This is a genomic window from Streptomyces sp. NPDC050509, assembly GCF_044457965.1.
Classification (GTDB): domain Bacteria; phylum Actinomycetota; class Actinomycetes; order Streptomycetales; family Streptomycetaceae; genus Streptomyces.
In genome coordinates, this window is sequence record NZ_JBITHL010000012.1 from 109,757 (window position 1) to 165,979 (window position 56,223).

The window sequence follows — 56,223 nt, forward strand, 5'->3', positions numbered from 1 at the left end:
ACGGCGGACCTGGCGGACAAGGCGGCGCTGCGCGAGGCGGTCTCGGGTGTCGACGCGATCATCCACCTCGCGGGCATCTCGCTGGAAGCCTCCTTCGACAAGATCCTGCGCGCCAACATCGAGGGGACGTACAACCTGTACGAGGCGGCGCGCGCGGCAGGGGTACGGCGCACGGTGTTCGCCTCCAGCAACCACGCGGTCGGCTTCACCCCGCGCCCCGAGTCCGGCGAGCCGCTGATCCCGATCGACACCCCGCGCCGTCCCGACACCTTCTACGGGCTCTCCAAGTGCTTCGGGGAGGACCTGGCACAGCTCTACTGGGACCAGCACGGCCAGGAGACCGTCTCCGTACGGATCGGCTCCTGCTTCCTGGAGCCCACCTCCGTACGGATGCTCTCCATCTGGCTGAGCCCCGGCGACTGCGCCCGGCTCTTCGACGCGGCGCTCACCGCCGAGAACGTCGGCCACACCACCGTCTACGGCTCGTCCGCCAACACCCGGCTGTGGTGGGACCTGACGACGGCGCGGGCGCTCGGGTACGAGCCGCAGGACGACTCGGAGCAGTACGCCGAGAAGCTGATCGCGGAGCAGGGCGAGGCGGATCCGGCGAACCCGGCGCACACCCGGCTGGGCGGCGCCTTCACCACCGACCCGCCGCGCTGGCCGTACTGAACGGCCTTCCCCGCACGGCTCCCTGTACGGCTCCCTGTACGGCTCCCTGTACGGCTCCGGAAGGCGGCCGAAGGTAAGGGAACGGCAAAGCGGGGTCGTTCGTTACGTCTGGCATGACAGCTATGACCCCCGGCTCGAACATCCCTCTCCCCACCGCTCACATCGCGGTGGACGTCGCCGCTCCCGTGCGGCTCGACGTATCGGGCCTGCTGCTCACCGCCGACGGCAAGGTGCGCTCAGACGACGACTTCATCTTCTACAACCAGCCGGCGGGCTCCGGTGTGAGCTACCGCTCCGGCGGGGGTTCGGCGCCCGACGCGATCGTCGTCGACACCGCCGCCGTGCCCGCCGGCATCGAGAAGATCGTCGTCACGGCGAGCCCGGACGCGGCGGGGCAGAGCTTCCAGGGCATCGAGCCCACGGCCACGATCCGCGACGCCGCCACCGGCGCCGCGCTGGCCACGTTCACCCCGCCCCGGCTGGGCGCGGAGACGGCCCTCGTGATCGTGGAGGTCTACCTGCGCAACGGCGCCTGGAAGGCCCGCGCGGTCGGCCAGGGGTACGCGAACGGGCTGGCCGGCATCGCCACCGACTTCGGCGTCTCCGTCGAGGAGCCAGCCCCGGCCGCTGCCCCGGCGCCCACCCCGGCCCCCGCGCCCGCGATCGCCGACCCCCGGGTCGCCGCTCCCCCGGTCCCGGCCACACCGCCCCCGGCGCCCGCAGCGCCCGCGCCCGGCAGCGGGAAGATCAACCTGGACAAGGGCCGGGTCAGCCTCCAGAAGAACCAGACGGTGTCCCTGGTCAAGGGCGGCGCCCCGCTGCTCAGCCGGGTGAAGATGGGCCTCGGCTGGGAGCCCGCGTACCGGGGCAAGGACATCGACCTCGACGCGTCCGTGATCGCCTACGGTCCGAACCGGAACCATCTGGACAGTTGCTACTTCGGCAAGCTGTCCATCCTGAACGGGGCGATCAAGCACTCCGGCGACAACCTCACGGGGGAGGGCGGGGGCGACGACGAGGTGATCGTCGTCGACCTCGGCGCGATCCCCGCCGAGGTGAGCGGCCTGGTCTTCACGGTCAACTCGTTCTCCGGGCAGAAGTTCACCGAGGTCGCCAAGGCGTACTGCCGGCTGATCGACGCGGCGAGCGGCGAGGAGCTGGTGCGCTTCGACCTGACCACCGCCGAGCCGCAGACGGGCGTCATGATGGCGAAGCTGATCCGCCAGTTCTCCGGCGAGTGGGAGATGACCGGCCTCGGGGAGTTCGTGAAGTCCCGGACGGTCCGCGGGATGGTGAAGCCCGCCGCGAAGATCCTCTGACGCGCGCGGGCAGAGCGGAGCCCCCGGGCCGCCGCGGGTCCTGAAGGTCCGCCGCGGGCCCGGGGGCCGGGGCGGGCCTCAGAGCTTGGTGAGCTTGGCGAAGGGGCTCAGGATCCGCCCCTGTCGACCCGAGAAATCAATGAGCACTGCGTGTTCGCCCTCGACTCCGATGACTCTTCCCAACCCGAACTGATCGTGGGAGACCCGGTCCCCCACGTCGAACTGCTCGGGCGGGGGTGAGGCCGGGGCCTGGCGGTTGAAGGGACTGGACGGCAGGTGGCGCCGGGATCCGGCTGACTTTGTCATTACTTGGAGTATGCGCCCAAGGGGCCCCACCGCGCCATGCCCGGCCACGGACGAGCGGCCGGATCACCCGTCCCGAAACCAAACGCGCCCCTTTTTCGCGCCCATTTCACTCCCTTCGCACTCCCCCCTCGCCCCGCCTTCACCGACGAGTGGGCGCACCCGACCGGCACACTGGACCGGCGCGCTCCGAAGGGAACCTCCCGGGCCGCTCAGGGCGTCGCAGTGACCGACCCGGGAGCGCACGAGCGCCGCGCGGTCTGGGGGGGGGGAAGCGGACGCATGGAGCAGCTCGCGGGGTACCGGCTCGTCACCGTGCTCGGGGAGGGCGGGATGGGGCGGGTGCATCTCGCCCGGTCCGCGTCCGGGCGGCTGGTCGCAGTCAAGACCGTGCACGAACACCTCGCCGCCGAGCCGGAGTTCCGCGAACGCTTCCGGCGCGAGACGGTGGCCGCCCGCAAGGTGGCGGGCCCGTTCACCGCGGCGGTGCTGGACGCCGACCCCGACGGCCGCCGGCCCTGGCTCGCGACCGAGTTCTGCGCGGGCCCCACCCTCACGGCGGCGCTCGCCGCGCTCGGACCGCTCGACGCCGACGGCCTCGGCGGACTGGGGGCCGCGCTCGCCGAGGCGCTGGCCGCCGTCCACCGCGCGGGCCTCGTCCACCGTGATCTCAAGCCGTCGAACGTCGTCCTCACCCATGAGGGGCCGATGCTGATCGACTTCGGTATCGCGAAGGCGGCCACCGGGACGGGTGAGGAGAGCCTGACCGGCAGCGGTGAGATCATCGGCTCGCCCGGCTTCATCGCGCCCGAGCTGCTGGCCGGCGCGGGCGAGCCGGGGCCGCCCGCCGATGTGTTCGCCCTGGGGGCGCTGCTGGCGTACGCGGGGACGGGACGGGCCCCGTACGGCACCGGCGCCGTCCACCGGATCCTCTACCGGACGCTGCACGACTCCCCCGATCTCACCGGGCTGCCCGGCGGCGCCGCGTGGCGGGACTTCCTCGGCCGGGTGCTGAGCAAGGCGCCCGGGGACCGGCCCGACCTCCCCGCGATCGTCGCCTGGTGCGGGGCGCGGAGCGGGACGGAGCCCTGGTGGGAGCGGGAGCCGGTGTCCGGGCTGATCCGGCGCCGCGAGGACGAGATCGCGGAGCTGGTGACGGCCGCGGGCGCGCCGCCCCCGGCCGGTGTACAGGCCGCGGACGCGCCGCCCCCGGCCCCTGTGCCTCCCCCGGCCCGTACACCGCCACCCGGGTCCACCACGGCGTCGGCGACGGTGGCGCTGCGGCCGTCGGCGACGGACCCGGGCCCGTCGCCGACGGCCACCACCCCCGTCCCCACGCCCTCCCGGTCCGCCCGCCCCTCCCGGCGCCGCCTCCTGCTCTGGGGCTCCGGGCTGCTCGCCGCCGGGGGCTCGACGGCCGGCACGCTCGCCGCCCTCGCCGCCGCGCGGGACAACGCCCGGCGCAACGCCCGGGAGAAGAAGAAAGCCCCTGTCACCCCCACCACCGCCCACCAGCGGGGCACCGCCCTGTGGACCAAGGACATCGGTGGAGCAGGGTTGCTGCGTCAGGGCGACGCGCTCTACCTGGTGGCCACCGCTTCGCTGTCGCGACTGGACGCCCGTACCGGATCGACCGGCTGGACCTGCCCGGTACCGGACGGCGTCACCGACGCCGTGGTGGGCGACGGCCTGATCCATGTGGTGCGTCCGGGCGGCCTGCTCACGGCGGGGATCACGGCCGTCGACCCGCGAACCGGCCACGCGGCGTGGGACACCGGCCTCCTGACGGCCAACCCCCGGCGGCGCCGCGCCACGGCCCTGGCCCCGGACGGGGCGGGAGCCGACGGCACGTCGTCCCTCCTCGCCGCCTCCGGGGACGTCCTGTGCCTGATCACCTTCGCGCCGCACGGGACGGCGTGGGCCCGGCGGGTCGCCCAGGGCGTCCGCTGGCGCGCGTACGGCTACGACGCCCGCGACGGGGCACCGCTCTGGTTCCACGAGGGCACGGAGGCCGGGGTGGCCGGCGTCCACCAGGCGGGCGGCCGGGTCGCCGTCGCGGCGTCCACGGGGACCCCCGGCGCCTACGATCCGAAGGCGGCCACCGCGACGGAGACGCTGTACGTGCTGCGCGCCCGGGACGGCACCGTCGAACGGGAGATCCCCGGCGGCTCCCGCCACCCGGAGGCGCATCCCGGCTCCACCGGTGTGCGCTACTACGCCTCGGGTGGCGAGGTGCGCCGCGTCGAGCTGGCCCCGCGCCGTACGGACTGGCACCGCGCGGCCGACGGGGAGCCGGAGCTGGGCGACGCCCCGGCCGTCACCCCCACCGCGACCGCGGGCGCCGTGTACCTCGCGGACCAGGCGGGGATCAGCGCGCTGGACGCGGAGACGGGCCGCACCCGCTGGTCCCGCCCTGACCTGACCGGGCTCGGGGACGGCGCCCCGCCGCTGGTGGCCGGTGGTCTCGTGTACGTCCGCGGACCCGAACCCGGATCCCGTACGTCCGGGACGGCGCCCGGCGCCTGGGGCGTGCACGGTCTCGACGCGGCCACCGGCGCCCTGGTCTGGGCGGCGCCGCTCGACGACGCCGACCGGGGCGTGCGCGCGGCGGCTGGCCCCGGTGCGCTCCATCTCGCTGCGAACGGCACGCTGTCCGCCTTCCCGCTGCCCGAGGCCGCTGAGACCGCCGAGGCCAGTGAGACCTCTGAGACGGCTGAGACCGCTGACGGCGACGCGCGTACGGAGGCGTCATGAGAACCGATCCCCTGCTCCCGGACGACCCCGAGCGGTTCGGCGCCGTACGGCTGCTCGGCCGGCTCGGCGCGGGCGGGATGGGCCGGGTCTATCTGGGCCGTACGGACGGGGGCCGGCTGGTCGCCGTCAAGACCGTGCACGCCCATCTCGCGGCGGACCCGCGCTTCCGGGAGCGGTTCCGGCGCGAGACGGCCGCCGCGCGCGCCGTGACGGGGGCGCACACGGCGGCGGTGCTGGACGCCGACCCCGAGTCCGCCGTGCCCTGGCTGGCCACCGCCTATCTGCCGGGGATCACGCTGCGCCGGGCCGTCGCCGCGTCCGGGCCGCTCGCCGTCCCCGTCGTACGGGCCCTGGGCGCGGCGCTCGCCGAGGCGCTGACGAGCGTCCACGGCGCGGGGCTGGTGCACCGTGACCTCAAACCGTCCAATGTCATGGTCACCACGGACGGGCCCCGCGTCATCGACTTCGGGATCGCGCGGGCCGTCAGCGGCGACGCGCTGACGGCGGCGGGCGATGTCGTCGGTACGCCGGGGTTCATCGCCCCGGAGCAGATCACCGGCGAAGGTCCTGTCACCGCGGCGGCGGACGTCTTCGCGCTGGGCGCGGTGCTCACGTTCGCGGCCACGGGCCGGGAGCCGTTCGGGGACGGTACGGCGGCGATCCTGCTCTACCGCGCGGTCCACGAGGAGCCGGAGCTGACCCGGGTGCCGGAGGCGCTGCGCGGGCTCGTCGCCGCGTGCCTGCGCAAGGACCCCGCGCGCCGCCCGTCCGTCTCTGCGGTCCTGGAGCGCACGGCGGACCCCGAGGCACCGCTGTGGTGGCGCGAGGAGCCGCTACGGAGCCTGCTCGCCGAGGCGGGTACGGCGGGTACGGAGCCCGCCGCACCGCCGAGGGCGCGTACGGCGGTGCTGACGCCCCCGGGGACGGCGAAGGCGACCACTCCCCTGCCCACGCTCCCGACTCCTTCGCCCCCTACCCCGCTCCCGCCCGCGTACGCGTACGCCGAGCGCCTGCGGCACGTGGGGCGCCTGGCGCGCCGGAGCGTGCTGCTGGTGGCGGGCGGCGGCTTCGCGGCCGTGTGCGTCGCCGCCTTCCTGCGCGACACGGCCCCTGGCACCGGCCCGGCGGCCCCACCGGACAAGAGTGCGCAGCTCACCCTCAGCAAAGGTGCCGCGAGCGCGCCCGGCGGGCCGCGCTGGACCCTGACGGTCGACGCGCTGCTGGGCGACGGGGCGGACATCGACGGCCTGCTGGTCGCCGGGTCCACGGTGGTGCTGCATCTGGCGCGCGGGCCCGGCGCCACGTTCGGCAGCGTCCACGCCCGCGCCACGGCCGACGCGAGCCCCCGCTGGGAGCGGGACACGGGCGGCGCCGCGCCCGCCCTGTGGGGCGTCACCGGGCGGACGCTGCTGGCGGGCGAGGTGGGGATGCCCGCCGTCGATCTCCTCTCGGGCACGGCGCACGGCGCGGTGGACGACACCCTGTCCGCACGCTGGTTCGCCGTGGCGGGGCCGGCGCTGGTCCTCGCCTACGAGCCGCGTACGGGCGAGAAGGCGCTGCGCGCCGTCGACGCGCGCACCGGCGCTGCGCTCTGGTCCCGCGACGAGAGCCCGCGGCCCCCGGCCGTCCTCGGCGACGCCCTGCTGCTCGCCCCCGCCCTCGGCTCGGCCGCGCGGTGCCTGGAGGGCTCCTCGGGCCGGGTGCGCTGGACGTACGCCGGGCTCGGGGACGACGATCCGGCGGCGCTCGCCGCGCTGCCCGAGGCCGGCCGCTTCGCCCTGCTCGCCACCGACGGCGCGGGCCGGGGCCGACTGCACCTCGTCGACGTACGCACCGGGGAGCGCGCCGCCCTCGGGCCGCGCGCGTACACCGTGACGCCCGGTACGACGGCGCTCGGCCACGCCGGGACCACCGGTCTGCTCTTCACCTCGGGCCGGCTGCACGCCTTCAGCGCCACGACCGGAAAACCCCTGTGGGACCGCGCCTCTCTCGGCCTGGAGGCCGGCTGGCCGGCCGGGGCGGGCGGCGTACGGGCGCCGGTGACGGCGGGCGGGCTCGTCCTGCACTGGGCGGGCCCCGGCACGCTCCAGGCCCTGGACCCCGCCACCGGCGAGGAGCGCTGGCGGCGGGCGGTGAGCGGCGTGGCCAGGCTGCCGCCCGCCGTGGCGGGCGGCACGGTGTACGCGGCGACCGGCGAGCGCTGCACGGCGCTGCGGCTCACCACGGGCGAGCCGCTGCGTACTTGGGAGGTGCGGGACATCCGCGGGCTGGCGGCGGACGGCACCGGCTGGTACGCCCGTACCGGCAAGGCGACGGTACGGGCCTACAACAGCCCCTGATCCGGCGGCGTCAGCGGCGCGGCGAGCGCCGCCACGGGCCGGTGACGGCCAGCATGATGCCCGGCTCCTGGATATTGGCGAAAAGCGTGCGGCCGTCGGGCGAGAACACGACCCCCGTGAACTCGCTGTCGTTGAGGTCGTTGCGCGCGATGGGGTACGTGCGTCCGCGCTCCGTCGCGCCGAAGAGGTGCTGGAGCCCCTCGCCGTCCTCCGCGATGACCAGCCCGCCGTACGGCGAGACGGTGATGTTGTCGGGCCCGTCGAAGGAACCGTCCTTCGTGGGATCGGGGTTGACGCCGAGCAGCACCTTGAGGGTGAGCGTGCGCCGCCGGGGGTGGTAGAACCACACCTGGCCGTCGTGCGGGGTGCCGGGGCTCTCGTCGCGGGCGTACGAGGAGACGATGTACGCGCCGCCGTCCCCCCACCACATGCCCTCCAGCTTCCTGGCCCGGGTGACGTCCCCGGCGCCGAACTGCTCCCGTACCTCGACGGTCCGCGCGTCCCGTTCGGGGACGTCCACCCAGTCGACGCCGTAGACGGTGCCGATCCGTGTGGCGCGCGAGAGGTCGTCGACGAACGAGCCGCCAGCATCGAAGCAGCGCGGCGCCTGGAGCGCGCCCGCGTCGTCGGCGAGCCGGGCGAACTGGCCGCGTCCGTGCTTGAAGCCGTGCGGCGGGATCCAGCGGTAGAAGAGGCCGTTGGGGCCCGAGGCGTCCTCGGTCAGATACGCGTAACCGGTGCGGGGGTCGATGACGACGGCCTCGTGGTCGTACCGGCCGAGCGCCTTGACGGGCCGCGGATCACGGTTGGCGCGCCGATCGTACGGGTCGACCTCGAAGACGTAGCCGTGGTCCTTGGTCATCCCGTTCTCGCCCGCGCGGTCGGTGTTCTCCTCGCAGGTCAGCCAGGTGCCCCAAGGGGTGCGTCCGCCCGCACAGTTGGTCGACGTACCGGCGATGCCGACCCATTCGGCGGTCCGGCCGTCGGGGCGGGTCTCCACGACCGTGCAGCCGCCGGCCGCGGCGGGGTCGTAGACCAGGCCCTCGGTGAGCGGCACGGGGTGGGGCCAGTTGGACCTGGGGCCCTTCAGCTCGTGGTTGTTGACGAGCAGGGTGACCCCGCGGCTGCCCTCGAACGTCGCGGTGCCGTCGTGGTTCGAGGGCGTGTACTCGCCGGTCTCCAGACGGGTCACCCCGCTGTGGGTGATGACCCGGTACGTGAACCCGGCCGGCAGCGCGAGCACGCCGCGCGGATCGGCCACGAGGGGGCCGTACCCGGGCTCGGGGGCGGGTCCTGACGCGATGTCGGGGCCGTCGTCGGCGGCGAGCGCGCCGGGCGCGGTCGCGAGCGCCCCCGTGGCGCCGGTGAGGACGAGTCCGGCGCCGGTGAGCGCCGATCTTCCGGTGAATTCCCTGCGGGTCAGCGGCATGGAGGCTCCTGGGGGCGGAAGGAGGGAGCGGGGCGGGTACGGCGGGAGCGGAGGTACCGGGCGGAGACGGGGAGGTGCGGGGAGTGCGGAGGTACGCTCCCCAGGCTGCCGCGCGTGCCTGAACAGCGGCTGAACACCGTCCGACGTCGAGAGGCGCCCCACCATGAATCTCCCCGCCGGAAAGCCTGGGGGAAAGCCCGAAGAGCCCACCGGACGGCTTCCGGCCACCGGAGAGCTCCCGGCCCCCGACCGGCTTCCGGCCACCGGACAGCTTCCGGCCACCGGCCGCGGTGTGCTCGTCAGCGGCGCGTCGCGCGGCCTCGGCCGCGCCGTCTGCCATGCCTTCGCCGCCCAGGGCGACCGGGTCGCCGTCCACTACGGCAGCCGCTCCGACGACGCCCGCCGCACCCTGGAGTCACTGCCCGGCACGGGCCATGTGCTGATCGGCGGCGATCTCTCCGACCCGGCGGAGGTGGCCCGCGTCGCGGACGAGGCGGCGGAGGGGCTCGGCGGGATCGACGTCCTCGTCAACAACGCGGCGGTGAACGCGGCGCATCCCCTGCCCACGACGGGCTACGAGGAGTGGACGGCTGCCTGGCAGCACCACCTCTCCGTCAACCTCATGGCGACGGCGCTGCTCAGCCACCGCGCCGCGCACGGCATGATCACCCGCGCCGTGTTCGGCCGGATCGTCAACATCGGCTCCCGGGGCGCCTTCCGCGGCGAACCGGACCACCCCGCGTACGGGGCCACGAAGGCCGCGGTGCACGCCCTGGGGCAGTCCCTCGCGGTCTCCCTGGCCCCGTACGGCATCGGCGTCGCGTCGGTGGCGCCGGGCTTCTTCGAGACGGAGCGGGTGGCGTCCCGGCTCTCGGGCGAGGAGGGCGAGAAGATCCGCACCCAGAGCCCGTTCGGCCGGGTGGCCTCCGCGGACGAGGTCGCGGAGGCGGTGCGCTGGCTGGCGTCGCCGGGGGCGGAGTGGTCGTCCGGGGCCGTCCTGGACCTGAACGGAGCGTCGTACCTCCGGTAAGGGTGTGGTGGTCGGGGGTGCGGTGTGTGTGGTGCCCGGTGTGAGGGTGCGGGTTGTCGCCCGGGACCCCTCAGTTGCCGCCGCGCGAACGCGCCTTGAAGGCCGCCTTGCGCGCGTCCTTCGACACGGCCCGGTCCCGGTGCAGCCGGCCCATCGCCTCCAGGACGTCCGCCGTCGCCGGGTGGTCCACCCGCCACGCCGCCTCGAAGAATCCGCTGTGCTGCCCCACCAGCCCCTCCACCAGCTCCTGGAGTTCGTCCGGCTCGCCCTCCGCGTCGAGTTGCGCGGCGATCGTGTCGACGGCCAGCCAGAAGATCATCGACTCGGGCGGCGGCGGTACGTCCTTGGCGCCCAGCTCCGCGAGCCAGACCCGCGCCAGGCCGCCCAGTTCCGCGTCGTCCAGGACCTCGCGTACGGCCGCCTCGGCCTCCGCCCCGACGAGGGAGAGCGCCTGCTGGCACTGGAGGCGGCGCAGCGGTGCGTTGGTGTCCCGGCCCCGTGCGGCGGCGAGGAGTTCGCGTACGGCGTCGAGGGGCGCGCGACCGGCGAGCCACTGCTCCGTCTCGGCGCGGGCCGCCGGCTCGGGGAAGTGGGCGATGCCGTCGAGGAGCGCGTGGGCGTCCTTGTCGGCGAGTTCGCCGACGACGGGCGCGGCAACGCCCGCCTCCAGCATCCGGGACCTGATCCCGTAGAGCCCGAGCGGCGTCAGCCGGACCATGCCGTACCGCGAGACGTCGTCCTCATCCACCGGCGGCTCCGGGTCGGCGTCCTCCGCCATCAGGGCCTCGTCCACCGGTACGTACGAGACGAGCCCGATCGGCTCCAGCACCCGGAACTGCTCGTCCAGCCGCATCATCGCCTCGGACACCTGCTCCAGGATGTCGTCGGTGGGCTCGCCCATGTCGTCGGGGACGATCATCGACGCGGCGAGGACGGGCAGCGGTACGGAGGTGTCCGTGCCGCCGCCTTCCCCGACGGTGAGCAGATAGAGGTTGCCGAGGACGCCTTCGAGGAATTCCGCCTCCTCCTCCGGGTCCCAGTCCAGCGACTCGAAGTCGATCTCGCCGTCGTCATCGATGGCCGCCGCGAGATCGTCGAGCACGGGCACGGTGGCGTCCGCGAAGGCGACGTCCAGGGCGTCCAGCCAGAGGGAGAGGATGTCCTGGGGGGAGCCGGACGCGACCAGGGCGAGCTGATCGCCCGCCGTGACGCTTCCGGTGTGCTCCGCCGCGCCGTCGGCGGCCTCGTCGGGTTCCTCGACGTCCACCAGCCCCGTGTCGACCGCGACGCGCCACGCCTCGCTCGCGTACGCCTCGCCGTCGCCCTCCGACGTCTCGTCGCCGAGGCCGAGCTGTTCCGCCGCGGCGGGCAGTTGCTCGTCGACCAGCTCGCCCCCGGCGCTCACCTGTGTCTCCGGGCCCGCCCAGCGGGCGAGGCGCACGGCCCGGGCGAGCAGCGGTGCGGCGAGCGCGTCCCGGGCCAGCTCGGCGTCCGAGAGCAGCCGTACCGGCGGCAGGGTGGGGTGGTCTGCGGGCATCGGGTGGGTCTCCTTGTGGGGTAGGGACGGCCGGAGGGTTCCCCAGCGTAGACGCTTTTGGACCCTTCCCACCCGGTTCATGTACCCGACAACCACCCTCCTCCGCGCCTGCCCCGCGCCTGCCCCGCGCCTCTCTCGACCGGACCTCGTCCGGATCTCGTCAGCCCGTGGCATCGCCCGCGGGGAACAGGCTGATCGCGGGTGTGTAGCGGGTCACGGTGCTGCCCTTCACCCCCGGGTGCGCGCGGACCGCCCGCCACTGCTCCGTGTCCGACCCGATGCCCTGACCGCGTGCCGCGAGGGCGTCGACATGGGCCTGTTCGCTCTCCCACCCGGCGAGGTTGAGGACCCGGGTCCCGTCCGTGGCGGCGTGGAAGTACGCGGAGATCCCGCCCGGAGCCAGGTGCGGGTCGGTCTCGATCGCTTCGAGGACGGTGTCCACCCAACTGCGCAGCCGCGCGGGGTCGGGGCCTTCGAACTCCACGTCCACGGCCACGAAGCAGCCCGGCACCGGCTCGTCACCCGGCGCCGTCGGCCCTTCGCCGCGGTAGAGGGTGTACGGGCGCGGCCCCACGCGCTCGATCCCGGGCACGGCGGCGTCGATCTCCGCGACGCGCTCGTCCCGGCCCGTGGCGGCGAACGCCTGGTGCGCGGCCCGGTCGCGCCACTGCGCGTAGTGGAGCAACGTCTCCCCGTCGTTCCCGGTGAGGACGGAGTACGAGAGCAGCCCGCCGGCCGGCCACTGTCTGCTCCGCCAGACGCGGGCGATGGCCTCGACCGTCGCCTGTTGCCGTGCGGGCGTACCGACGCGCCAGGTGCTGACCATGACGACGCCCACGCCGGGGCGCGCGACATCAGGAAAGGTGCTCAGCCGTACGGGCATGATGATTCCTCCTCGCGGCACACCCCCGCGGCGCGCCCACGATCACCATGCTCAAAGATGAAGCGCGGTTGAGGTCAACCACCGCCCGGGGCGTCGCCTCGCGCTCCCTGTCCCCGTTTCCCCGTGTCCCCGTTCACCCCGTATCCCCGTGCCTGCCTCTGTCCGGTCCGGAGCACGACTGCCCGGCTCGGACCACGACTGCCCGGTGTCAGACCACGACGTCGAACCACGGCCGCCGTGTGGTGGCCCAGTGCGCCACCCAGCCGGCGAAGCCCGGCCCGGCCGCGGGGTGACCGAAGGCCGCCCCGAACGGCGCCGCCCCGACGTCGCTGATGTTCCATATCCGGCCACGCTCCGCGCCGGTGACGACGAGATGCCAGTACATGCCGCAGCCGTCCGTGCCCAGCACCACACTGCCGTGGTTGCTGACCTCGTCGATGAGCGGCTCTATCTCCTCGTACGGCCGGGGGTCGTCCTCCCACACCCATGCCTCGGTGAGGGGGAACGGCTTCGCGAGCACTCTCTGCGTCTGGTCGCAGCCCCAGTCCTCGGGCAGCGCGGCCACCGGTATCAGCCCGTCGATGTCGGCGGGCCCCTCCGTGCAGCCGTCGCATATCTCCGCGACCAGCGTGCGGTACGGCTCGGGCAGGACGATGCCCCGCTCCTGTTCGAAGGCCCGCACCGCGTCCCAGCCCAGCGGCGGCAGCCGTCGCTCCGGCGGGAAGGCCGCGCGCAGCGCGTCGAGTTCGCCCCGGTCCGCCCCGCCCCGGTCGGCGTATTCGGTGTTCATGCTCTCCATGCCCTCCATGTCCCTGATTGGATCAGCACCCACTGACACTCCGCCCCCTGCTACCCCGAAGCACCCTCCAACACGCTGTCCCCGAGGGCGCCTTCGCCATTGAGCCGTACGATATGGCCCCCTTCCGCCCACGCGTACTCATGCGTATGACTGGGGGTGCGAGACCAGGCCACGGCGTCCTGTTCGCACCGCGGGCGCCCTGTGGCGCCGTCGGCGGAGGCGTCCTGGCAGGTGGGCGCGGCGAAGGAGGCACGGGCGGCGTCCCGGGCGGTGACGGCCGGCCCTGTGGAGGAACCGACGCCGCGGCGTCCGCGGGCCCCGGGGCCGCCCTCGGCGTGGGTGGTGCACGATCCTTGGCCAGAACCTCGGCGTCCGGCTGACCATTGACGCGATAGGGCCGTTGGCCGCGGTGCGTCGGTGTGATCGTCACGGCCCCCATGGCCGCGTCGACGCCCCACTCCCGCTGTGCGACGTGCGCGCACCACGCGATCCCCCTTCCCCCGTTCGGCCCCTTGCCCAAACTGTCTGTACGGACCAGGGACCTTCGCCGATCATGCCAGACCTGCCGCCACCATCGGATTCCTCAGCATCGCTTCATGCTCACCCGAAGCAGATCTAAGTAGACCTTCACAGTCCGGCGGCGGAGACTCCCGGCATGACGACTTCACGCCGCCCCTTCGGGCGGGCCCTGTGCGCCATGGTCACCCCCTTCACCGCCTCCGGGGAGCTGGACGAGGCCGGCGCGCGCACGCTCGCCCGGCACCTCGTGGACGGGGGATGCGACGGGCTCGTCCTGAACGGAACCTCCGGCGAGCCCCCCACCACGACGGACGCCGAGAAGACCGCTCTGGTCGAGGCGGTGTGCGCGGAGGTCGGCGACCGGGCGCACATCGTCGCGGGCGTCGGCAGCGCGGACACCCGCCACACCCTCGCGCTGGCGCGCGCGGCCGAACACGCCGGAGCGCACGGCCTGCTGGTGGTGACGCCGTACTACAGCCGCCCTCCGCAGGCGGACGTCGAGGCGCACTTCCTACGGATCGCGGACACGGCGCGCGTCCCGCTGATGCTGTACGACATCCCCGCGCGCACCGGCACCCGGATCGAGCCGGCGACGATGATCCGGCTCGCCGCGCACCCGCGCGTCGTCGCCGTGAAGGACTGCGCGTACGACCTGGCGGGCAGCTCGAAGGTGATCGCCCGCACCTCGCTCGCGTACTACTCCGGCTGCGAGGAGCTGAACCTCCCCCTCTACGCGGTCGGCGGCGCGGGCTTCGTCAGTACGGTGGCCAACGTCGCGCCCGGCCCGCTGCGCGCCGTACTGGACGCGTACGACGCCGGTACGGACGAGCGCGCCGGGTCCGTGCGGGCGCACCAGCGCACGCTGCCGCTGACCGAGGCGATGATGGCGTCCGGGCTGCCGGGCACGGTGACCGCGAAGGCGCTGCTCGGGCGTCTCGGTCTGCCGGGCGGACCGGTCCGTGAACCGCTGCGGCCCGCCGGCCGGGAGACGGCCGACGGGCTGCTGGGGCTGTACGGCGCGCTCGCGGGAGCCGCCGCCGTGTGATCGGTGGTTCAGGGACCAGGGATCAGTTGTGGCTGTGGAGCACGTCGTTGAGACCGCCCCAGACCGCGTTGTTCGGGCGGGCCTCGACGGCGCCGCTGACCGAGTTGCGGCGGAAGAGGATGTTGCTCGCGCCGGACAGCTCGCGCGCCTTGACGATCTGGCCGTCCGGCAGCGTGATGCGGGTACCGGCCGTGACGTACAGCCCAGCCTCCACGACGCACTCGTCGCCGAGCGCGATCCCGACGCCCGCCTCCGCGCCGACCAGGCAGCGCTCGCCGATGACGATGCGCTCCTTGCCGCCTCCGGAGAGCGTGCCCATGGTGGAGGCGCCGCCGCCGATGTCGGAGCCGTTGCCGACGACGACGCCCGCGGAGATACGGCCCTCGACCATGGAGGTGCCGAGGGTGCCCGCGTTGAAGTTGACGAAGCCCTCGTGCATGACGGTCGTGCCCTCGGCGAGGTGCGCGCCCAGGCGTACGCGGTCGGCGTCGGCGATCCGGACGCCGCCCGGCGCCACGTAGTCCGTCATCCTCGGGAACTTGTCGACCGAGGTCACCTGGAGGTGCAGCCCCTCGGCGCGGGCGTTGAGCCGTACGGTCTCCAGCGCGTCCACGGCGACCGGGCCGAGCGAGGTCCAGGCGACGTTGGCGAGCAGCCCGAAGATGCCGTCCAGGTTCTGGCCGTGCGGCCGGACCAGCCGGTGGCTGAGGAGGTGCAGCCGCAGGTAGACGTCGTGCGTGTCCAGCGGCTTGTCGTCGAGGGAGGCGATGACCGTACGGACCGCGACGATCTCGACCCCGCGGCGGGTGTCGGCCCCGATGGCTTTCGCCGCGCCGTCACCGAGCAGTTCCACGGCGCGCTCGGCGGAGAGCCGCTCGGTGCCGGCCGGGCCGGGCTCGGCGGTGAGCGCGGGGGCGGGGAACCAGGTGTCGAGGACGGTGCCGTCCGCCGTGAGGGTGGCGAGGCCGGCGGCGACGGCGCCCGTGGCACGGGAGGAACGGGGGGAACCTTGGGAAGACGTGTCGGTCATGGTCAGAACCTAACGTTTTCGAAGCCGCCCGGGCCAACCGGTCTCAGGTGCCGGGCGCGCGGCCCCGCCACCCTCGGTCACCGCTCAGCTCAGCCGGTTGTCCTGGGATCCGCCCGCTCTGTGGTCGACGTCGTCCTCCGCGCTCGGCAGCGGACCGTGCCCCTCGGAGTGGTGGTTGACCCAGCCACAGACCCCGCAGCTGTAGCGGCCGTCGAGTCCGGCGATGAGGGTGCCGCACTGACGGCACTCGGCGTAGGTGATCTCGGGCCCCGGGGACGGATCGCTCATCCTGTCAACCTACGGCGCCCGGAATCAGCCGCGCCAGCGCCTGACGCGCGTACTCCTCGTCGTACACCCCGTCGGTCAGCAGCACCTGGAGGCAGATCCCGTCCAGCAGCGCGACCAGCGCCCGTGCGGTGACGGGGTCGATGCGCGCCGCGAGCGGCTCGGCGAGCGCGCCGCACCACTCCGCGGCGACCGGGCGCAGCGCGGGCCGGCGCAGGGCCGCGAGGTACAGCTCGTACTCCAGTTCCACGCCGGTACGGTCCCCCGCCAGCCATTCCCCGGTGAGCCGGGCCAGCTCGGCGGCGATGTCGCACGCGGGGTCGGCGAGCGCGCCGCTCTTCCGTACGGCGTCCGCGAACCCCTCGTTGGCCTGCCGGAGCGCGGCGATCAGCAGTTCGTCCAGCGAGGCGAAGTGGTACGTGGTCGAGCCGAGCGGCACATCGGCCTCGGCGGCGACGGTGCGGTGGCTCAGTCCGGCGATCCCGGCGCGTCCGACCACCCGCAGCGCGGCGTCGATGATGCGCTGGCGGCGCTCGGGGTCGTAACGGCGCGACATCAGTGGGCCCCTCCGAGGTTGAGCACGACGACGCCCGCGATCACCAGGGCGACCCCCAGCAGCTTGAGCAGGTCCGCGGACTCATTGAGGAAGAGCATCCCGATGGCGGCGATGGCCGCCGTGCCGGCCCCGGCCCAGATCGCGTAGGCGGTCCCGACGGAGAGCGTCTTGAGCGTCTGCGAGAGGAAGGCGAAGGCGAGAAGGTACCCCAGCACGGTGAGCACCGAGGGCCACAGCCGGGTGAAGCCCTCGCTGTACTTCATGGCGGTCGTCGCGCCCACTTCTGCCGCGATCGCCACGGCCAGCAGTCCATATCCCATGCGTACGAGTGTACACATCGTTGCGTACGGTCGTACGCAACGCGGATCGCCGGATCGGCGGATCGTCAGCGGATCCGGGCGTACGAGGCCATCAGGCCCGCGGCGAGCACCGCGTCCACCGCGGGCACCGACAGCCGGCCCTCCAGCAGCGGACGGATCCCGATCGTGGTCAGCCCCGTGCAGGCCAGCAGCAGGGTGTCCGCGCCCGCCTCGACCAGCTCGGTGGCCGCCGCCGGAACGGCCGCCGGGCCGTGCGGTGCGAGAAGGTCGGCCGTACGGTGCACATCGCGCGGGCGTGCGGCAGGCCGACGGGCGACGACGGTTCGGGCGGAGCGACGCGTGTCATGAGAGAGCCTTCCTTTCCGCTGGTCAGGCCTGCTGCCGGCCGAACGCGGCCACCACCTCACCGGCCAGCCGCACCGCGAGGGCCCGGGCCAGCAGAACCGGCCGGTCCGCGGCGCGCGCCGCGGTCCGCCGCATCTCCTCGGTGTAGCCGATGCAGTCCAGGACGAGCCACGCGCTGCCGCCGTCCGCGAGCGCCCGGGCGGCCTCGGCGACCTCGTGCAGGGCACGTTCGCGCGGTGCGTACGGATTGGCGCCCGCGGCCAGGACACGGCCCGGCAGGACCTCGGAGAAGCGCCGGGCCACGTCCTCGGCCTGGTCGGGGTGGGGGCAGACGATCCCCACCGGATCGGTGCCGACGACGGCAGCGACGGCCCGCTGCACCAGCGGTTCGGCGAACAGCAGCGGCCGGGTCGCCCGTACGGAGGGGAAGCGGCCGGTGCACAGCAGCAGGGTCGCCGCGGCGCCGTCGCGCTCCGCGCGGGCGACGGCCTCCTCCATACGGGGGATCAGTGCCGCGTGCCCGAGCACCACGGAACCGCCGTCCCGCAGCCGGGAGACCAGCGGCGCCTCACCGGGCTCCGGGGCCAGGACCCGGCGGGTCTCCTGCCCCGCCTCGCCGTCGAACCGGTCGTCGTCGAGTGCGCCGTGTTCGACCAGGCGCACGCCCGGCAGCAGCGGTTCGGCGTCCGGGCGCAGATCGGTGCGCGGGGCCTGGCCGATGGTGACCAGCCCGAGAGCGGGCGGGCCCAGTGGATTCTCGGCGCTGTCCGGGACGTCCATGAGTCGATCCTTCGGAAAGAGGGGAAGGGGTGGAGGGGTGGACGGGTGGAGGGTGCCGCGGGGAGGGGCACCGCCCGGGTCACATGACCTTGGTGAGCTGGCCCACGTCGTTCAGCGAGCTGCCTGCCACCAGCCCGGCTCCGACCAGGGACAGATCGTTCTCGGCCTGCTCGTCGGACTCCTTGCGCGCGGCGCGATCGGTCAGACCACGGCGGCGCCACAGGGTGTAGCCCCGGCGGACGACCAGCGCCCCGAGCACCATCCATCCGGCGTTGGGCGTGGCCACGAGCAACCCGGTGGCCAGCAGGACACCCATCTGCCGGGACGATCCGCCGATGAACTGGATCAGCGCTCCCGGGATGGCCCACAGCAGCATGGTCCGTACGGTGTCGGCGTCGAGGCCGGTCTTGATGGTGGTGACGTAGACCTCGGAGACCGGCGGTATTCGGCCGTCCGCGAAGAAGGACTTCCAGGCGACGGCGACCACGACGAGCGCGACACCGAAGCCGACGAGCTGGGCCAGATACTGCTGGCGCCGTCCGTCCATCTCGAAGGGGAGCCACGGGGCGGCGTCCTTGCGCAGCAGCCAGCCGGCCTTGAAGTCGTAGCCGAGGTCGGCGAAGGCGGGACCGGTGGAGGCGGTGTAGCCGACCAGCAGGGCGAGCGGCACGGTGGGTATGTGCAGGACGAGGCCGACGATCAGCACGATCAGGGTGACGGCGAAGGCGGGGAACCAGCCGGAGTGCATCGCCGCCAGACCCACGATGAGCTGGTGCACGAGGGCGGCGGCACCGGCCAGCGCCACCCAGCCGATGAGGGCGGGCAGGGACATTCCGGCCACTATCCCGCCCGTGATCGCGACCACGACCGCACCGCAGAGGAAGAGCACCATGCCTTCCAGCAGCCCGCGGCGGAGCCGTGCGGTCCCGACCGTGGGTCCGTGCTCGGCGACCGCGGCAGCGTCCGCGTCGGAGTCGGCCGCCGCGCCGCCGCCCGGAGCCTGCCGGGTCTCGCGCTTTGAGCTGTCGGTACGGGACCGCCCCTTGCCGCCCCTCATCAGCAGCAGCGCCTGGACCAGGGCCACCAGCCCGGCACCGATCATCAGGCCGTGCGGCACCCGGTCGGCGGTGAGGTCGACATGGAGGATGCCGGGGGCGTACTGGGCGACGGTCAGCCCGAGGCCGAACATCAGCAGCGCCCAGATATTGCCCAGGAAGCCGACACCGGCGGCGCTGGTGGGGAGCTTGAACAGGGCGCCGACCAGGCCGACCACCGCGCTCACCCCGAGCACGGTGGCCTTGCGCCCGCCGCTGTCCCCGGCCTTGATGGTCTCCGCCGCGGCGATGCCCGCGGGCCAGGAGTTGGTGGCCGGCAGCAGCTTGGAGTCGAAGACCCGGTACAGCACCCAACTGTCGACGGCCAGCCCGATGGCGGCGCCGCCCAGCATGGGCCACACCAGGTCGGTACGGCCCAGCGCGAAGGGCACCGCGATGGGGGTGAGCAGCGAGTTGGCGGCGGCGAACGTGGCTCCGGAGATCGCCGACTGCACCAGGTTCTGCCGGTGCTGCGAACGCATCCGGATCAGCGCGCCGAGCGGGATACGGCCGATCATCATCGCGATCAGGGCGCCGATCACCGCCGTGTTGGGCGAGATGCCGAGCGAGGTGATCAGCACGATGCCGATCAGGGCGCCGAGGACCGACATCGCGACGGTGATGACGAGGGTGATCGGTTCGAAGGCTCTGGGGTGCTTTTCCGTCGGCGCCACGGTGGCCGGCGCGGCGGTCGAAGCTCTCGGGTTCAAGGGGACTCCAGGGTGGGGACGGCGCGGCGGGCAGGGTGGCGGGGAAAAGCGGAGTGGGGAAAAGCGGAGTGGGGAAAAGCGGGGTGACCGGAGGAACGGGCTCCGGCGTCTGTGAACGGTGCTCCGGGGATCTGTGGGTGCGGCGGCGATCTGTCGGTACGGTGGCGATCTGTGGGGTGCGGCGGGGATCTGTGGGTGCGGCGGCGAGGCCGAGCGCTGTCCGGACGGCGGCCCGCCCGGACAGGCTCCGGGTCACTGCGCCGGGGCGAGCGCCTGCAACCGGGTCATCGGCCCGTACAGCTCCACGAGCCGCGCGAACTCGTCGGCGTCGTGGAACCGGGCGGCTCCGCGGCCGAACTCCTTGGCGGTCTCGATCGCGAACCGGGCGGCGGCCGCGATGTCGGTCTCGTGGCTGGCTCCGGTGCCGCAGCCGGCCACCGCCGTGGCCGCGGTGATCGCGAGGCCGACGACCGGGGCGTCGGTGGCGACGGCGGGCTGGAGGATGGAGTTGATGTGGTGCACCCCGTTGCCGTACGGGGTGATGTCCTGCGTGGTGACGGGCAGGACCCGCGCCTGCTCGCCCGTCACGGTCTCCAGGACCGACAGAAGGTCCTCACTGACCCGCAGGATCCAGCCCTGGAGAATGGTCGGCGACAGTGCGATCCCGCGGTGGCTGAGCAGGCGGTTGCCCTTGGTGGTGTCGATGGACACCACCGCGTCCATCTCGGGTGAGATCTCTTCGCGGTTGCACACCAGCGTGTCCACCGGGGAGTCCATGAACGGTACCGGGTCGTGCGGACGAGTCGGGGCCCATCCGCACACATGAGTGGAAATCATCACATCGCCGTCGAGGACATCGCCGCGGGCGTGCATGTCCAGCAGCTTCGCCGCGGCCGACAGGGCCGCGACGGCGCCGTCGGCGTCGGAGACCAGCCCGACGCGCTCGGGCCTGGCGCCCACTCCACCGAGCCGGCCGAGCACACCGAGGGTCGGCGCGTCACCGCCGGCGAGCCGTCCGTTACGGCCCGGGACGGTCACGGAGACGAAGTCCGTGCTGCCCTGGTCGCCCTCGACCGTGCGTACCTGGATCGGCGGCGCCGTCGTCGCGTCGGCGCCCGCCGCGGCCTGGACGGCCCGCAGATGCTCGGCGAGCAGTTCCCCACTGGTCTGGGGACGGTCGAGGAGTTCGATGATCTCAAGGACGTGCTTCAGCAAGGGAGGCCTCTCAACGGTGTTCAGGCGGGTGCGGCGGCCTGATGCGGGGAGTTCCACGCGACACGGGCTGCCGGGAGGGCGAAAACACCCGCCCCTTCGACAGGCTCGACAGCTCGACAGCTCGGCAACTCGCCAGCTCGACGACTCGACGACTCGACGACTCGACAGCTTCCGGTCGCGTTGGTTTCACGCCGACGTGGCTCAGAATCTGCCTCATGGCACACAGAGCGCAATGGTTTCTCGATATCCGGGATTGTTTACGCTTCAGCCATGACGGAAAGAACGCCGGAAACCGAAACCCCGCCCCTCCAGACCGCGGACCGCGTCCTCAGCCTCCTGCTCTCCTTCGACCGCGAGCACTCCGAGTGGGGCGTCACCGAGGTCGCTGCGGAGTTCGGCCTCGACAAATCCGTGGCCCAGCGACTGCTGGCCGCGCTGGCCTACCGCGGGTTCCTGGTCTCCGACAAGCGCTCACGCCGCTACCGGCTCGGCCCGGCGGTGTGGCACCTCGCCCGGGTGTGGGAGCGGGACGGTGGACTGGCCAGTCTGGTGCGCCCCCCGTTGCGCGCGGTGGCCGAGTCGGTGGGGGTCGGCGCGCTGTTCGCCGTGCCCGACGGGGTGCACATGCGCTGTGTCACCGCCGTGGACGGGGCTACGGGCCCCCTGCGCATCTACGGCCTGGCGGGCGAGTTGTACCCGGCGCACGCCGGGGCCACCTCCCGCGCCTACTTCGGTATGCTCCCGCCGGGCGACCGGGCGGCACTGTTGTACGGTCGCCCCATGGCGCGGTTCAGCGACCGTACGCTGACCGATCCCGTACGGCTGGAGGAGCTCTTCGCCGAGGTGCGGCGCAAGGGCTACGCGTACTCCGAGGGCGAGTACGATCCGGAAACCGCGGCGCTCGCCGCCCCGGTGATGGTGGGCAGACGTGCGGTGGGCACCCTGTCCCTGGCGGCTCCCCTCGACGTGTTCCGCGCCCGTGAGCCGGAACTGGTCGCCCCCCTGCTCCAGTGCGCGGCGGACCTGGGCCGGCTGCTGACACCCGTGCGGCCACGGCGCGACGGCGCGTCCGGCGCCCGCTGAGCCCACACCCCGACTGCCCGATTCACCAGGAAAGGCCACCATGCGGTTGCTGCTGCTCTCGAACTCCACGGCCCCCGGACGCGGTTACCTCGAACACGCACGGGAGGAGATCCGTACGCTGCTCGACGGCGCGCGCCGGCTGGTCTTCGTGCCGTACGCCCTCGCCGACCACGACGGTTACACCGCGCGCGTCGCCGGGGCCCTCGCGCCCCTGGGCGTGGAGGTGACCGGCGCCCACACGGCGTCCGACCCGGCGAAGTCGGTGCGTGGCGCGGAGGCGGTGTTCGTCGGCGGCGGCAACAGCTTCCGGCTGCTCAAGGCGCTGCACGAACGTGATCTGATCCGGGCGATCCGCGAACGGGTCGGCGCCGGCGGGATCTACATGGGGTCGAGCGCGGGCACCAACATGGCCTGCCCGACCGTGCGTACCACCAACGACATGCCCATCGTCCAGCCGCCGTCCTTCGAGGCGCTGGGTCTGCTGCCGTTCCAGATCAACCCCCACTACCTGGACGGCAGTCCCGACACCGCCCACATGGGTGAGACCCGGGCCGAGCGGCTGGAGCAGTTCCTGGAGGAGAACGACGTGCCCGTGGTCGGCCTGCGCGAGGGCACCTGGCTGCGCAGGGAGGGCGACCGGCTCACCCTCGGCGGTATCGAGGCCGGAGCCGTGCTCTTCCGGCGGGGCGAGCGGCCGTCGGAGATCCGTCCGGGTCACGACCTGAGCGCACTGCTCCAGGAGCGGCCGCTGTTCGACACGCCGACGGCCTGACCCCGGCCGCACCGCCGCCCTCGCCCCGCCCGCGCCCCGCCCCGCCCGGCCCTACGGGCCAACGCGAAAGGCCCCACGACCGGTTGCCGGTCGTGGGGCCTTCGGGAACGCCAGGTGGGACGGCGCCGGGGGGACGGAACGCTCAGACGTTGAAGCCCAGCGCGCGCAACTGCTCGCGGCCGTCGTCCGTGATCTTGTCCGGGCCCCACGGGGGCATCCAGACCCAGTTGATCTTCAGCTCGTTGACGATGCCGTCCGTCGCCGCCTTCGCCTGGTCCTCGATCACATCGGTCAGCGGACAGGCCGCCGACGTCAGTGTCATGTCCAGGGTGGCGATGTTCGCGTCGTCGACGTGGATGCCGTAGATCAACCCGAGGTTGACGACATCGATGCCCAGCTCGGGGTCGACCACGTCGTAGAGGGCCTCGCGGACCTCCTCCTCGGAGGCGGGCTTCGTCGTCAGGGTCTCGTTCTCGGTCATGCCGTCTCCTTCGTCGCGCTGTCGCCCAGGGCCTGGGTCGTCGCGTCCTTCCACGCCATCCAGCTCAGCAGGGCGCACTTCACCCGGGCGGGGTACTTCGAGACGCCCGAGAACGCGACCGCGTCCTCCAGCAGCTCCTCCATCGCGTCGTCCGGCTCCAACTGCCCCTTGGACTGCATCAGCTCCAGGAAGGCTCCCTGGATCTTCCGCGCCTGGGCCAGTTCCTTGCCCACCAGGAGATCGTTGAGCACGGACGCGCTGGCCTGGCTGATCGAGCAGCCCTGCCCCTCGTACGAGACGTCCGCGATCAGCGAGCCCTCGTACCGCACCCGCAGCGTGATCTCGTCGCCGCACGTCGGATTGGTGTGGTGCACCTCGGCGTCGCCGTCCCGCAGACCGCGCCCGTGGGGGTGCTTGTAGTGGTCCAGGATGACGTCCTGGTACATCGAATCCAGCTTCACGGACAGCCAGCCCCTCTAGTCCTCATCCGAAGAAGTTACGGACGTGCTCCAGCCCCTCGACCAGAGCGTCGACCTCGGCCGGAGTGGAGTACAGATAGAAAGACGCTCGCGTCGTCGCGGGAATTCCGTACCGCAGGCAGACCGGCCGCGCGCAGTGGTGGCCGACCCGGACGGCGATGCCCTCCTCGTCCAGGACCTGACCCACGTCGTGCGGGTGGATGTCACCGAGCGTGAAGGAGATGGTGGCCCCGCGGTCCTCGGCCGTCGTCGGGCCGATGATCCGCAGGTCAGGGACCTCCAGCAGCCGCTTGACCGCGTACTCGGTGATCGCGTGCTCATGCGCGGCGATCTTGTCCATGCCGATCGCGGCGAGGTAGTCCACGGCCGCGCCGAGGCCGACGGCCTGGGCGATCGGGGGCGTACCCGCCTCGAACTTGTGCGGCGCGGGAGCGTACGTGGACGAGTGCATCGACACGGTCTCGATCATCTCGCCGCCGCCGAGGAACGGCGGCAGGTCCTCCAGCAGCTCCTGCCGGCCCCAGAGCACACCGATGCCGGTCGGGCCGACCATCTTGTGGCCCGTGAAGGCCACGAAGTCGGCCTGGAGCGCCTGGACGTCCAGCACCTGGTGCGGGGCCGCCTGCGAGGCGTCGACGCAGACCAGCGCGCCGACCTCCTGGGCGCGGCGGACGATCGCCTCGACCGGGTTCTGGGTGCCCAGGATGTTGGAGACCAGCACGAAGGAGACGATCTTCGTCTTCTCCGTGATGACCTCGTTGAGGTTGGACAGGTCGAGACGGCCCTCGTCGGTGATCCCGAACCACTTCAGCTTCGCGCCGGTGCGCTGTGCGAGGAGCTGCCACGGCACGATGTTGGAGTGGTGCTCCATCTCCGTGATGACGATCTCGGTCTCGTGGTCGACCCGGTAGGGCTCGTCGGCCCAGCCGAGCATGTTGGCCACGAGGTTCAGCGACTCGGAGGCGTTCTTGGTGAAGATCACCTCGTTGCGGCTGGGTGCGTTGATGAAGGCGGCGACCTTGTCGCGAGCGCCTTCGTACAGCGCCGTGGCCTCCTCGGCGATGGTGTACACGCCGCGGTGGACATTCGCGTTGTGCTGCTCGTAGTACTGGCTCAGCGCGTCGAGCACCTGCCGCGGCTTCTGCGAGGTGGCAGCGGAGTCCAGGTACACGAGCTTCTTGCCGTCATGGATCACCCGGTCCAGGATCGGGAAGTCCTTGCGGATCGCCTCGGTGTCGAGAAGGCCCGGCAACTGTGTCACGCGACAGTCTCCTTCGAGTTCACTCCGCTGACGGGGCCGCCCTTCGCGTAGGCCTCGTAACCCTCGTTCTCCAGCTTGTCGGCCAGCTCCGCACCGCCGGACTCGGCGATCCGGCCCTGCGCGAAGACATGCACGAAGTCGGGCTTGATGTAGCGGAGAATCCGCGTGTAGTGCGTGATCAGCAGGGTGCCGACCTCGCCGGTCTCCCGGACGCGGTTGACGCCCTCGGAGACGACCCGCAGCGCGTCCACGTCGAGGCCGGAGTCGGTCTCGTCCAGGATCGCGATCTTGGGCTTGAGCAGTTCGAGCTGGAGGATCTCGTGGCGCTTCTTCTCACCGCCGGAGAAGCCCTCGTTCACGTTGCGCTCGGCGAAGGCGGGGTCCATCTGGAGACGCTCCATGGTCTCCCGGACCTCCTTCACCCAGGTACGCAGCTTGGGGGCCTCGCCGCGCGTGGCGGTCGCCGAGGTGCGCAGGAAGTTGGAGACCGAGACGCCGGGGACCTCGACGGGGTACTGCATCGCGAGGAAGAGGCCGGCACGGGCGCGCTCGTCGGCGGTCATCTCCAGCAGGTTCTCGCCGTCCAGCGTGGCCGTGCCCCCGGTGATCGTGTACTTGGGGTGGCCCGCGAGGGAGTACGCGAGAGTCGACTTGCCGGAGCCGTTGGGGCCCATGATGGCGTGCGTCTCGCCCTGCCTGACGGTCAGGTCGACGCCCTTGAGGATCTCGCGGGCGCCGTTCTCCGCTTCGACGGAGACGTGCAGGTCGTGGATTTCAAGCGTTGCCATGGGTGACTCAGGACTCCTGGGTGACGGAGACGAGCACATCGTCCCCTTGGATCTGAACGGGGTATACGGGGACGGGGCGCGTCGCGGGAAGACCGGACGGCTTGCCGGTACGGAGGTCGAAGCGGGACCCGTGCAGCCAGCACTCGATCGCGCAGTCCTCCACCTCGCCCTCCGAGAGGGAGACATTCGCGTGCGAGCAGATGTCGTTGATCGCGAACACCTCGCCCTCGGTACGGACGAGGGCGACCGGCGTGCCGTCGAGTTCCACCCGCTTCGGGGCGTCCTCGTCCAGCTCGCCGAGCGCACAGACACGGACGAAGGTCATCAGACCGATGCCTCCAGCTCCGCCTCGATCTTGGCCAGCAGGCGCTCCTCGACGTCCGGCAGTCCGATCTGCTGGACCAGCTCGGCGAAGAAGCCCCGGACGACGAGGCGGCGGGCCTCGGTCTCCGGGATGCCGCGGGCCATCAGGTAGAAGAGCTGCTCGTCGTCGAACCGGCCGGTGGCCGAGGCGTGACCGGCGCCGGCGATCTCGCCGGTCTCGATCTCCAGGTTCGGTACGGAGTCGACCCGCGCGCCGTCCGTGAGGACCAGGTTGCGGTTCATCTCGTACGTGTCGGTGCCCTCGGCCTGGACGCGGATGACGACGTCACCGATCCAGACGGCGTGGGCGTCGGTGCCCTGGAGGGCGCCCTTGTAGACGGCGTTCGACTTGCAGTGCGGGGCGTTGTGGTCGACCAGGAGGCGGTGCTCCTGGTGCTGGCCCTGGTCGGTGAAGTAGAGGCCGAACAGCTCGGCCTCGCCGCCGGGGCCCGCGTACTGCACGCGCGGGTGGAGCCGTACGACATCGCCGCCGAAGGTGACGACGATCGACTTGAACGAGGCGTCGCGGCCGACCAGCGCGTTGTGCTGGGCGACGTGGACGGCCTTGTCGTCCCAGTCCTGGACGGAGACGACGGTCAGCTTGGCGCCGTCCCCGATCAGGTAGTCGACGTTGGCCGCGAGCACCGCGTCGCCGGTGTGGTCGATGACCACGACCGCCTCGGCGAAGGCCCCCAGCTCGATGACCTGGTGGCCGTAGGCCGTGCCGCCCTCGCCGTGGACGCCGATCCGGATCGGCTCGGCGACCACGGTCTCCTTGGGCACCGAGACGACGGACGCCTTCTCGAACGAGGAGTACGCCTGGGCGGCGACCCGGTCGACCGGGGTGCCGGCCCTGCCGAGCCGCGCGTCCTCGCGGCCCACGGTCTCGACGGTGACGCCTTCGGGGGCGGTCACCTCGACCGTGACGCCGCCGTCCACCGCGACGGCGGTGCCGTCGTGCAGGCCGCGCAGCCGCTCCAGCGGCGTGAACCGCCACTCCTCCTCACGGCCGTGCGGGACGGGGAAGTCCGCCACGTCGAAGGACGGGGGCGCGCTCATGCGCGTGGCGACGGTCGACTCGGCGGCCACCGCGATCGAACCGGCAGTCGTGGAGCCCGCCGGAATGTTCTGAGCCTCAGCCATGGCTGTCGTCGTGCTCTCTCTCTGCCTCTGCGTATGAAAAACGGTCGCCGCTCAGGTCGTTACGAGCCGCGCGGACGCCGGGTCGGGCCGGCCGGTCGGAACTAGCCGACGGAGCCTTCCATCTGGAGCTCGATCAGCCGGTTCAGTTCCAGCGCGTACTCCATGGGCAGCTCCTTGGCGATCGGCTCGACGAAGCCGCGCACGATCATCGCCATCGCCTCGAACTCGGAGAGGCCGCGGCTCATCAGGTAGAAGAGCTGGTCCTCGGAGACCTTGGAGACGGTCGCCTCGTGGCCCATCGACACGTCGTCCTCGCGGACGTCGACGTACGGGTACGTGTCGGAGCGCGAGATGGTGTCGACCAGCAGCGCGTCGCAGAGCACGTTGGACTTGGAGCCCGCGGCGCCCTCGCCGATCTCGATCAGACCGCGGTAGGAGGTACGGCCACCGCCGCGCGCCACCGACTTGGAGACGATGTTGGACGAGGTGTTGGGGGCCATGTGGACCATCTTGGCGCCCGCGTCCTGGTGCTGGCCCTCGCCCGCGAAGGCGATGGACAGCGTCTCGCCCTTGGCGTGCTCGCCCATCAGGTAGACGGCCGGGTACTTCATGGTGACCTTGGAGCCGATGTTGCCGTCGACCCACTCCATGGTCGCGCCCTCGTACGCCACGGCGCGCTTGGTGACCAGGTTGTAGACGTTGTTCGACCAGTTCTGGATGGTCGTGTAGCGGCAGCGGCCGCCCTTCTTGACGATGATCTCGACGACGGCGCTGTGCAACGAGTCCGACGAGTAGATCGGGGCGGTGCAGCCCTCGACGTAGTGGACGTAGGCGTCCTCGTCGACGATGATCAGCGTCCGCTCGAACTGGCCCATGTTCTCCGTGTTGATACGGAAGTAGGCCTGGAGCGGGATGTCGACGTGCACGCCCTTCGGCACGTAGATGAACGATCCGCCGGACCACACCGCCGAGTTCAGCGACGCGAACTTGTTGTCGCCGACCGGGATGACCGTGCCGAAGTACTCCTGGAAGAGCTCCGGGTTCTCCCTGAGCGCCGTGTCGGTGTCCTTGAAGATGACGCCCTTCTCCTCCAGGTCCTCACGGATCTGGTGGTAGACGACCTCCGACTCGTACTGGGCGGCGACACCGGCCACGAGGCGCTGCTTCTCCGCCTCCGGGATGCCGAGCTTGTCGTACGTGTTCTTGATGTCCTCCGGCAGTTCCTCCCAGGAAGCCGCCTGCTTCTCGGTGGAACGGACGAAGTACTTGATGTTGTCGAAGTCGATGCCCGACAGGTCGGAGCCCCAGTTCGGCATGGGCTTCTTGTCGAACAGCCGCAGACCCTTGAGCCGCAGCTTCAGCATCCACTCCGGCTCGTTCTTCTTCTCCGAGATGTCGCGCACGACGGCCTCGGAGAGGCCGCGCTTGGCCACGGCACCGGCGGCGTCGGAGTCGGCCCAGCCGAATTCGTACGTACCCAGACCTTCGAGCTCAGGATGGGCAGTCTCTGTGGGGAGCGTCATGCGGGGTTCCTCCCGGCTGTGCTTTCGGATGCGTGATGGGTGGTCTGTGGGGTGGCGCGGGGAATGAAGGTCGTGCACACGCCGTCGCCGTGGGCGATGGTGGCGAGCCGCTGCACATGCGTCCCGAGAAGCTGGGAGAAGAACTCCGTCTCCGCCTCGCAGAGCTGGGGGAACTTCTCGGCGACATGCGCGACCGGGCAGTGGTGCTGGCAGAGCTGCTCGCCCTGCTGGCCCGGCGCGCCGCGCGCCGTAGCAGCGTACCCGTCGGCGCTCAGCGCCTTCGCGAGCGCCTCCGTGCGTCCGCCGGGTCCCGCGGCGTCGACCGCCTCGCGGTAGCTCCCGGCCTGGGCGGCGATCCGCGCGCGGGCGAAGGCGGCGACGGCCGCCTCGCCCTTCTCGCCGCCTCCGGCGGCGGTGGCGATCCACTTCAGGGCGTCGGCGGCGAGCTGGTCGTAGGACTGGTCGAAGGCGTCCCGGCCGCAGTCGGTCAGGGCGAACACCTTGGCGGGCCTGCCGCGTCCGCGCGAGCCGTAGACCCGCTGGTCACGCGGCTCCACCACGGAATCGGCTGCCAGCGTGTCGAGATGGCGGCGGACGGCCGCCTGGGTGAGCCCGAGGCGCTTCGCCAGGTCGGAGACGGTGGACGGGCCGTGGTCCAGGATGGAGCGCGCGACCCGGTTGCGAGTGGAGTGCTCACCGGTCGCGAGTTCCTCCTGCGGAGCCTCGCCAACGTATTTCACAACGCCATTGTTGCGTAATTCCTTCGGCACTGACAACCGAGGTGGTGGGGGGCGTGCGGTGCGCTTCGTCACTAAGGGTTACCTAAGCAAGGCCCTTTTCCGGCCTTCTTGGCGCCCCTTTCGTGTCCACCTCGCGCCCCCGCCGGACCCCGGCGCCCCCGCCCTGCCTAGACTTCCCGGCATGCGCAGCGTCTTCCCGGGTGGTCCCCTGCCCGACAGCGGCACGACCGCCGGCCCGCCCCCGGGAACGCCCCTCGTCGAGGTCCGTGGCCTGGTCAAACGGTACGGCACCACCACGGCGGTGGACGGCCTCGACCTGGTGGTCCGCGCCGGTACGGTCACGGCGGTCCTCGGGCCCAACGGCGCCGGCAAGACCACCACGATCGAGACGTGCGAGGGGTACCGCAGGCCCGACGCGGGCTCGGTACGGGTCCTCGGCCTGGACCCCGTCGCGGACGCCGCCAGGCTCCGCCCGCGCATCGGCGTGATGCTCCAGTCGGGTGGCGTGTACTCCGGCGCGCGCGCCGAGGAGATGCTCCGCCACATGGCCCGGCTGCACGCCCGTCCACTGGACGTGGACCCCCTGATCGAACGGCTCGGCCTCGGCGGCTGCGGCCGTACGACCTACCGGCGGCTCTCCGGCGGCCAGCAGCAGCGGCTCGCGCTGGCCCTGGCCGTCGTCGGCAGGCCCGAGCTGGTCTTCCTGGACGAGCCGACCGCCGGCCTCGACCCGCAGGCCCGCCGCTCCACCTGGGAGCTGGTCCGCGAGCTGCGCGCCGACGGGGTCGGTGTGGTGCTGACCACGCACTTCATGGACGAGGCCGAGGAGCTCGCCGACGACGTCGTGATCATCGACGCGGGCCGGGTCATCGCCCAGGGCAGTCCCGAGGAGCTGTGCCGCGGCGGCGCGGAGAACACCCTGCGCTTCAGCGGACGCCCCGGACTCGACCTCGGCTCGCTGCTGAAGGCCCTGCCCGACGGCAGCGCCGCCGCCGAGCTGGCACCGGGCGCGTACCGCATCAGCGGCTCGGTGGACCCCCAGCTCCTGGCCACGGTGGCCTCCTGGTGCGCGCAGCACGGCGTCATGGCGGACGGGATCTCCGTCGAGCGCCACACCCTGGAGGACGTCTTCCTCGAACTGACCGGCAAGGAGCTGCGTCCATGAGCACGAGCACCGGCGGCGCCGTCGGCGGTACGGGCGCCACCAGCGGCGGTACGTACACCCCGGCGCCCGGCGCGGCCCCGCTGGCGCGCATGATCGCGGCACAGACGGCGTTCGAGACCAGGCTGCTGCTGCGCAACGGCGAGCAGCTCCTGCTGACCGTGATCATCCCGTCGCTGCTGCTGGTCCTCTTCTCCACGGTCGACGTGGTCGACACGGGCGAGGGGAAGGCGGTCGACTTCCTCGCACCGGGCGTGCTGGCGCTGGCGGTGATGTCCACGGCGTTCACCGGGCAGGCCATCGCCACCGGCTTCGAGCGGCGGTACGGGGTGCTCAAGCGGCTCGCGGTGTCGCCGCTGCCCCGCTGGGCCCTGATGACGGCCAAGACGCTCTCCGTGCTGGTCACGGAGATCCTTCAGGTCGTCCTGCTGACGGTGATCGCGTTCGCGCTGGGCTGGTCGCCGCAGGGCAACCCGCTCGCCGTACTGCTGCTGCTCGTGCTCGGCACCGCCGCGTTCTCCGGGCTCGGGCTGCTGATGGCGGGCACGCTCAAGGCGGAGGCGACGCTGGCCGCCGCGAACCTGGTCTTCCTGCTGCTGCTGGTCGGCGGCGGGGTGATCGTGCCGCTGGACCGGTTCCCCGACACGGCGCGCGCGGTGCTGGAGCTGCTGCCGATCTCGGCGCTCTCCGGCGGGCTGCGCGACGTCCTCCAGCACGGCGCCGGGGTGGACTGGGGCGGTCTCGGGGTGCTGACCGCCTGGGCCGTGCTCGGCCTCGGCGCGGCGGGCCGCCTCTTCCGCTGGGAGTAGGCGTCCGGGCCCGGTCGTTCATCGGCCGGGCCTTGCCGTCACCCGCCCCACCCCGCCCACCAGCGCGAATGCGGCATACGTACCCCTCGTGAAATCCTGCACAAGCTCCGCCTTAGCATGGTGGCCGTGTTGAACCCCCTCGCGTACATCGCCCAGCGCTGGACACCCTCCCCCCGTATGCTCCGCCGCGCCGCGTTCTCCGCCGTCGCGATGAGCGTGCTGATCATCGTGACCGGCGGAGCGGTCCGGCTGACCGGCTCCGGCCTCGGCTGCGACACCTGGCCGAAGTGCACGGAGGGCAGCCTCATCGCCACACCCGAGCAGGGCCTGCACGGGGCGATCGAGTTCGGCAACCGGATGCTGACGTACGTGCTGAGCGCGGCGGTCGGCTGGGCGATCATCGCCGCGCGCTCCGTCAAGCCCCGGCGGCCCGGTCTGACCAGGCTCGCCTGGTCGCAGTTCTGGCTCGTCATGGCCAACGGGATCGTCGGCGGCGTCACGGTGCTGACCGAGCTGAACCCGTGGACGGTGGCGGGGCACTTCCTGGCCGCCAGTGGTCTGCTCACGGTCACCACGCTCACCTGGCTGCGCACCCACGAGGGCGACGGCGCCCCCCGCCCGCGCGTCCCGCGCCCGGTGCGCAAGCTGTCCTGGGCCCTGGTCCTCTCGTCGGTGGTCCTGATCGTGGCGGGTACGACGGTGACGGGCTCGGGTCGGCACGCGGGCGACAGCAGCGATGTGCCGCGGATGCCGTTCGACTACGTCACCGTCGCCCATGTGCACGCGGCGTTCGCCTGGATCGTCTGCGCGCTGGCGGTGGCGATGTGGCTGGTGCTGCGGGTGGTCGACGCCCCCGCCGACACCCGGGCGCGCGCCCGCGATCTGCTGCTGATCCTGCTCGCGCAGGGCGCCATCGGTTATGTGCAGTACTTCACCGACTCCCCGGAGATCCTGGTCGGCAGCCACATGTTCGGCTCGGCCGTGGTGTGGATCGCCGTGCTGCGGGTCGCGATGAGCATGCGGGAGCGGCCCCGTACCACGGCGGAGATCCCCACGCAGGCGGACCCGGCGCCCGCGACCGTCTGACGCCCGCGCCCCTCGGACGCCCTCGCCCCTCGGACGCCCGCGACCGTCCGGGGTCAGTCGTCCGCGAGGCCGTGGACGCGGCGGGCGTTGCCCGCAGCGATCAGCCCCGCCACCCGCCGGGCGTCGCCCACCGACCATGCCCCGTCGCGCACCCAGCCGCCGAGGACCCGCTCCACTGCCACCCGGAAGACCCGGGCGCCCACGAGATGCAGCTCGGGCAGCCCGCGCGCGCCGGTCGAGAAGAGCAGCTTCCCGAACGGCGCGCTGTCCAGCATCTCGGCGAGCACGCCCGCCGCCCCGGCCCCCGTACGGGTGAGGACGGAGCCCAGGTCGGCGTACACCTGCGGGAACAGACCCGTGAGGCAGGCGGCGTCGCGGTGGTACGGATACGTGTCCCGCAGGACGAGCGCACCGCCGATCCCCGCCGTGGCCGCAGCGAAGGGGTACGCGTCGGCACCGCCGCAGGCGCCCAGGTGCAGCGGCAGTCCGGTGCCGACGGCGGTCCAGTGGAGATGGCGCAGGAGTACGGGGTCGGTGAGCGAGCCCCCACCGGGACCCCCACCGGGCCCCCCACCGGGACCGGCGCCTCCGCCGGGACCGCGCCCGGAGAGCCAGCGGCCTGCGGCGCCGCGTACCTCGCCGGGGCCCGGCGGCTCCGGGTCGAGCGCGTGGCCGGGGCGGGTCGTGACGGCGGCGCTGAGCGCGACGGCCGAGGCGGCGGCGGTGTGGACGGCCTCGGCGAGCCCGGCGAGGAAGGCGCCGACGCCGCCCGCGGTGGCGGCGACCCGGACGGCGAGGGGTTCGAGCCGGACGATCTCCCGGCCACGGGCCGCCCCCGTCGCCGCGGTCTCCGCCGCCCCGGTCAGCTCGCCGGGCGAGCCCGCGCCGCCCGGCCCCCCGGTGCCGTGGATGTCGTGGCTGCCTTCGGCGCCTTCGGTGTCGACCAGATAGGTGGAGATCCCCGTGGCCCGCAGCAGCCGCCGGGAGACTTCGAGCGTGCCGAGTTCCCGGCGGCGGGCCAGATAGCGGGCCGGCGTGCAGTGCGGTTCGAGACCGAGCAGCGGCGGGCACCAGCGCCGTACCGCCACCCCTGTCTGGGTGTCGAAGAAGGTGGTGCCGGGGGCGGGCAGGGCTCCCCCGCCGAGCTGGGTCTCGAAGGTGCCGAGCCCCAGCTCCGTGGTGAGCACGCCGTGGCAGTACTGGTCCACGAGGGACGCTGTCTCGATCATCGGGATTCCCGTCGTGGACCGTGGATCATGGACCGCATGGCCGACTGACCCGGTGACCGACGGTCTGACGACCTGGTCGTCGCTCCTCCAGTCCTAACGGGTGAACGCGGGTTCCGGTGGCGTCTCGGAGATCTCTCCGGGAGCGCTCGGGGAGCATTTCAGGGGCGCACACCGGGCGGTCAGGTCTTGTCGGGCCGGCCGCCGAGCTGGAGTCCGGCCATCCGGTCCCACTCGTACGGTCCGGTGCGCACCTTGGCCGCGAACTCGCCGTCGAAGGAGTCGTGGAGGGTGAGCCCCGCCCGCTGTGCCGCGGCGCTCGCGACCGCGTGGGTGGGGGCGACGAGATCGCCCCACGCGCCGTCCTCGCCGACGAGCACGATCCGGGTGCCGGCCTGCCCGAGGTACGCGAGCTGTCCCTCGGCTCCGCCGTGCTTTCCGGCGAAGGCGCCGATCTGCTTCGCGAGCCGGGCGGCCGTTCGCTCGGCGCGCGCCTCGCGCCGGGTCCGCGCCCCGTTCTCGCCGCCCTGCTCCGCCTGCCCGGTTTCTGCCTGCTCGGTCTTCGCCTGCTCGGTCTCTGCCATGAACGGGATGCTACCGACGGGTAGATCAACGGGCGACGGGCGGGTACGTGGCCTTGACCACGTACCCGCCCGTAACCGGGGCCCTGTCTAGCGGAGGAAGGGGTCCACCGCGACGGCCACAAAGAGCAGCGACACATAGGTGATGGACCAGTGGAACAGCCGCATCTCCTTGAGCTTCGCGCCCGACTCCCCGGCCCTGGCGCGCGACTGGAGCCCGTGCGCCTCCCAGAGCCAGAAACCGCCGGCCAGCAGCGCGACCGCCGTGTAGAACCACCCGGTGTACCCCAGCGGCGTCAGCAGCAGGGAGACGCCGACCATCACCCAGCTGTAGAGGACGATCTGGCGGGCCACCACACGGTTGCTCGCGACGACCGGCAGCATCGGGACGCCCACGCGCTCGTAGTCCGCCTTCACCCGCATCGACAGCGGCCAGTAGTGCGGCGGCGTCCAGAAGAACATGACCAGGAAGAGGATGACGGCGGCCCAGGACATCGAGTTCGTCACGGCCGACCAGCCGATCAGCACCGGCATGCAGCCCGCGATGCCGCCCCAGACGATGTTCTGGGAGGTGCGGCGCTTGAGGATCATCGTGTAGACGACGACGTAGAGAAGGAGCGCGCCCAGCGAGAGGGCCGCGGACAGCCAGTTGACGAGAAAGCCGAACCAGAGGGTCGAGACGACCGCCAACGTGAGGCCGAAGACAAGCCCTTCACGCGGCGAGACCATTCCCGTGACGAGTGGACGCTGCGACGTACGGTCCATCAGCGCGTCGATGTCGCGATCGATATACATGTTCAGCGCATTCGCGCCGCCGGCGGAGAGATAGCCGCCAATACATGTAGTGAGCACCAGCAGCAGATTCGGTACGCCCTGCTGAGCCAGGAACATCACCGGAACGGTGGTGATCAGCAGCAGTTCGATGATCCGTGGCTTGGTCAGCATCACGAACGCCTTGACGCGGGCACCGAACGGCCGGTGGCCCCCCGAGCTCGGAGTCAAGGCGACCCCTGCGGGTCGGGACTCGACGGCCGTCACGCACACCCCTGACAGAGAAAGTCCAGCAAGCATCCGGGCGTGAGGGCCCCGTAAAGGCTTGCGCTTACCACGCCACTCTAGACGTTGCCCATATCCCGTTTGTCGCCGGGGTAGGGGGCGTGCGGGGTCGTGTTGAACGCCGTGTTGAACGCGGTCCCGACCTGCCCCGTACACCCTGCCGACAGCCCGCCGGGAGGCGAAGTCCTCGTGCGCACCGCACCCTGGAAAGACGCTCGGAAAGATGTCGGATGCTGCGGGTAGGCTCGACAACGAACCGGTGCGCCCTCAGACACCGGGATGAGAACATGTGGAGAGGAGCCCTGACTCAGGGTGAGCACCAAGCCGACCACCGCAGACCTTGAATGGACCGAATTGGACCGTCGGGCTGTAGACACCGCCCGCGTCCTGGCCATGGATTCCGTACAGAAGGTCGGCAACGGCCATCCGGGTACGGCCATGAGCCTGGCCCCCGCCGCGTATGTGCTCTTCCAGAAGCTGATGCGGCACGACCCCTCCGACGCGCAGTGGACCGGCCGTGACCGGTTCGTCCTCTCGGTGGGCCACTCGTCCCTGACGCTGTACATCCAGCTCTACCTGGCCGGGTACGGCCTGGAGCTGGACGACCTGGAGTCCTTCCGTACCTGGGGTTCGAAGACCCCGGGCCACCCGGAGCACGGACACACGGTCGGCGTGGAGACCACGACGGGCCCTCTCGGACAGGGTGTCGCGAACGCGGTGGGCATGGCGATGGCCGCGCGGTACGAGCGTGGACTGTACGACCCGGAGGCCGCGGCGGGCACGTCGCCGTTCGACCACACCATCTTCGCGATCGCCGGCGACGGCTGCCTCCAGGAGGGCATCTCCGCGGAGGCGTCCTCGCTGGCCGGGCACCAGAAGCTGGGCAACCTGGTCCTGCTGTGGGACGACAACCACATCTCGATCGAGGGGGACACGGAGACCGCGGTCTCCGAGGACACCCTGAAGCGGTACGAGGCGTACGGCTGGCACGTCCAGCGCGTCGAGCAGACGGCCGACGGCGACCTCGACCCCCAGGCGCTGTACGAGGCGCTGAAGGCGGCCAAGGCCGAGACGGAGCGCCCGTCGTTCATCGCGGCCCGCTCGATCATCGCCTGGCCGGCGCCGAACGCGCAGAACACCGAGGCGGCGCACGGCTCGGCGCTCGGCGCCGAGGAGGTCGCCGCGACGAAGGAAGTGCTCGGCTTCGACCCCGAGAAGTCCTTCGCCGTCGAGGACGAGGTCATCGCGCACACGCGTGAGGCGCTCGACCGGGGCCGCGAGGTCCGTGCGGCGTGGGAGAAGACGTTCGCCGCCTGGCGCACCGCCAACCCGGAGCGCGCGGTCACGTTCGACCGTGTGCGGGCGGGCGAGCTGCCCGAGGGATGGCAGGACAAGCTGCCCGCGTTCGAGACCGGCAAGGCCGTCGCCACGCGCGCCGCTTCCGGCAAGGTGCTCCAGGCGCTGGGCGAGGTCATCCCCGAGCTGTGGGGCGGCTCCGCCGACCTCGCGGGCTCGAACAACACCACCATCGACAAGACGTCGTCGTTCCTCCCCGCGGGCAACCCGCTGCCGGAGGCGTCGCCTTACGGCCGCACGGTGCACTACGGCATCCGCGAGCACGCGATGGGCTCGACGATGAACGGCATCGCGCTGCACGGCAACACCCGTATCTACGGCGGCACCTTCCTGGTGTTCTCCGACTACATGCGGCCCGCCGTCCGGCTCGCCGCGCTGATGCAGGTCCCCGTCACGTACGTGTGGACGCACGACTCCATCGGCCTCGGCGAGGACGGCCCGACGCACCAGCCGGTCGAGCACCTGTCGGCGCTGCGCGCGATCCCCGGCCTGAACATCGTCCGCCCGGCCGACGCCAACGAGACGGTCATCGCCTGGGCCGAGATCCTCAAGCGGCACGACAAGGGCGCCCCGCACGGTCTGGCGCTGACCCGCCAGGGCGTGCCGACGTACGAGGCCAACGAGGACGCGGCGAAGGGCGGTTACGTCCTGTTCGACGCCGAGGGCCCGGACGGACAGGCCACCACCCCGCAGGTCGTGCTCATCGGTACGGGCTCTGAGGTGCAGCTCGCCGTGGAGGCCCGTGAGCAGCTCCAGGCGGCCGGAGTGCCGGCCCGGGTCGTCTCGATGCCGTCGGTCGAGTGGTTCGAGGAGCAGGACCAGGCGTACAAGGACAGCGTCCTGCCGCCGTCCGTGAAGGCGCGTGTGGCGGTCGAGGCCGGTATCGGGCTCACCTGGTACCGGTTCGTGGGCGACGCGGGCCGGATCGTGTCGCTGGAGCACTTCGGGGCTTCGGCGGACGCCAAGGTCCTCTTCCGCGAGTTCGGTTTCACCGCCGACGCGGTGGTCACCGCCGCGCGGGAATCTCTTGAGGCCGCGGCGCGCTGACACCCATATACGAACTGTAGGAGATGCAAACCTCATGACAGACGCACTCAAGCGCCTCTCCGACGAAGGCGTCGCGATCTGGCTCGACGACCTGTCGCGCAAGCGGATCACGTCCGGGAACCTGGCGGAGCTTCTCGACCAGTCGCACGTGGTGGGTGTCACGACGAACCCGTCGATCTTCCAGAAGGCGATCTCGGGCGGCGACGGGTACGAGGCCCAGCTCACCGATCTCGCGGCCCGGAAGGTCACCGTCGAGGAAGCCATCCGCATGATCACGACGGCGGACGTCCGGGACGCGGCCGACATCCTGCGCCCCGTCTTCGACGCGACGCAGGGCCAGGACGGCCGGGTCTCCATCGAGGTCGACCCCCGTCTGGCGCACAACACGACGGCGACCATCGCCGAGGCGAAGCAGCTCGCCTGGCTGGTGGACCGCCCGAACACCCTCATCAAGATCCCGGCGACGAAGGCGGGGCTGCCCGCGATCACCGAGACCATCGGCCGGGGCATCAGCGTGAACGTCACGCTGATCTTCTCGCTGGAGCGGTACCGCGAGGTCATGGACGCCTACGTCGCGGGTCTGGAGAAGGCGCAGGCCGCGGGCCTCGACCTCTCCAAGATCCACTCGGTGGCGTCCTTCTTCGTGTCCCGCGTGGACACCGAGATCGACAAGCGGCTCGACGCGCTGGGCACGCCGGAGGCCAAGGAGGCCCGCGGCAAGGCGGCCCTGGCCAACGCGCGTCTCGCGTACGAGGCGTACGAGGAGGTCTTCTCGTCCGACCGCTGGGCCGCCCTGGACCGAGCGCAGGCCAACAAGCAGCGTCCGCTGTGGGCCTCGACGGGCGTCAAGGACCCCGCGTACAAGGACACGCTGTACGTGGACGAACTGGTCGCGCCCAACACGGTGAACACCATGCCGGAGGCCACCCTGGACGCCACGGCGGACCACGGGCGGATCACCGGTGACACGGTGCGCGGCACGTACGACACGGCGCGCGCCGAGCTGGAGGCCGTGGAGAAGCTGGGCATCTCGTACGACGAGGTCGTCCAGCTCCTGGAGGACGAGGGCGTCGAGAAGTTCGAGGCGTCCTGGAACGACCTGCTCAAGTCGACCGAGGCGGAGCTCAAGCGCCTCGCCCCTTCGGAGGGCTGAACCCTTGACCTCAACCCACGGAGCGAACCCGCTCCGTGACGCCGCGGACCGACGGCTCCCGCGTATCGCGGGGCCGTCGGGCCTGGTCATCTTTGGCGTCACGGGCGATTTGTCCCGCAAAAAGCTGATGCCTGCGGTCTACGACCTCGCCAACCGTGGTCTGCTGCCGCCGGGCTTCTCCCTCATCGGCTTCGCCCGCCGTGAATGGCAGGACGAGGACTTCGCGCAGGAGGTGCACGACGCGGTCAAGGAGCACGCGCGTACACCGTTCCGCGAGGAGGTCTGGCAGCAGCTCGTCCAGGGGATGCGCTTCGTCCAGGGCGACTTCGACGACGACGACGCGTTCGAGAACCTGAAGGCGACGATCGCGGAGCTGGACAAGGCCCAGGGCACGGGCGGGAACTTCGCTTTCTACCTGTCCGTACCGCCGAAGTTCTTCCCGCAGGTCGTCCAGCAGCTCAAGAAGCACGGGCTGGCCGACCAGACGGAGGGCTCCTGGCGCCGCGCCGTCATCGAGAAGCCGTTCGGGCACGACCTGGCCTCCGCCAAGGAGCTGAACAAGGTCGTCCACGAGGTCTTCCCGTCCAACGAGGTCTTCAGGATCGACCACTACCTGGGCAAGGAGACCGTCCAGAACATCCTGGCGCTGCGGTTCGCCAACACCCTCTTCGAGCCGATCTGGAACCGGTCGTACGTCGACCACGTCCAGATCACCATGGCCGAGGACATCGGCATCGGCGGCCGGGCCGGCTACTACGACGGTATCGGCGCCGCCCGTGACGTCATCCAGAACCACCTCCTCCAGTTGCTCGCGCTGACCGCGATGGAGGAGCCCGCCTCCTTCGACGCGGACGCGCTGGTCGCGGAGAAGACCAAGGTGCTGGGCGCGGTGAAGCTGCCCAAGGACCTGGGAGAGGGCACGGTGCGCGCGCAGTACGCCGCGGGCTGGCAGGGCGGCGAGCAGGCCGTCGGCTATCTCCAGGAGGACGGGATCGACGCCCGGTCGAAGACCGACACCTACGCCGCGGTGAAGCTGGAGATCGACAACCGCCGCTGGGCGGGCGTCCCCTTCTACCTCCGTACCGGCAAGCGGCTCGGCCGCAGGGTCACGGAGATCGCGGTCGTCTTCCAGCGCGCGCCGCACTCGCCCTTCGACCACACGGCCACGGAGGAGCTGGGGCAGAACGCCCTGGTCATCCGTGTCCAGCCGGACGAGGGCGTGACGATGAGGTTCGGCTCGAAGGTCCCCGGCACCTCGATGGAGGTCCGGGACGTCTCGATGGACTTCGCGTACGGCGAGTCCTTCACGGAGTCCAGCCCCGAGGCGTACGAACGGCTCATCCTCGATGTGCTGCTCGGCGACTCGAACCTCTTCCCGCGGTTGGAGGAGGTCGAGCTGTCCTGGAAGATCCTCGACCCGATCGAGCACTACTGGGACAAGCACGGCAAGCCCGCGCAGTACGAGTCCGGGACCTGGGGTCCGGTCGAGGCGGACGAAATGCTCGCACGAGACGGACGGAGCTGGCGTCGGCCATGAAGATCGACCTTACGGACACCACGTCCAGCAAGATCAACAAGGCGCTCGTGCAGGGGCGCCGCGCGATCGGCACCCCCGCGGTCGGCATGGTCCTCACGCTGGTCATCGTCACCGACGAGGAGAACGCGTACGACGCGCTCAAGGCCGCCAACGAGGCGTCCCGCGAGCACCCGTCGCGCAAGCTCGTCGTCGTGAAGCGGGTCTCGCGCTCGGCGCGCGACCGGGCGCACGCCCGGCTCGACGCCGAGGTACGGGTCGGCACCGACGCGGGCACCGGCGAGACGGTCGTCCTGCGGCTGTACGGCGAGGTGACGGACCACGCCCAGTCGGTGGTCCTGCCGCTGCTGCTGCCCGACGCCCCCGTCGTGGTCTGGTGGCCGGTCAACGCGCCGGTCAACCCGGCCAAGGACGCGCTGGGCAAGCTGGCGCAGCGCCGGGTGACGGACACATACGCCGCCGAGCACCCGGTGGAGGAGCTGACGGCCCGCGCCGACGCCTACACCCCGGGCGACACGGACCTGTCCTGGACCAGGATCACGCCGTGGCGCTCGATGGTCGCGGCGGCCCTGGACCAGGTGGACTGCTCGGTCACCTCGGTCGAGGTCGAGGGCGAGGAGCACAACCCGAGCGGTGAGCTGCTCGCGATGTGGCTCGCGAACCGGCTGCGGGTGCCGGTACGGCGCTCCGTCTCCGCGGGTCCCGGGCTCACGGCCGTACGGATGGAGACGACCTGCGGGCCGATCAAGCTGGACCGGGCCGACGGCTCGCTCGCCACGCTCTCCATCGACGGGCAGCCGGACCGTGCGGTCGCCCTGAAGCGCCGGGACACCGCGGAGCTGATCACGGAGGAGCTGCGCCGGCTGGACCCGGACGACACCTACGCCTCGGCGCTGAAGTTCGGTGTGCACCGGCTGGGTGACCCGAAGTCGTCCGTGCCGCCCCTGCCGACGAGGGAGGCGGGTTCCTCGGAGCACGCGCCCGGGCACCCGGTCACACCGGCGAGCATGCCGGTGAAGAAGGCGGCGTCGAAGTGAACACTCCGCAGCTCGTCGTCCACCGCGACAAGGAGCTGATGGCGCAGGCCGCGGCGGCCCGGCTGATCACGAAGATCGTGGACGCCCAGGCCGCGCGCGGCTCCGCGTCGGTGGTGCTGACGGGCGGGCGCAACGGCAACGGCCTGCTGGCCGCGCTGTCCGCGGCGCCCGCCAGGGACGCGATCGACTGGTCGCGGCTCGACCTGTGGTGGGGCGACGAACGCTTCCTGCCGGAGGGCGACCCGGAGCGGAACATCACCCAGGCGCGGGCGGCGCTGCTCGACTCGGTGCCGCTGGACCCGAAGCGGGTGCACGCGATGGCCGCCTCGGACGGCCCGTACGGCAGCGACGTGGAGGCGGCGGCAGCCGCGTACGCCACGGAGCTGGCCGCGGCGGCCAGGCCCGAGGACCACGGCCCGGTGCCGACCTTCGACGTGCTGATGCTGGGCGTCGGCCCCGACACCCATGTCGCGTCGCTCTTCCCCGAGCTGCCGGGCGTCCGGGAGACCGAGCGCACGGTGGTCGCAGTGCACGGCGCGCCCAAGCCGCCGCCGCTGCGGATCTCCCTCACCCTGCCCGCGATCCGCGCGGCGCACGAGGTGTGGCTGCTGGCGGCGGGCGAGGACAAGGCGAAGGCGGCGGAGATGGCGCTGTCCGGCGCGGGCGAGATCCAGGCCCCGGCGGCGGGCGCGTACGGCCGCAGCCGCACCCTGTGGCTGCTGGACGCGGCGGCGGCCTCGGCCCTCCCCCGCGACCTGTACCCCCCGGCCTCCGCCTGAGGTCTCGTGTACGTACGCGCGGCCCGGCTCGCCTCCCCGGCGACCGGGCCGCGCGTACGTACACGGAAGCGGTCTCCCCGGGTGGTTCAGCTTCCTCGGTGATTCAGCTCTTCCCGGGCTCCAGGAACGGCGCCAGCAGGCCTGGGACCGCCTCCTCGGCGAAGGCGAGCGCCTCGCTCTCCGCGGCGTCGTGGACGTGGTACGCGCCCTCGCCCGCGGCCGTCGTCGCCGTCAGGGTGACCAGGCCGGCCCGGCGCTGGAACAGGGACTGCCGGACCGTCCAGCCGATCACCCCGGTCCGCTGGAGCGCGACCGTCGAGCGGCGGACCGTGCCCGAGCGGGCCACCAGGTAGGCGCCGCGCAGACCGTGGCCCAGGTTCCGGTAGGCGTCCAGGGCGAGGAGCACCGCCGCCGGGAACAGCAGCACCGCACAGGCCGCCGCCACCGGCAGGAGTACGTCCGTGAGCAGCAGGCCGAGGCCCACGAGCAGCGCCACCGGCAGCAGCGCGGCGGCCAGGGACCAGCGCAGCCTGCGGCTCCGGGCGGCGCGCGGGTGCGGGGTCAGACGGGCCGGGCCTGTCGGGTCCGTGTCCGTGGGGCCCTTCCAGCCTGTCGGGTCCGTCGGGTCCCTCGGGTCCTTCGGGTCCTTCGGGTCCCTCGGGCCTGTCGGGTCCGTCGGGGAGACGGCTTCGCGCAGGACCCGTGCGGCCACCGCGTGGGCCACCGCTCGGGGCGCGGCGGGCAGCAGCGCCTTGTTGTCGGCGTGCTCGTCCTCCTCGTCCTGAGTGAGGCCGGTGGCGATCGCGTCCAGCCGCGCCGCACCCGCCAGCCGGACGCCCAGCGGTTCGACCAGCTCCACACCGCGCAGCCGGCGCTCCTCGATGGAGACCGAGCGGGAGGTGAGCAGTCCGCGGCGGACCCGCAGGGTGCCGCCGGGCTCGCGCTCCAGCCGGTAGTTCCACCACATCTCGACCCACAGGCCGAGCGCGCCGACGATGCCCGCGAGCGCCGCCGCGGCCACCAGGATCAGGATCGTCCAGACCAGCGGGGTGTTCTCGAAGCGGTCGCGCACCCAGTCGATGACCTGGGTCTGCGCGCCGAACCACTCGCTGATCTGGAGCAGCCCGCCGGCCGCCGCGCCGCCGAGCACCGGGGCCACGAACGAGATCGGCGCGTACCGGAGCCAGCCGGGGTCGAGGACGGCGAGCATGCCCTCGGGGTGGGTTCCTGGTTCGCCCCGCGTCCGGTCGAGCAGTTCGGTACGGAGCCGTTCGCCCTCGGCGCGGGTGACCGGGTCGAGTTCCAGCATGGACTCGCCGCCGGAGTGCTCGCCGGTGCCGATACGGACCTTGACCAGGCCGAGGATCCGCAGCAGCGGATGCGCCGTCAGGTCGACGCTGCGGATCCGCTCCCGGGCCAGCGAACGGCGTTTGACCAGGAACAGGCCCGTGTGGAGTTCGGCGCGCTCGGGCCCTATCCGGTAGCGGGTGCGGCGCCAGCGGACGTACTCGCCGCCCGTTCCTGCGACGACCAGCAGCGCGGCCCCGGCCACCACCCAGGCCACCGCCTCCCCCGGCGGCATCCGGCCGGCCATTCCGACGGCGGTGGGCAGTCCGGCGCCGAGGACGACCCCGGCCAGGACGAGGGCGGTGACCAGCAGGGTGCGCCGGTCGAGCCGCCGCCACTGCGCGCCGGTATCCGCCGCCCCGGCCGGTTCCGCCACCGGCGCGGCTGCCGGACCCGCCGCCTCGGCCGCCGGTTCCGGGGGCCCGCTCATGTCGCGTCCCCCGGCGTGGCCTGGGTGATGTGGGTCAGGCGCTCGGCGAGCCCGGCCGCCAGCTCGTGGTCGAGGCCCCGGATGTGTACGGCGCCCTTGGACGAGGCGGTCGTGACGATGACGGTGGAGAGCTTGAAGAGCTGCTCCAGCGGGCCGCGCACGGTGTCCACGGTCTGGATCCGGGACATCGGCGCGATCCGCCACTCCTGCCGGAAGAAGCCGGTACGGACGTAGACGGCCTCGTCCGTCACCTCCCAGCGGTGCACCCGGAACCACCATGCGGGTATCAGCGCCGTACAGGCGAGACCCAGCACCGCGAGGACGGCCGCCGGGCCCAGCAGCCATCCCCGCGCGGGGGCGATGAACACGCCGAGCACCACCAGCACGGCCACCGGGGCCAGCGTCAGCAGCAGCCACTGCGCGCGCCACCAGCCGACGGCACGCCCGTCCAGCGTGTTGTTCGGCGGTCGCAGTCTTCGTACCCCCTCCCCCATCGGCTCAGCGGCCCCGCAGCGAGCGGTACGTGGCGACCAGCGCCGCGGTCGAGGCGTCGAGTTGCTCGCCCGGCTCGTCCCCGGTGAGCACGGGCTCGATCTTCTTGGCGAGGACCTTGCCCAGCTCGACGCCCCACTGGTCGAAGGAGTCGATGTTCCACACGGCGCCCTGGACGAACACCTTGTGCTCGTACAGCGCGATCAACTGGCCCAGCACGGACGGGGTCAGCGTCTCGGCGAGGATGGTCGTGGTCGGGTGGTCGCCCCGGAACGTCTTGTGCGGCACCAGTTCCTCGGCCACCCCCTCGGCCCGTACCTCCTCGGGCGTCTTGCCGAAGGCGAGCGCCTGGGTCTGGGCGAAGAAGTTCGCCATCAGCAGGTCGTGCTGGGCGACCAGGCCGGGCAGCAGGTCGTCGACGGGCCGGGCGAAGCCGATGAAGTCCGCCGGGATGATCTTCGTCCCCTGGTGGATGAGCTGGTAGTACGCGTGTTGCCCGTTGGTGCCCGGGGTGCCCCAGACCACGGGGCCGGTCTGCCACTCCACCGGGTTGCCGTCCCGGTCCACGGACTTGCCGTTCGACTCCATGTCGAGCTGCTGGAGATACGCGGTGAACTTCGACAGGTAGTGGCTGTACGGCAGGACCGCGTGCGACTGGGCGTCGAAGAACGCTCCGTACCAGACACCCAGCAGCCCGAGCAGCAGTGGCGCGTTCTCCTCGGGGGGCGCGGTGCGGAAGTGCTCGTCGACGAGGTGGAAGCCGTCCAGCATCTCGCGGAACCGGCGGGGCCCGATCGCGATCATCAGTGAGAGCCCGATGGCCGAGTCGAACGAGTAGCGTCCGCCGACCCAGTCCCAGAACTCGAACATGTTCGCCGTGTCGATACCGAAGTCGGAGACCTTCTCGGCGTTCGTCGACAGGGCCACGAAGTGCTTGGCGATCGCCTCGGGGCCGACGCGCAGCTCCGTCAGCAGCCAGTTGCGGGCCGAGGTGGCGTTGGTGATGGTCTCGATGGTGGTGAAGGTCTTGGACGCGACGATGAAGAGCGTCTGGGCCGGGTCCAGGTCCCGTACCGCCTCGTGGAGGTCCGCGCCGTCCACGTTCGACACGAAGCGGACCGTCAGGTCGCGGTCGGTGAAGGAGCGCAGCGTCTCGTACGCCATGGCGGGGCCGAGGTCGGAGCCGCCGATGCCGATGTTGACGATGTTCCTGATGGGCAGGCCGGTGTGACCGGTCCACTCGCCGTACCTGACCTTGTCGGCGAAGGCGGCCATCCGGTCGAGCACGGCGTGCACCGCCGGGACGACGTTCTCCCCGTCGACCTCGGCCACGGCGTCGCGCGGGGCGCGGAGCGCGGTGTGCAGGACGGCGCGGTCCTCAGTGGTGTTGATCTTCTCGCCGCGGAACATCGCGTCGCGCAGCTCCGCCACCCCGGTGGCCGAGGCCAGCTCGCGCAGCAGCGCCAGTGTCTCGTCCGTCACCAGATGCTTGGAGTAGTCCAGGTACAGGTCACCCACCTGGAGGGTGTAGCCGGTGCCGCGCGCCGGGTCGGCGGCGAACAGCTCCCGCAGGGAGGTGCCCGCCAACTGCTCCCGGTGCTTGCCCAGGGCGCTCCACTCGGGCGTCCGGTTGAGCCTGGTACGGCTTTCCGCGTTCATCTCGGACATCAGCCCACTTCTTCTCGTGCCTGTGTTCCTGCGTGGCTCTACGCCTACGAGTCTGTCTGCCCCCACTGTCGGTCCCAACTTAATTGATCAGAGTGCCGAGCGAGGCGACAGCCAGTACGAAGAGCCCGGCGGCGAGCAGGGCCGGGGTGTTCAGCCCCCAGCCGGCCGCCGCGGCCCCGGCCAGCAGCGCGCCGAGCGGCGCCCCGGCGAGCGCGAGCGTACGGAACGCGGAGCTGATCCGGCCCAGCATCTCCTGGGGGCTGCGCTCCTGCGTCAGGGTGGTCTGGCTGACGTTCCACACCATGGTCATCGCCCCGAAGACCGCGAGGCACAGGGCCGGCGCCCAGATCTCCCGTACCGAGCCCAGCGCGACCAGACAGCCGATCTGTACGGACCCGGCGAGGAACATGGCCCGCACCCGCCCTATCCGCTCGGCGATCCGTCCGGCCAGCAGACCACCCGCCACGCTTCCCGCGCCGAAGGCGGTGAGGGTCAGCGCGTACGCCCGGTCGCCGCCGCCCAGCCAGCCCGTGACATGCAGGACCAGCGTCGCGATCAGCCCGCCCATCGCGATGTTGCTGAGCATCGTGGCCAGGCACAGCCCGCGCAGCGTCCGGTCCGCCACCAGGAACCGGATCCCCTCGGCGATCTCCGTGCGCAGGGTGGATCCTGACGCGCGGGGCGGGCGCTCCGGCGCCGCGATCCGCAGGGAGGCGATGAGCAGCGCCGCCACCCCGTAGGTGACGGCGTTGGCCGCGTGCGGCGCGGCCACACCGACGAGCAGCAGCAGTGGGACCAGCGGGGCGGCGAGGAACGCGTTCGCCATCTGCTGTCCGGTCATCAGCCGGGCGTTGGCGGCGGCGAGGGCCGGCCGCGCCACGAGCGAGGGCAGCAGGGCGGTGGCCGCGTTGTCGAAGAGCGTCTGGAGCGTGGTGAGGAGGAAGGCGAGCGCGAGGAGCAGCGCGATCGACGCGTGGCCGAGGGCGACGGCCCCCGCGAAGGCCGCCATCAGGGCGCCCCGCGCCAGGTCGACGCCCCACATCGCCCGCCGCTGGTCGACCCGGTCAGCGAGCGCCCCGCCGAGCAGTCCGAACAGCAGCCACGGCAGATAGCCGCAGGCCGTCACCGAGGCGATCAGCAGCGGGTTGTCCGTGAGGGAGGCGGCGAGCAGCGGCAGGGCCGCCGTGCGCAGCGCGTCACCGAACCGCGAGACGACCGCGGCCGACCACAGCCTTCCGAACCCCCCGCGCCAGGCGGGCGCGCGTACCTCCACCGTGCCGACAGCCGTCATCACTACCCCCTCCGGTCGACTGATACAGACCGTAAGGGGCGCCACTGACAATGCCGCCGGACACCGCGTGGAACCGGGTCGGCGCCGAAAGGGCGGCGACGCGGGAAAAACGGTTCGGCCGGACACGTGCCACGTGTCCGGCCGGAAAGGCTTTCCAGTACCGGGGGCGGTACCAGTGCCGCGGTACTAGAGTTCGCCGCGCAGTTTGGCGAGGGCTTCGGCGAGAATCGCCTCGCCGTCCGCGTCGCTGCGCCGCTCCCGTACATAAGCGAGATGGGTCTTGTACGGCTCGGTGCGCGGCGGGTCCGGTGGATTGTCCCGGTCCTGACCGGCCGGGAATCCGCAGCGCGGGCAGTCCCACGTCTCCGGAACCTGTGCGTCACTGGCGAAGCTCGGCACCGTCTCGTGCCCGTTCGAGCACCAGAAGGAGATGCGCAGGCGGGGCGCGGACTCGCCACGCTCGGCCTCACCCATCGGCCCCGCTCCGACCCGGCTTCCCCGGATCGCGTTGCCACTTGCCACGGTCGTAACTCCCTGCGTGATGGTGCCGCAAAGCATCGGTAGGCAGCTCCGCTGCCGGGCGCCCCAGTCTACGTAAGGCCCAACGCGCGTCCAGTGAAGGGAGTTACCCTCCTGCCGCCGGTCGCGCGACCCATGATAGGCCGCGCCCGCGGCGCCGTACCGCAGCCGTACCCGGCGCAGCCCCTAGCTGTCCAGCTTGAGGACGAGACCCAGCACGACAATGCACGCGAACCACAGCAGCCCGACCACCACGGTGATGCGGTCGAGGTTGCGCTCGGCCACCGAGGACCCGCCGACGGAGGACTGCATTCCGCCACCGAACATGTCGGAGAGGCCGCCGCCCTTTCCCTTGTGCATCAGCACCAGCAGCATCAGCAGCAGGCTGAAGACGATGAGGGCGATCGAGAACCCCATAACCACGGCTGGACCAACTTCCTCGGACTGATCGACCTGATGGCTCGATCCGATCGACGTGATCGACCTGATCGAACTCACAGGATCAACAGGACTGATTATCGGCAGAACGCATAAAGCATAAAGAACGACGGGGGCCGGGTGACATCTCCCGCAATACCGCACCGGAAATGCCCACTCGACCCCCGCCAGGGTACGACGGATCCGCGCCCCCGCATACTCAGACCGACCGGTCTTACTGGTCGCGGAACCTGACGATCTTGACGAACTCGTCCGTGTCCAGCGCCGCGCCGCCCACCAGAGCGCCGTCCACATCGGGCTGCGCCATGATCGCGGCGACGTTCCCGGACTTCACCGAGCCGCCGTACTGGATCCGGACCCCGTCGGCCAGCTCCTGCGAGTACAGCTCGGCCAGCCGCCCGCGGATCGCCCCGCAGACCTCCTGCGCGTCCTCGGGGGTGGCGACCTCGCCGGTGCCGATGGCCCACACCGGCTCGTACGCGATGACCACGGACTCGGCCTGCTCGGCCGGGATGTCCTTGAGGCCGCCGTCGAGCTGGTTGAGCGTGTAGGAGACCTGGTCACCGGCCTTGCGGATGTCCAGGCCCTCGCCGACGCAGAGGATCGGGGTCAGGCCGTGCTTGTACGCGGCCTTCACCTTGGCGTTGCAGACCTCGTCCGTCTCGGCGTGGTACTGCCGGCGCTCGGAGTGGCCGACGGCCACGTAGGTGCACTTGAGCTTGGCCAGCATGGGGCCCGAGATCTCACCGGTGTACGCGCCGGAGTCGTGCGCCGAGATGTCCTGGGCACCGTACTTGATCTTGAGCTTGTCGCCGTCGACCAGCGTCTGCACGGAGCGCAGGTCGGTGAAGGGCGCCAGTACGGCGACCTCGACGGCGTCGTAGTCCTTGTCGCCCAGCGCGAAGGCGAGCTTCTGGACGTGGGCGATGGCCTCAAGGTGGTTGAGGTTCATCTTCCAGTTGCCCGCCATCAGCGGGGTACGGCCGGTCTTCTCTGTGGAAGCGGTCATGAACTGTTCAGTCCTCCAGTGCGGCGAGGCCGGGAAGCGTCTTGCCTTCGAGGTATTCGAGGCTGGCGCCGCCACCGGTCGAGATGTGGCCGAAAGCCTTCTCGTCGAAGCCCAGGATCCGGACGGCCGCGGCGGAGTCGCCGCCGCCGACGACCGAGAATCCCGGGGAGTCGACGAGCGCCTGGGCGACGGCCTTGGTGCCCTCGGCGTAGTCGGGGTGCTCGAAGACGCCCATGGGACCGTTCCAGAAGACGGTCTCCGCGTCGGCGAGCTTCGAGGCGTACAGCCGGCCGGTCTCGGGGCCGATGTCCAGGCCCATCTGTCCGGCCGGGATGGCGTCCGCGGCCACGGTGGCGGGGTGCGCGGGCGCCTTGGTCCCGAGGTCGGGGAACCGGTCCGCGACCAGGACGTCGACGGGGAGCACGAACTCCACGCCGCGCTCCTTCGCCCGCTTGAGGTAGCCCTGGACGGCCGGGATCTGGTCCTCCTGGAGCAGCGAGGTGCCGATCTCGTGGCCCTGCGCCTTCAGGAAGGTGTAGGCCATGCCGCCGCCGATCAGGATGCGGTCGGCCTTCTCCAGCAGGTGGTCGATGACGCCGAGCTTGTCGGAGACCTTGGCGCCGCCGAGGACGACGGCGTACGGCCGCTTCACGTCGTCGGTGAGGCGCTTGAGGACGCCGACCTCGGTGGCGATGAGTCCGCCCGCGGCGTGCGGCAGCCGGGCCGGGAGGTCGTAGACGGAGGCGTGCTTGCGGTGCACGGCGCCGAAGCCGTCGCCCACGTACAGATCGGCCAGCGCGGCGAGCTGGTCGGCGAAGGCGCCGCGCTCGGCGTCGTCCTTCGCGGTCTCACCGGCGTTGAAGCGCAGGTTCTCGATGACGGCGACCTGGCCGTCGGCGAGCGCGGCGACGGTCGCCCGGGCGGAGTCACCGACCGTGTCGGTGGCGAAGGCCACCTCGGCGCCGAGGAGTTCCCCGAGGCGCGCGGCGGCGGAGGCGAGCGAGAAGGCGGGGTCCGGGGCGCCCTTGGGGCGGCCCAGGTGCGAGGCGACGATCACCCGGGCACCGGCCTCGGCGAGCCTGGCGACCGTGGGCTGTACGGCGCGGATGCGGCCGTCGTCGGTGATGGTGGTGCCGTCGAGCGGCACGTTGAGGTCGGCACGGACGAATACGCGCCGGCCGGCGACCCCTTCTGCGAGGAGTTCGTCGATCGTCTTCACTGGTGCTGGGCTCCTTGGGATCTCTGGACAGACAGACCAACAGGGCTCGAACAGCGCCTCATGTGCGCCGACCGAGCCCTGTCACTCATATCGAGGTGCCTACGCCTGCCGGCGCTGAACTCAGAGGCCCTGAGATCAGAGCTGGCCGCCGACGAAGACGGTCAGGTCGACCAGACGGTTGGAGTAGCCCCACTCGTTGTCGTACCAGCCGATGATCTTCACGCTCTTGCCCTGGACCATGGTCAGGGAGGAGTCGAAGGTGCAGGAGGCCGGCCAGTTGACGATGTCCGAGGAGACGATCGGGTCCTCGGTGTAGTCCAGGTAGCCCTTGAGCTCGCCCTGCGAGGCCTTCTGGAAGGCGGCGTTGACCTCTTCCTTGGTCACCACGCGCTCCGTCTCGACGACCAGGTCGGTGACGGACCCCGTCGGGACGGGGACGCGCATCGCCATGCCGTTGAGCTTGCCGGCCAGCTCCGGGATGACCAGCCCGAGCGCCTTGGCCGCGCCGGTGCTCGCCGGGATGATGTTCTCGGCGGCGGCACGGGCCCGGCGGAGGTCCTTGTGCGGGAAGTCCTGGAGGCGCTGGTCGCTGGTGTACGCGTGGACCGTGGTCATCAGGCCCGAGACGACGCCGAAGTTCTCCAGGAGAACCTTGGCCATCGGCGCCACACAGTTGGTGGTGCACGAGGCGTTGGAGATGATGTGGTGGTTGGCCGCGTCGTACTTGTCCTCGTTGACGCCCAGCACGATCGTGATGTCCTCGTCCGAGGCCGGAGCCGAGATGAGGACCTTCTTCGCGCCGCCCGCGATGTGCTTCTCGGCGTCGGCTTTCTTGGTGAAGATGCCGGTCGACTCGATGACGATGTCGACGCCCAGCTCACCCCAGGGGATGTCGGCCGGGTTGCGCTCGGAGAGCACCTTGATGGTGTGACCGTCGACAGTGATCGTGTCGGCGGTGTGGGTCACCTCGGCCTTGAGTCGGCCCAGGATGGTGTCGTACTTCAGCAGATGCGCCGTGGTCGCAGTGTCACCCAGGTCGTTGACAGCCACGATCTCGATGTCTGCACCCTGCTCCAGCAGCGCGCGGAAGTAGTTACGACCGATGCGGCCAAAGCCGTTGATGCCTACGCGGATCGTCACGAACCGATCTCCTCGTTGGTACGCCGGGTTTCGACGCCGGCGAGTTGTATGGGATGTCCCCGACCGCTTATGACCCTACCTCTCCACGGCCTGGCTGGTGACATCGAGTGCCCGGGGAAACCGGCGGACGGCCGGCGCCCGGCCCGTGCCCGTACCGGCGCGTAGGGGCCGGTACGGGCACGGGCCCGGGAATCAGCGCCGGAGCGAGCGCAGCGCCCGGTCCAGGAGCGCGGCGCGCTCCCCCGCGCCGGTCAGGTGCTCCAGGCCGAATCCGAGGAGCACGGTGTCCCGCGTGGTGACGGAGGCGTACGAGGCGAAGAGCGTCCGGGAGCGCGCCCAGTCCCCCGCGACGGCGGGGGTTCCGGCCGGCGGGCCCGGTACGGACCAGGCGCCGAGCGAGGTCTCGAAGCCCTCGGTCTCCCGCTCCGCGCCGCCCACGGCCAGACGCGCGTCGTCCGCGAAGACGCCGCGCCCGCCGCTGCCGGGGTCGGTGACGTAGCTCAGCGACAGCTCGGCCTTCGTCCCCGCGTAGGCGCTCAGGTCGAAGGCGACCTGCTGCCAGCCGTCGGAGGCGCCTGTGAGGCTGTTCCAGGCGCCGCTGGTGCCGGTGGCGGTGCAGCCGTCGGCACCGAGGGTCAGGTAGTGGCCGAGGAAGGGGTGGCCCTGGAGGAAGAAGCCCGCGTCGCACTCGGTGGGTACGGCCGCGCTGCTCGCGCCGCCGGCCTCGGGCAGGGTGGTCCAGTCCTCACCGCCGCTGGTGCGGGCCTCCAGGAGGGCGTGGTCGTACCCCTCCTCGGTGTTCCAGTTGAGCGCGAGGCGCAGCTCGGGCCGGTCGGCGGCGCTGACACCGGTGAGGTCGACGGTGCGGGTGAGGCGGCGCCAGGCGTTGTCCTGGTGGGTGGTGGCGGCCATCCACTGGCCCGCGTAGGGGGCGTACGGGTTGGAGATGCCCGCGTACGAGCCCGCCTGGGCGCTCCTGAACTGCGGATACGTCGCCGGGTCCAGCGTCTCGGAGGTGACGGTGTACGCGCCCACCGGGTTCAGCGGGCTGCCGGGCAGGGCTGCCAGGGGGCCGTTCGCGCCGGTGAGCGTGCCGGCACCGGTGAAGCCGGTGGCGCCGGGGGTGGCGGTCCTGCCGTACGCGCCCAGGTAGTACTGGCTGAAGTCGTTGGTGGCGGCGCGGCCGATCTGGGTGTTGCCACCGGCGAGCCGGCCGGCCTCGATCAGTTTGCCGCCCTCGTTGAGGAAGGCGCGCAGCGCGAGCTGGGTGGCGCCGCCGGGGGCCGCCGCGCCGGTGTAGTGGACCGCGGCGGAGAAGTGACCGAGGACGCCCAGCGGGTGCGGGGCGCCCTGGGTGGCGACGTCCCAGACGGCGGCGGTACGGCCGCTCGCGCGCAGGGCGTCGGTGTAGGCGGCCGTCCGCTGGGCGGGGGCGCCCTCCTCGGCGATCACGAGGGTGTCGGCGCGGGGGCGTTCGGCGACGGTGTAGCCGAAGTGCTCGCTGGAGGTGGGCTTCCCGCCCTTCGTGCGCGCGGTGAACCAGACCTCGACCTTGTCACCCGTACGAGCGACTGCGGTCGTGCCGCGGTACTCGTCGAAGTGAAGGTTGTCCTCGCCGCCGTAGGTCTCGCCGCCCTTCCAGGCGTGGAGCTTGCCGGTCTGGGTGCGACCGCCGTTGACGCGGTACTTCAGCTCCTTGTTCCGCAGCGACTTACGGGCGGTGACGGAGACCTCCTGGCCCGTGCCGCGCGCGTACGAGGTGGTGAACGGGTCGGGCGTGAAGTCGGGGGCGGTCAGGCCGACCGAGGAGGACGGCTGGTCGGGGTGGGCGGCGGTCTCGGCGACGGAGAGCGCGAAGGGGATGTTCTTGGCGAACTCGTCCTGGATCAGCTTCTCGTCGTCGGGGAAGTTGAAGCCCGAGCGGCAGTCCCTGGCCTCCCACGCGTCGTCCGGGTCGAGTGCGGAGGCGGTCTGGCAGGTCGTCATCTCCGGGGTGAACATCATCGTGCCGTTGACGTTCGCGGCGTGCCCGTCGGCCTCGCCGTTGGTGGTGTACAGCTCGGAGGAGACCTGCGGGTAGTAGCCGGGGACCGCCGGGTTCTCCGGGGTGCCCGCGAGCGCCTTGTAGAGCACGTCGTCGGGGGTGGGGGTGGCGACCTGCCAGCCGACGCCGTAGAGCAGCAGTTCGGCGGCGGAGTGGTAGTTGATGCCGTAGTCGAAGCCGATGCGCTTCTGGAACCGGTCGAGCGCCCGGGTCTCCGGCTCGGAGCCGGGGCCGTCGCCGCGGTAGGTCTCGCTCGCGGGCCGCGGTGACGAGCCCTCGTCGTCGTAACCCCACTTGTAGGGGAAGTTCCGGTTGAGGTCGACGCCGTCACCGGAGGTGATCTGCCCGTCGCCGTTGACGTCACGGAGGTTCTTGCGCCAGAGCCGGTTGCTGTCGGCGCCGTGGGTGAAGTCGTAGCCGTCCGGGTTGGAGGAGAGGACGAACCACAGCTCGGTGGAGTCGACGATCTTCGTGATCCGCCGGTCCTTGCCGTAGTTGTCGATGTAGTGGTGCATCAGCCGGCGGGTCATCTCGGGAGTGATCCACTCCCGGGCGTGCTGGTTGGACATGTACAGCACGGACGGTTTGGCGCCGTCCCTGGTGGTCCGCGCGCCCTTGCTGAGCTTGAGGGCGAGGATGTCCTGGCCGCGCAGGGTCTTGCCGAGGGAGACGACCTTGGTTGTCCGGGGGTTGGCCTGCCCGGTCGCGACGATCTCCTCCTGGAGGTTGCCCGCGCCGCTGTACGGGCGGAACACCCCGTCCCCGGCGGCCCGCAGCCGGGCGGCGGACCGGTCGGAGACCGTGCGCTCCGTGGCGGTGACGCCCTGCCGCTCCAGGTCGCGCGCCTGGGCGTCGGTGAGGAAGACCTCGACCTTCGCCGTGCCCTTCTCGGGGGCACGTTCGCTCAGTTCGTGGGCGTCCTGGCCGGCCGCGAGGAGCAGGGGTATCTGCTCCTCGGTGACCTCGGCGTCGAAGACCTTCACCGCGTCGGCGGCGGCCCCCTCCCCGGCCGGCGCGCCGGCCGCCTGCCGTGCCTGGGCGGCGGTGGCCGCCGTCATGCCGCCCAGCAGCAGCGCGCCCGCCACCAGGATCGATCCCGCTCTTCGTCTCATGTGCCCCTCTTGCCGTCGACTGTCATGTCCCTGGACAGACGTCAGGCTCGCGAGGCCTCATGATCATGTCAAGAGCGCCTCAAGGGGCCGTAAAATACCTGCTGCCGGCACCTTTCGGCACCGGCAGCAGACGTACACGGGAACGCGGGAACGCGGGTCCTACCCGACGAGACCGTCGGCCAGCTCCTCGCTCAGATTGGACTCCGTACCCGGAATCCCGAGGTCCTGCGCCCGCTTGTCGGCCATCGCCAGCAGCCGCCTGATCCGCCCCGCGACCGCGTCCTTCGTCAGCGGCGGGTCGGCGAGGGCGCCCAGCTCCTCCAGAGACGCCTGCTTGTGCTCCATACGGAGCCGGCCGGCGGCGGCCAGATGTTCGGGCACCTCCTCGCCCAGGATCTCCAGCGCGCGCTGCACCCGGGCCCCCGCGGCCACCGCCGCGCGGGCGGAGCGGCGCAGGTTCGCGTCGTCGAAGTTGGCGAGCCGGTTGGCCGTGGCCCGGACCTCGCGGCGCATCCGCCGCTCCTCCCAGGCGAGCACCGCCTCGTGCGCGCCGAGCCGGGTGAGCAGCGCGCCGATCGCGTCCCCGTCCCGTACGACCACGCGGTCCACCCCGCGCACCTCGCGCGCCTTGGCGGCGATCTGGAGTCTGCGGGCCGCGCCGACCAGCGCGAGGGCGGCCTCCGGGCCCGGGCAGCTCACCTCCAGCGAGGAGGAGCGGCCGGGCTCCGTGAGCGAGCCGTGCGCCAGGAACGCGCCGCGCCAGGCGGCCTCCGCGTCACAGGTGGCCCCCGAGACCACCTGGGGCGGCAGCCCCCTGATCGGGCGTCCCCGGCCGTCGACCAGGCCGGTCTGACGGGCGAGCTGATCGCCGCCCGTAATCACCCGTACGACGTAACGGCTGCCGCGGCGCAGCCCGCCGGGTGCCATCACCACGAGCTCGGAGTTGTGTCCGAAGATCTCCAGGATGTCCTTGCGGAGCCGGCGCGCGGCGATGCTGGTGTCCAGCTCCGCCTCGATCACGATGCGCCCGCTCACCAGGTGCAGCCCGCCCGCGAACCGAAGGATCGCCGAGACCTCCGCCTTCCTGCAGC

51 protein-coding genes (2 of these 51 only partly in view) are annotated in these 56,223 nt (G+C 71.9%); 16 read left to right on the top strand and 35 right to left on the bottom strand.

Annotated elements, in window-relative coordinates; translation table 11 throughout:
- Positions 1–672: the 3' portion of an NAD(P)-dependent oxidoreductase gene (locus ACIBJC_RS30695; RefSeq protein ID WP_329826193.1), read on the top strand. 138 nt of this gene lie to the left of the window's left edge; the window shows 672 of its 810 coding nt (coding positions 139–810); the start codon falls outside the window, past its left edge; its stop codon occupies positions 670–672.
- Positions 673–794: 122 nt separating this feature from the next.
- A complete protein-coding gene (locus ACIBJC_RS30700; RefSeq protein ID WP_399298230.1) occupies positions 795–1,991 on the top strand; it encodes a TerD family protein in 1,197 nt (398 codons plus the stop codon).
- Positions 1,992–2,069: 78 nt separating this feature from the next.
- Here the strand turns inward: ACIBJC_RS30700 and ACIBJC_RS30705 are convergent, their stop codons facing one another.
- Positions 2,070–2,297, bottom strand: a complete 228-nt coding sequence (locus ACIBJC_RS30705) for a hypothetical protein (RefSeq protein WP_078490871.1) — start codon at positions 2,295–2,297, stop codon at positions 2,070–2,072.
- 279 nt (positions 2,298–2,576) lie between these two features.
- On the opposite strand from ACIBJC_RS30705, the gene ACIBJC_RS30710 reads away from it, so the two are divergent.
- Positions 2,577–5,048: a PQQ-binding-like beta-propeller repeat protein gene (locus ACIBJC_RS30710; RefSeq protein WP_399298044.1), complete on the top strand. Its 2,472-nt coding sequence runs from the start codon at positions 2,577–2,579 to the stop codon at positions 5,046–5,048.
- Positions 5,045–7,387 carry a protein kinase gene (locus ACIBJC_RS30715; protein WP_399298046.1) on the top strand — a complete coding sequence of 781 codons (2,343 nt, stop codon included), beginning with the start codon at positions 5,045–5,047 and terminating at the stop codon, positions 7,385–7,387. The genes ACIBJC_RS30710 and ACIBJC_RS30715 overlap by 4 nt, the downstream gene beginning before the upstream one ends.
- A gap of 10 nt (positions 7,388–7,397) precedes the next feature.
- Here the strand turns inward: ACIBJC_RS30715 and ACIBJC_RS30720 are convergent, their stop codons facing one another.
- Positions 7,398–8,816: an alkaline phosphatase PhoX gene (locus tag ACIBJC_RS30720; RefSeq protein WP_399298047.1), complete on the bottom strand. Its 1,419-nt coding sequence runs from the start codon at positions 8,814–8,816 to the stop codon at positions 7,398–7,400.
- A gap of 163 nt (positions 8,817–8,979) precedes the next feature.
- Between ACIBJC_RS30720 and ACIBJC_RS30725 the strand changes: the two genes are divergently transcribed.
- Positions 8,980–9,846 (top strand): SDR family NAD(P)-dependent oxidoreductase, encoded by an 867-nt coding sequence (locus ACIBJC_RS30725; RefSeq protein ID WP_399298049.1) that lies wholly within the window; start codon positions 8,980–8,982, stop codon positions 9,844–9,846.
- A 70-nt stretch (positions 9,847–9,916) separates the two neighbouring features.
- On the opposite strand, the gene ACIBJC_RS30730 is transcribed toward ACIBJC_RS30725, so the two are convergent.
- The 3 genes from ACIBJC_RS30730 to ACIBJC_RS30740 all read right to left on the bottom strand — a co-directional run bounded on the left by ACIBJC_RS30730 (position 9,917) and on the right by ACIBJC_RS30740 (position 13,056).
- A complete protein-coding gene (locus tag ACIBJC_RS30730; protein ID WP_399298051.1) occupies positions 9,917–11,383 on the bottom strand; it encodes a hypothetical protein in 1,467 nt (488 codons plus the stop codon).
- 160 nt (positions 11,384–11,543) lie between these two features.
- Entirely contained in the window at positions 11,544–12,266 is a 723-nt protein-coding gene (locus ACIBJC_RS30735) for an antibiotic biosynthesis monooxygenase (protein WP_399298053.1), read from the bottom strand.
- Positions 12,267–12,474: 208 nt separating this feature from the next.
- On the bottom strand, positions 12,475–13,056 hold the full coding sequence (locus tag ACIBJC_RS30740) for an SMI1/KNR4 family protein (protein WP_399298055.1): 582 nt from the start codon (positions 13,054–13,056) through the stop codon (positions 12,475–12,477).
- Positions 13,057–13,720: 664 nt separating this feature from the next.
- Between ACIBJC_RS30740 and dapA the strand changes: the two genes are divergently transcribed.
- The gene (dapA, locus tag ACIBJC_RS30745; protein ID WP_399298057.1) at positions 13,721–14,629 is read left to right on the top strand and encodes a 4-hydroxy-tetrahydrodipicolinate synthase; all 909 of its coding nucleotides are present in this window, start codon (positions 13,721–13,723) and stop codon (positions 14,627–14,629) included.
- A gap of 22 nt (positions 14,630–14,651) precedes the next feature.
- Here the strand turns inward: dapA and dapD are convergent, their stop codons facing one another.
- From dapD to ACIBJC_RS30785, 8 genes are all read right to left on the bottom strand, one after another.
- Positions 14,652–15,659 carry a 2,3,4,5-tetrahydropyridine-2,6-dicarboxylate N-succinyltransferase gene (gene dapD / locus ACIBJC_RS30750; RefSeq protein WP_399298059.1) on the bottom strand — a complete coding sequence of 336 codons (1,008 nt, stop codon included), beginning with the start codon at positions 15,657–15,659 and terminating at the stop codon, positions 14,652–14,654.
- An 84-nt stretch (positions 15,660–15,743) separates the two neighbouring features.
- On the bottom strand, positions 15,744–15,947 hold the full coding sequence (locus ACIBJC_RS30755; RefSeq protein ID WP_329826182.1) for a hypothetical protein: 204 nt from the start codon (positions 15,945–15,947) through the stop codon (positions 15,744–15,746).
- A 4-nt stretch (positions 15,948–15,951) separates the two neighbouring features.
- Positions 15,952–16,500: a TetR family transcriptional regulator gene (locus tag ACIBJC_RS30760; protein WP_329826181.1), complete on the bottom strand. Its 549-nt coding sequence runs from the start codon at positions 16,498–16,500 to the stop codon at positions 15,952–15,954.
- Positions 16,500–16,820: a DMT family transporter gene (locus ACIBJC_RS30765; protein WP_399298061.1), complete on the bottom strand. Its 321-nt coding sequence runs from the start codon at positions 16,818–16,820 to the stop codon at positions 16,500–16,502. The genes ACIBJC_RS30760 and ACIBJC_RS30765 overlap by 1 nt, the downstream gene beginning before the upstream one ends.
- Positions 16,821–16,885: 65 nt before the next feature.
- A complete protein-coding gene (locus tag ACIBJC_RS30770) occupies positions 16,886–17,104 on the bottom strand; it encodes a hypothetical protein (RefSeq protein ID WP_399298063.1) in 219 nt (72 codons plus the stop codon).
- 85 nt (positions 17,105–17,189) lie between these two features.
- Positions 17,190–17,945 (bottom strand): AroM family protein, encoded by a 756-nt coding sequence (locus ACIBJC_RS30775; protein ID WP_399298065.1) that lies wholly within the window; start codon positions 17,943–17,945, stop codon positions 17,190–17,192.
- 79 nt (positions 17,946–18,024) lie between these two features.
- On the bottom strand, positions 18,025–19,749 hold the full coding sequence (locus tag ACIBJC_RS30780; RefSeq protein ID WP_399298067.1) for an OPT family oligopeptide transporter: 1,725 nt from the start codon (positions 19,747–19,749) through the stop codon (positions 18,025–18,027).
- Between the two features lie 252 nt (positions 19,750–20,001).
- On the bottom strand, positions 20,002–20,964 hold the full coding sequence (locus tag ACIBJC_RS30785; RefSeq protein ID WP_399298069.1) for a DUF1177 domain-containing protein: 963 nt from the start codon (positions 20,962–20,964) through the stop codon (positions 20,002–20,004).
- 270 nt (positions 20,965–21,234) lie between these two features.
- Here ACIBJC_RS30785 and ACIBJC_RS30790 point away from each other — a divergent pair, with 270 nt between their 5' ends.
- Positions 21,235–22,047, top strand: coding sequence for an IclR family transcriptional regulator (locus ACIBJC_RS30790; RefSeq protein WP_399298071.1), 813 nt, complete (start codon positions 21,235–21,237; stop codon positions 22,045–22,047).
- Between the two features lie 40 nt (positions 22,048–22,087).
- Positions 22,088–22,819 (top strand): dipeptidase PepE, encoded by a 732-nt coding sequence (pepE, locus tag ACIBJC_RS30795; RefSeq protein ID WP_399298073.1) that lies wholly within the window; start codon positions 22,088–22,090, stop codon positions 22,817–22,819.
- A 142-nt stretch (positions 22,820–22,961) separates the two neighbouring features.
- On the opposite strand, the gene ACIBJC_RS30800 is transcribed toward pepE, so the two are convergent.
- The 8 genes from ACIBJC_RS30800 to ACIBJC_RS30835 form a co-directional block, all read right to left on the bottom strand.
- Positions 22,962–23,300 carry a metal-sulfur cluster assembly factor gene (locus ACIBJC_RS30800; RefSeq protein WP_399298075.1) on the bottom strand — a complete coding sequence of 113 codons (339 nt, stop codon included), beginning with the start codon at positions 23,298–23,300 and terminating at the stop codon, positions 22,962–22,964.
- The gene (sufU, locus tag ACIBJC_RS30805) at positions 23,297–23,761 is read right to left on the bottom strand and encodes a Fe-S cluster assembly sulfur transfer protein SufU (RefSeq protein ID WP_399298077.1); all 465 of its coding nucleotides are present in this window, start codon (positions 23,759–23,761) and stop codon (positions 23,297–23,299) included. The genes ACIBJC_RS30800 and sufU overlap by 4 nt, the downstream gene beginning before the upstream one ends.
- 22 nt (positions 23,762–23,783) lie before the next feature.
- Positions 23,784–25,040, bottom strand: a complete 1,257-nt coding sequence (locus tag ACIBJC_RS30810) for a cysteine desulfurase (RefSeq protein ID WP_399298079.1) — start codon at positions 25,038–25,040, stop codon at positions 23,784–23,786.
- A complete protein-coding gene (gene sufC / locus ACIBJC_RS30815) occupies positions 25,037–25,828 on the bottom strand; it encodes a Fe-S cluster assembly ATPase SufC (protein ID WP_399298082.1) in 792 nt (263 codons plus the stop codon). Before sufC ends, ACIBJC_RS30810 begins: the two co-directional genes overlap by 4 nt.
- A 7-nt stretch (positions 25,829–25,835) precedes the next feature.
- Entirely contained in the window at positions 25,836–26,153 is a 318-nt protein-coding gene (locus ACIBJC_RS30820; RefSeq protein WP_399298084.1) for a non-heme iron oxygenase ferredoxin subunit, read from the bottom strand.
- Entirely contained in the window at positions 26,153–27,334 is a 1,182-nt protein-coding gene (gene sufD, locus ACIBJC_RS30825; RefSeq protein WP_399298086.1) for a Fe-S cluster assembly protein SufD, read from the bottom strand. Before sufD ends, ACIBJC_RS30820 begins: the two co-directional genes overlap by 1 nt.
- Before the next feature lie 101 nt (positions 27,335–27,435).
- Complete coding sequence (sufB, locus tag ACIBJC_RS30830) at positions 27,436–28,857, bottom strand: Fe-S cluster assembly protein SufB (protein WP_399298088.1); 1,422 nt, start codon at positions 28,855–28,857, stop codon at positions 27,436–27,438.
- Entirely contained in the window at positions 28,854–29,597 is a 744-nt protein-coding gene (locus ACIBJC_RS30835; protein ID WP_329826167.1) for an ArsR family transcriptional regulator, read from the bottom strand. Before ACIBJC_RS30835 ends, sufB begins: the two co-directional genes overlap by 4 nt.
- A gap of 181 nt (positions 29,598–29,778) precedes the next feature.
- On the opposite strand from ACIBJC_RS30835, the gene ACIBJC_RS30840 reads away from it, so the two are divergent.
- The 3 genes from ACIBJC_RS30840 to ACIBJC_RS30850 all read left to right on the top strand — a co-directional run bounded on the left by ACIBJC_RS30840 (position 29,779) and on the right by ACIBJC_RS30850 (position 32,654).
- Positions 29,779–30,762, top strand: coding sequence for an ABC transporter ATP-binding protein (locus tag ACIBJC_RS30840; protein WP_399298092.1), 984 nt, complete (start codon positions 29,779–29,781; stop codon positions 30,760–30,762).
- A complete protein-coding gene (locus ACIBJC_RS30845) occupies positions 30,759–31,568 on the top strand; it encodes an ABC transporter permease (RefSeq protein WP_399298094.1) in 810 nt (269 codons plus the stop codon). Before ACIBJC_RS30840 ends, ACIBJC_RS30845 begins: the two co-directional genes overlap by 4 nt.
- 117 nt (positions 31,569–31,685) lie before the next feature.
- Entirely contained in the window at positions 31,686–32,654 is a 969-nt protein-coding gene (locus tag ACIBJC_RS30850; protein WP_399298096.1) for a heme A synthase, read from the top strand.
- Positions 32,655–32,707: 53 nt separating this feature from the next.
- On the opposite strand, the gene ACIBJC_RS30855 is transcribed toward ACIBJC_RS30850, so the two are convergent.
- From ACIBJC_RS30855 to ACIBJC_RS30865, 3 genes are all read right to left on the bottom strand, one after another.
- A complete protein-coding gene (locus tag ACIBJC_RS30855) occupies positions 32,708–33,883 on the bottom strand; it encodes an amidohydrolase (RefSeq protein WP_399298098.1) in 1,176 nt (391 codons plus the stop codon).
- A gap of 179 nt (positions 33,884–34,062) precedes the next feature.
- Positions 34,063–34,464, bottom strand: coding sequence for a hypothetical protein (locus ACIBJC_RS30860; protein WP_399298100.1), 402 nt, complete (start codon positions 34,462–34,464; stop codon positions 34,063–34,065).
- 87 nt (positions 34,465–34,551) lie between these two features.
- The gene (locus ACIBJC_RS30865) at positions 34,552–35,532 is read right to left on the bottom strand and encodes a heme o synthase (RefSeq protein WP_399298102.1); all 981 of its coding nucleotides are present in this window, start codon (positions 35,530–35,532) and stop codon (positions 34,552–34,554) included.
- A 297-nt stretch (positions 35,533–35,829) separates the two neighbouring features.
- Here ACIBJC_RS30865 and tkt point away from each other — a divergent pair, with 297 nt between their 5' ends.
- The 5 genes from tkt to pgl are packed head-to-tail and all read left to right on the top strand — an operon-like array spanning position 35,830 to position 42,423.
- On the top strand, positions 35,830–37,920 hold the full coding sequence (tkt, locus tag ACIBJC_RS30870; protein WP_399298103.1) for a transketolase: 2,091 nt from the start codon (positions 35,830–35,832) through the stop codon (positions 37,918–37,920).
- A 34-nt stretch (positions 37,921–37,954) separates the two neighbouring features.
- On the top strand, positions 37,955–39,073 hold the full coding sequence (gene tal / locus ACIBJC_RS30875; RefSeq protein WP_329826159.1) for a transaldolase: 1,119 nt from the start codon (positions 37,955–37,957) through the stop codon (positions 39,071–39,073).
- A 4-nt stretch (positions 39,074–39,077) separates the two neighbouring features.
- The gene (gene zwf / locus ACIBJC_RS30880) at positions 39,078–40,610 is read left to right on the top strand and encodes a glucose-6-phosphate dehydrogenase (RefSeq protein WP_399298106.1); all 1,533 of its coding nucleotides are present in this window, start codon (positions 39,078–39,080) and stop codon (positions 40,608–40,610) included.
- Positions 40,607–41,644: a glucose-6-phosphate dehydrogenase assembly protein OpcA gene (gene opcA, locus ACIBJC_RS30885; protein WP_399298108.1), complete on the top strand. Its 1,038-nt coding sequence runs from the start codon at positions 40,607–40,609 to the stop codon at positions 41,642–41,644. Before zwf ends, opcA begins: the two co-directional genes overlap by 4 nt.
- On the top strand, positions 41,641–42,423 hold the full coding sequence (gene pgl, locus ACIBJC_RS30890) for a 6-phosphogluconolactonase (RefSeq protein ID WP_399298110.1): 783 nt from the start codon (positions 41,641–41,643) through the stop codon (positions 42,421–42,423). Before opcA ends, pgl begins: the two co-directional genes overlap by 4 nt.
- Before the next feature lie 103 nt (positions 42,424–42,526).
- Here pgl and ACIBJC_RS30895 read toward each other — a convergent pair whose 3' ends face one another.
- The 11 genes from ACIBJC_RS30895 to whiA all read right to left on the bottom strand — a co-directional run.
- Positions 42,527–44,200, bottom strand: coding sequence for a PH domain-containing protein (locus tag ACIBJC_RS30895; protein WP_399298112.1), 1,674 nt, complete (start codon positions 44,198–44,200; stop codon positions 42,527–42,529).
- Complete coding sequence (locus ACIBJC_RS30900) at positions 44,197–44,694, bottom strand: PH domain-containing protein (RefSeq protein WP_399298114.1); 498 nt, start codon at positions 44,692–44,694, stop codon at positions 44,197–44,199. Before ACIBJC_RS30900 ends, ACIBJC_RS30895 begins: the two co-directional genes overlap by 4 nt.
- 4 nt (positions 44,695–44,698) lie before the next feature.
- A complete protein-coding gene (pgi, locus tag ACIBJC_RS30905) occupies positions 44,699–46,351 on the bottom strand; it encodes a glucose-6-phosphate isomerase (protein ID WP_399298232.1) in 1,653 nt (550 codons plus the stop codon).
- 88 nt (positions 46,352–46,439) lie between these two features.
- Positions 46,440–47,651: an MFS transporter gene (locus tag ACIBJC_RS30910; RefSeq protein ID WP_399298116.1), complete on the bottom strand. Its 1,212-nt coding sequence runs from the start codon at positions 47,649–47,651 to the stop codon at positions 46,440–46,442.
- 186 nt (positions 47,652–47,837) lie between these two features.
- A complete protein-coding gene (locus ACIBJC_RS30915) occupies positions 47,838–48,173 on the bottom strand; it encodes an RNA polymerase-binding protein RbpA (protein ID WP_078854845.1) in 336 nt (111 codons plus the stop codon).
- Between the two features lie 183 nt (positions 48,174–48,356).
- Entirely contained in the window at positions 48,357–48,587 is a 231-nt protein-coding gene (gene secG, locus ACIBJC_RS30920; protein WP_030353663.1) for a preprotein translocase subunit SecG, read from the bottom strand.
- A 235-nt stretch (positions 48,588–48,822) separates the two neighbouring features.
- A complete protein-coding gene (tpiA, locus tag ACIBJC_RS30925) occupies positions 48,823–49,617 on the bottom strand; it encodes a triose-phosphate isomerase (RefSeq protein WP_399298119.1) in 795 nt (264 codons plus the stop codon).
- 7 nt (positions 49,618–49,624) lie between these two features.
- Entirely contained in the window at positions 49,625–50,836 is a 1,212-nt protein-coding gene (locus ACIBJC_RS30930; RefSeq protein WP_399298121.1) for a phosphoglycerate kinase, read from the bottom strand.
- A gap of 135 nt (positions 50,837–50,971) precedes the next feature.
- Entirely contained in the window at positions 50,972–51,976 is a 1,005-nt protein-coding gene (gene gap / locus ACIBJC_RS30935) for a type I glyceraldehyde-3-phosphate dehydrogenase (protein ID WP_329826150.1), read from the bottom strand.
- A gap of 192 nt (positions 51,977–52,168) precedes the next feature.
- Positions 52,169–55,132, bottom strand: a complete 2,964-nt coding sequence (locus ACIBJC_RS30940; protein WP_399298124.1) for a M14 family zinc carboxypeptidase — start codon at positions 55,130–55,132, stop codon at positions 52,169–52,171.
- A gap of 159 nt (positions 55,133–55,291) precedes the next feature.
- Positions 55,292–56,223: the 3' portion of a DNA-binding protein WhiA gene (gene whiA / locus ACIBJC_RS30945; RefSeq protein WP_329826148.1), read on the bottom strand. The gene runs 58 nt beyond the window's last position; only the last 932 of its 990 coding nucleotides appear in the window; the start codon falls outside the window, past its right edge — the gene reads right to left on this strand; its stop codon occupies positions 55,292–55,294.

Excerpts from the sequence above, each read along its gene's own strand:
- ACIBJC_RS30700 (WP_399298230.1), top strand. The coding sequence starts at position 795 with ATGACCCCCGGCTCGAACATCCCTCTCCCCACCGCTCACATCGCGGTG.
- sufC (WP_399298082.1), bottom strand. The coding sequence starts at position 25,828 with ATGGCAACGCTTGAAATCCACGACCTGCACGTCTCCGTCGAAGCGGAG.
- ACIBJC_RS30720 (WP_399298047.1), bottom strand. The coding sequence starts at position 8,816 with ATGCCGCTGACCCGCAGGGAATTCACCGGAAGATCGGCGCTCACCGGC.
- ACIBJC_RS30760 (WP_329826181.1), bottom strand. The coding sequence starts at position 16,500 with ATGTCGCGCCGTTACGACCCCGAGCGCCGCCAGCGCATCATCGACGCC.
- ACIBJC_RS30710 (WP_399298044.1), top strand. The coding sequence starts at position 2,577 with ATGGAGCAGCTCGCGGGGTACCGGCTCGTCACCGTGCTCGGGGAGGGC.
- dapA (WP_399298057.1), top strand. The coding sequence starts at position 13,721 with ATGACGACTTCACGCCGCCCCTTCGGGCGGGCCCTGTGCGCCATGGTC.
- secG (WP_030353663.1), bottom strand. The coding sequence starts at position 48,587 with ATGGGGTTCTCGATCGCCCTCATCGTCTTCAGCCTGCTGCTGATGCTG.
- ACIBJC_RS30735 (WP_399298053.1), bottom strand. The coding sequence starts at position 12,266 with ATGCCCGTACGGCTGAGCACCTTTCCTGATGTCGCGCGCCCCGGCGTG.
- ACIBJC_RS30850 (WP_399298096.1), top strand. The coding sequence starts at position 31,686 with ATGGTGGCCGTGTTGAACCCCCTCGCGTACATCGCCCAGCGCTGGACA.
- ACIBJC_RS30725 (WP_399298049.1), top strand. The coding sequence starts at position 8,980 with ATGAATCTCCCCGCCGGAAAGCCTGGGGGAAAGCCCGAAGAGCCCACC.
- sufD (WP_399298086.1), bottom strand. The coding sequence starts at position 27,334 with ATGGCTGAGGCTCAGAACATTCCGGCGGGCTCCACGACTGCCGGTTCG.
- ACIBJC_RS30755 (WP_329826182.1), bottom strand. The coding sequence starts at position 15,947 with ATGAGCGATCCGTCCCCGGGGCCCGAGATCACCTACGCCGAGTGCCGT.
- ACIBJC_RS30740 (WP_399298055.1), bottom strand. The coding sequence starts at position 13,056 with ATGAACACCGAATACGCCGACCGGGGCGGGGCGGACCGGGGCGAACTC.
- pepE (WP_399298073.1), top strand. The coding sequence starts at position 22,088 with ATGCGGTTGCTGCTGCTCTCGAACTCCACGGCCCCCGGACGCGGTTAC.
- ACIBJC_RS30860 (WP_399298100.1), bottom strand. The coding sequence starts at position 34,464 with ATGGCAGAGACCGAGCAGGCGAAGACCGAGCAGGCAGAAACCGGGCAG.
- dapD (WP_399298059.1), bottom strand. The coding sequence starts at position 15,659 with ATGACCGACACGTCTTCCCAAGGTTCCCCCCGTTCCTCCCGTGCCACG.
- opcA (WP_399298108.1), top strand. The coding sequence starts at position 40,607 with ATGAAGATCGACCTTACGGACACCACGTCCAGCAAGATCAACAAGGCG.
- ACIBJC_RS30790 (WP_399298071.1), top strand. The coding sequence starts at position 21,235 with ATGACGGAAAGAACGCCGGAAACCGAAACCCCGCCCCTCCAGACCGCG.
- sufB (WP_399298088.1), bottom strand. The coding sequence starts at position 28,857 with ATGACGCTCCCCACAGAGACTGCCCATCCTGAGCTCGAAGGTCTGGGT.
- ACIBJC_RS30845 (WP_399298094.1), top strand. The coding sequence starts at position 30,759 with ATGAGCACGAGCACCGGCGGCGCCGTCGGCGGTACGGGCGCCACCAGC.
- ACIBJC_RS30940 (WP_399298124.1), bottom strand. The coding sequence starts at position 55,132 with ATGAGACGAAGAGCGGGATCGATCCTGGTGGCGGGCGCGCTGCTGCTG.
- ACIBJC_RS30900 (WP_399298114.1), bottom strand. The coding sequence starts at position 44,694 with ATGGGGGAGGGGGTACGAAGACTGCGACCGCCGAACAACACGCTGGAC.
- ACIBJC_RS30730 (WP_399298051.1), bottom strand. The coding sequence starts at position 11,383 with ATGCCCGCAGACCACCCCACCCTGCCGCCGGTACGGCTGCTCTCGGAC.
- tpiA (WP_399298119.1), bottom strand. The coding sequence starts at position 49,617 with ATGACCGCTTCCACAGAGAAGACCGGCCGTACCCCGCTGATGGCGGGC.
- tal (WP_329826159.1), top strand. The coding sequence starts at position 37,955 with ATGACAGACGCACTCAAGCGCCTCTCCGACGAAGGCGTCGCGATCTGG.
- ACIBJC_RS30765 (WP_399298061.1), bottom strand. The coding sequence starts at position 16,820 with ATGGGATATGGACTGCTGGCCGTGGCGATCGCGGCAGAAGTGGGCGCG.
- ACIBJC_RS30800 (WP_399298075.1), bottom strand. The coding sequence starts at position 23,300 with ATGACCGAGAACGAGACCCTGACGACGAAGCCCGCCTCCGAGGAGGAG.
- ACIBJC_RS30910 (WP_399298116.1), bottom strand. The coding sequence starts at position 47,651 with ATGACGGCTGTCGGCACGGTGGAGGTACGCGCGCCCGCCTGGCGCGGG.
- ACIBJC_RS30840 (WP_399298092.1), top strand. The coding sequence starts at position 29,779 with ATGCGCAGCGTCTTCCCGGGTGGTCCCCTGCCCGACAGCGGCACGACC.
- ACIBJC_RS30895 (WP_399298112.1), bottom strand. The coding sequence starts at position 44,200 with ATGAGCGGGCCCCCGGAACCGGCGGCCGAGGCGGCGGGTCCGGCAGCC.
- ACIBJC_RS30705 (WP_078490871.1), bottom strand. The coding sequence starts at position 2,297 with ATGACAAAGTCAGCCGGATCCCGGCGCCACCTGCCGTCCAGTCCCTTC.
- ACIBJC_RS30865 (WP_399298102.1), bottom strand. The coding sequence starts at position 35,532 with ATGCTTGCTGGACTTTCTCTGTCAGGGGTGTGCGTGACGGCCGTCGAG.
- ACIBJC_RS30855 (WP_399298098.1), bottom strand. The coding sequence starts at position 33,883 with ATGATCGAGACAGCGTCCCTCGTGGACCAGTACTGCCACGGCGTGCTC.
- ACIBJC_RS30775 (WP_399298065.1), bottom strand. The coding sequence starts at position 17,945 with ATGGACGTCCCGGACAGCGCCGAGAATCCACTGGGCCCGCCCGCTCTC.
- ACIBJC_RS30820 (WP_399298084.1), bottom strand. The coding sequence starts at position 26,153 with ATGACCTTCGTCCGTGTCTGTGCGCTCGGCGAGCTGGACGAGGACGCC.
- pgi (WP_399298232.1), bottom strand. The coding sequence starts at position 46,351 with ATGAACGCGGAAAGCCGTACCAGGCTCAACCGGACGCCCGAGTGGAGC.
- ACIBJC_RS30715 (WP_399298046.1), top strand. The coding sequence starts at position 5,045 with ATGAGAACCGATCCCCTGCTCCCGGACGACCCCGAGCGGTTCGGCGCC.